Origin of the sequence: Pseudomonas huaxiensis (genome assembly GCF_003231275.1) — a bacterium.
Classification (GTDB): Bacteria; Pseudomonadota; Gammaproteobacteria; order Pseudomonadales; family Pseudomonadaceae; genus Aquipseudomonas; species Aquipseudomonas huaxiensis.
Map to the genome: position 1 here is coordinate 115344 of NZ_QKVL01000009.1, position 53616 is coordinate 168959.

General features: G+C 62.3%; 66 protein-coding genes (2 of these 66 running past the window's edge). 32 read left to right on the forward strand and 34 right to left on the reverse strand.

Features of this window, described 5'->3' with window-relative positions:
- From hypB to DM374_RS13130, 18 genes are all read right to left on the reverse strand, one after another.
- A protein-coding gene (hypB, locus tag DM374_RS13045) for a hydrogenase nickel incorporation protein HypB (protein ID WP_110970194.1) crosses the window boundary here: on the reverse strand, nucleotides 1–97 show its start. It extends 812 nt beyond the left edge of the window; only the first 97 of its 909 coding nucleotides appear in the window; the start codon lies at nucleotides 95–97; its stop codon lies beyond the left edge, outside the window.
- Between the two features lie 21 nt (nucleotides 98–118).
- Nucleotides 119–466, reverse strand: a complete 348-nt coding sequence (locus tag DM374_RS13050) for a hydrogenase maturation nickel metallochaperone HypA/HybF (RefSeq protein WP_110970195.1) — start codon at nucleotides 464–466, stop codon at nucleotides 119–121.
- Nucleotides 459–1541 carry a HoxV gene (locus tag DM374_RS13055; RefSeq protein ID WP_177431553.1) on the reverse strand — a complete coding sequence of 361 codons (1083 nt, stop codon included), beginning with the start codon at nucleotides 1539–1541 and terminating at the stop codon, nucleotides 459–461. Before DM374_RS13055 ends, DM374_RS13050 begins: the two co-directional genes overlap by 8 nt.
- Nucleotides 1538–2014 carry a [NiFe]-hydrogenase assembly chaperone HybE gene (gene hybE / locus DM374_RS13060; protein WP_110970196.1) on the reverse strand — a complete coding sequence of 159 codons (477 nt, stop codon included), beginning with the start codon at nucleotides 2012–2014 and terminating at the stop codon, nucleotides 1538–1540. Before hybE ends, DM374_RS13055 begins: the two co-directional genes overlap by 4 nt.
- A complete protein-coding gene (locus DM374_RS13065; RefSeq protein ID WP_110970197.1) occupies nucleotides 2007–2231 on the reverse strand; it encodes a rubredoxin in 225 nt (74 codons plus the stop codon). Before DM374_RS13065 ends, hybE begins: the two co-directional genes overlap by 8 nt.
- Complete coding sequence (locus DM374_RS13070) at nucleotides 2228–3109, reverse strand: hydrogenase expression/formation protein (RefSeq protein WP_225422493.1); 882 nt, start codon at nucleotides 3107–3109, stop codon at nucleotides 2228–2230. Before DM374_RS13070 ends, DM374_RS13065 begins: the two co-directional genes overlap by 4 nt.
- A complete protein-coding gene (locus DM374_RS13075; protein ID WP_110970199.1) occupies nucleotides 3106–3588 on the reverse strand; it encodes a thioredoxin domain-containing protein in 483 nt (160 codons plus the stop codon). The genes DM374_RS13070 and DM374_RS13075 overlap by 4 nt, the downstream gene beginning before the upstream one ends.
- Nucleotides 3585–3911, reverse strand: coding sequence for a HypC/HybG/HupF family hydrogenase formation chaperone (gene hypC / locus DM374_RS13080; RefSeq protein WP_110970200.1), 327 nt, complete (start codon nucleotides 3909–3911; stop codon nucleotides 3585–3587). The genes DM374_RS13075 and hypC overlap by 4 nt, the downstream gene beginning before the upstream one ends.
- A 1-nt stretch (nucleotide 3912) precedes the next feature.
- Entirely contained in the window at nucleotides 3913–4545 is a 633-nt protein-coding gene (locus DM374_RS13085) for a HyaD/HybD family hydrogenase maturation endopeptidase (RefSeq protein ID WP_110970201.1), read from the reverse strand.
- Entirely contained in the window at nucleotides 4542–5225 is a 684-nt protein-coding gene (cybH, locus tag DM374_RS13090) for a Ni/Fe-hydrogenase, b-type cytochrome subunit (protein WP_110970202.1), read from the reverse strand. The genes DM374_RS13085 and cybH overlap by 4 nt, the downstream gene beginning before the upstream one ends.
- A gap of 60 nt (nucleotides 5226–5285) precedes the next feature.
- Nucleotides 5286–7142, reverse strand: coding sequence for a nickel-dependent hydrogenase large subunit (locus DM374_RS13095; protein ID WP_110970203.1), 1857 nt, complete (start codon nucleotides 7140–7142; stop codon nucleotides 5286–5288).
- Nucleotides 7143–7166: 24 nt separating this feature from the next.
- Nucleotides 7167–8249 (reverse strand): hydrogenase small subunit, encoded by a 1083-nt coding sequence (locus DM374_RS13100; RefSeq protein WP_110970204.1) that lies wholly within the window; start codon nucleotides 8247–8249, stop codon nucleotides 7167–7169.
- Between the two features lie 221 nt (nucleotides 8250–8470).
- Nucleotides 8471–9499, reverse strand: coding sequence for a HoxN/HupN/NixA family nickel/cobalt transporter (locus tag DM374_RS13105; protein WP_110970205.1), 1029 nt, complete (start codon nucleotides 9497–9499; stop codon nucleotides 8471–8473).
- A 426-nt stretch (nucleotides 9500–9925) separates the two neighbouring features.
- A complete protein-coding gene (locus DM374_RS13110) occupies nucleotides 9926–11260 on the reverse strand; it encodes a PAS domain-containing sensor histidine kinase (protein ID WP_110970206.1) in 1335 nt (444 codons plus the stop codon).
- Nucleotides 11261–11265: 5 nt separating this feature from the next.
- Nucleotides 11266–11715 (reverse strand): nickel-responsive transcriptional regulator NikR, encoded by a 450-nt coding sequence (gene nikR / locus DM374_RS13115; RefSeq protein WP_110970207.1) that lies wholly within the window; start codon nucleotides 11713–11715, stop codon nucleotides 11266–11268.
- 13 nt (nucleotides 11716–11728) lie between these two features.
- On the reverse strand, nucleotides 11729–13186 hold the full coding sequence (locus DM374_RS13120) for a nickel-dependent hydrogenase large subunit (RefSeq protein WP_110970208.1): 1458 nt from the start codon (nucleotides 13184–13186) through the stop codon (nucleotides 11729–11731).
- A gap of 12 nt (nucleotides 13187–13198) precedes the next feature.
- Nucleotides 13199–14203, reverse strand: a complete 1005-nt coding sequence (locus DM374_RS13125) for an NADH-quinone oxidoreductase subunit B family protein (protein ID WP_110970209.1) — start codon at nucleotides 14201–14203, stop codon at nucleotides 13199–13201.
- Entirely contained in the window at nucleotides 14200–15666 is a 1467-nt protein-coding gene (locus tag DM374_RS13130) for a sigma-54-dependent transcriptional regulator (RefSeq protein WP_175650827.1), read from the reverse strand. Before DM374_RS13130 ends, DM374_RS13125 begins: the two co-directional genes overlap by 4 nt.
- Before the next feature lie 244 nt (nucleotides 15667–15910).
- Between DM374_RS13130 and DM374_RS13135 the strand changes: the two genes are divergently transcribed.
- From DM374_RS13135 to DM374_RS13170, 8 genes are all read left to right on the forward strand, one after another.
- Nucleotides 15911–17401: an aldehyde dehydrogenase gene (locus tag DM374_RS13135; protein ID WP_110970210.1), complete on the forward strand. Its 1491-nt coding sequence runs from the start codon at nucleotides 15911–15913 to the stop codon at nucleotides 17399–17401.
- A 272-nt stretch (nucleotides 17402–17673) separates the two neighbouring features.
- Complete coding sequence (locus DM374_RS13140) at nucleotides 17674–18471, forward strand: response regulator transcription factor (protein WP_110970270.1); 798 nt, start codon at nucleotides 17674–17676, stop codon at nucleotides 18469–18471.
- 38 nt (nucleotides 18472–18509) lie between these two features.
- Nucleotides 18510–19892 (forward strand): aspartate aminotransferase family protein, encoded by a 1383-nt coding sequence (locus tag DM374_RS13145; protein WP_110970211.1) that lies wholly within the window; start codon nucleotides 18510–18512, stop codon nucleotides 19890–19892.
- Between the two features lie 124 nt (nucleotides 19893–20016).
- The gene (locus tag DM374_RS13150; protein WP_110970212.1) at nucleotides 20017–21384 is read left to right on the forward strand and encodes an APC family permease; all 1368 of its coding nucleotides are present in this window, start codon (nucleotides 20017–20019) and stop codon (nucleotides 21382–21384) included.
- A gap of 103 nt (nucleotides 21385–21487) precedes the next feature.
- Complete coding sequence (locus tag DM374_RS13155) at nucleotides 21488–22348, forward strand: hypothetical protein (RefSeq protein ID WP_157969692.1); 861 nt, start codon at nucleotides 21488–21490, stop codon at nucleotides 22346–22348.
- Nucleotides 22345–22905 carry a DUF4123 domain-containing protein gene (locus DM374_RS13160; RefSeq protein ID WP_110970214.1) on the forward strand — a complete coding sequence of 187 codons (561 nt, stop codon included), beginning with the start codon at nucleotides 22345–22347 and terminating at the stop codon, nucleotides 22903–22905. Before DM374_RS13155 ends, DM374_RS13160 begins: the two co-directional genes overlap by 4 nt.
- Complete coding sequence (locus tag DM374_RS13165; RefSeq protein WP_110970215.1) at nucleotides 22889–23257, forward strand: hypothetical protein; 369 nt, start codon at nucleotides 22889–22891, stop codon at nucleotides 23255–23257. Before DM374_RS13160 ends, DM374_RS13165 begins: the two co-directional genes overlap by 17 nt.
- The gene (locus DM374_RS13170; RefSeq protein WP_110970216.1) at nucleotides 23254–23730 is read left to right on the forward strand and encodes a hypothetical protein; all 477 of its coding nucleotides are present in this window, start codon (nucleotides 23254–23256) and stop codon (nucleotides 23728–23730) included. The genes DM374_RS13165 and DM374_RS13170 overlap by 4 nt, the downstream gene beginning before the upstream one ends.
- Before the next feature lies 1 nt (nucleotide 23731).
- Here the strand turns inward: DM374_RS13170 and DM374_RS13175 are convergent, their stop codons facing one another.
- From DM374_RS13175 to DM374_RS13250, 16 genes are all read right to left on the reverse strand, one after another.
- On the reverse strand, nucleotides 23732–24712 hold the full coding sequence (locus DM374_RS13175) for an exonuclease/endonuclease/phosphatase family protein (protein ID WP_110970217.1): 981 nt from the start codon (nucleotides 24710–24712) through the stop codon (nucleotides 23732–23734).
- Nucleotides 24712–26358, reverse strand: coding sequence for a hypothetical protein (locus DM374_RS13180; protein WP_110970218.1), 1647 nt, complete (start codon nucleotides 26356–26358; stop codon nucleotides 24712–24714). The genes DM374_RS13175 and DM374_RS13180 overlap by 1 nt, the downstream gene beginning before the upstream one ends.
- Before the next feature lie 48 nt (nucleotides 26359–26406).
- Nucleotides 26407–26670, reverse strand: coding sequence for a hypothetical protein (locus tag DM374_RS13185; protein WP_110970219.1), 264 nt, complete (start codon nucleotides 26668–26670; stop codon nucleotides 26407–26409).
- 250 nt (nucleotides 26671–26920) lie between these two features.
- Nucleotides 26921–27286 (reverse strand): Mor transcription activator family protein, encoded by a 366-nt coding sequence (locus DM374_RS13190; RefSeq protein ID WP_157969693.1) that lies wholly within the window; start codon nucleotides 27284–27286, stop codon nucleotides 26921–26923.
- Complete coding sequence (locus tag DM374_RS13195) at nucleotides 27283–27732, reverse strand: gp16 family protein (RefSeq protein WP_225422494.1); 450 nt, start codon at nucleotides 27730–27732, stop codon at nucleotides 27283–27285. Before DM374_RS13195 ends, DM374_RS13190 begins: the two co-directional genes overlap by 4 nt.
- On the reverse strand, nucleotides 27729–27950 hold the full coding sequence (locus DM374_RS13200; protein ID WP_110970221.1) for a hypothetical protein: 222 nt from the start codon (nucleotides 27948–27950) through the stop codon (nucleotides 27729–27731). Before DM374_RS13200 ends, DM374_RS13195 begins: the two co-directional genes overlap by 4 nt.
- A gap of 1 nt (nucleotide 27951) precedes the next feature.
- On the reverse strand, nucleotides 27952–28641 hold the full coding sequence (locus DM374_RS13205) for a DUF2786 domain-containing protein (protein WP_110970222.1): 690 nt from the start codon (nucleotides 28639–28641) through the stop codon (nucleotides 27952–27954).
- Nucleotide 28642: 1 nt separating this feature from the next.
- Nucleotides 28643–28846: a hypothetical protein gene (locus DM374_RS13210; protein ID WP_110970223.1), complete on the reverse strand. Its 204-nt coding sequence runs from the start codon at nucleotides 28844–28846 to the stop codon at nucleotides 28643–28645.
- Between the two features lies 1 nt (nucleotide 28847).
- Complete coding sequence (locus DM374_RS13215; RefSeq protein WP_225422495.1) at nucleotides 28848–29483, reverse strand: DUF3164 family protein; 636 nt, start codon at nucleotides 29481–29483, stop codon at nucleotides 28848–28850.
- A 150-nt stretch (nucleotides 29484–29633) separates the two neighbouring features.
- Nucleotides 29634–29996 carry a hypothetical protein gene (locus DM374_RS13220; protein ID WP_177431555.1) on the reverse strand — a complete coding sequence of 121 codons (363 nt, stop codon included), beginning with the start codon at nucleotides 29994–29996 and terminating at the stop codon, nucleotides 29634–29636.
- Between the two features lies 1 nt (nucleotide 29997).
- Nucleotides 29998–31179, reverse strand: a complete 1182-nt coding sequence (locus tag DM374_RS13225) for an ExeA family protein (RefSeq protein WP_110970224.1) — start codon at nucleotides 31177–31179, stop codon at nucleotides 29998–30000.
- Nucleotides 31179–32933 (reverse strand): DDE-type integrase/transposase/recombinase, encoded by a 1755-nt coding sequence (locus tag DM374_RS13230; RefSeq protein ID WP_110970225.1) that lies wholly within the window; start codon nucleotides 32931–32933, stop codon nucleotides 31179–31181. The genes DM374_RS13225 and DM374_RS13230 overlap by 1 nt, the downstream gene beginning before the upstream one ends.
- A gap of 3 nt (nucleotides 32934–32936) precedes the next feature.
- Nucleotides 32937–33911, reverse strand: a complete 975-nt coding sequence (locus tag DM374_RS13235) for an AAA family ATPase (protein ID WP_225422496.1) — start codon at nucleotides 33909–33911, stop codon at nucleotides 32937–32939.
- Nucleotides 33912–33927: 16 nt separating this feature from the next.
- A complete protein-coding gene (locus DM374_RS13240) occupies nucleotides 33928–34245 on the reverse strand; it encodes a hypothetical protein (RefSeq protein ID WP_110970226.1) in 318 nt (105 codons plus the stop codon).
- Nucleotides 34242–34721 carry a hypothetical protein gene (locus DM374_RS13245; RefSeq protein WP_110970227.1) on the reverse strand — a complete coding sequence of 160 codons (480 nt, stop codon included), beginning with the start codon at nucleotides 34719–34721 and terminating at the stop codon, nucleotides 34242–34244. Before DM374_RS13245 ends, DM374_RS13240 begins: the two co-directional genes overlap by 4 nt.
- Nucleotides 34722–35058: 337 nt before the next feature.
- The gene (locus tag DM374_RS13250) at nucleotides 35059–35283 is read right to left on the reverse strand and encodes a DNA-binding protein (protein WP_110970228.1); all 225 of its coding nucleotides are present in this window, start codon (nucleotides 35281–35283) and stop codon (nucleotides 35059–35061) included.
- A gap of 539 nt (nucleotides 35284–35822) precedes the next feature.
- On the opposite strand from DM374_RS13250, the gene DM374_RS13260 reads away from it, so the two are divergent.
- From DM374_RS13260 to DM374_RS13375, 24 genes are all read left to right on the forward strand, one after another.
- A complete protein-coding gene (locus tag DM374_RS13260) occupies nucleotides 35823–36431 on the forward strand; it encodes a hypothetical protein (RefSeq protein ID WP_110970230.1) in 609 nt (202 codons plus the stop codon).
- A gap of 40 nt (nucleotides 36432–36471) precedes the next feature.
- Complete coding sequence (locus DM374_RS13265; RefSeq protein WP_110970231.1) at nucleotides 36472–37209, forward strand: ECF transporter S component family protein; 738 nt, start codon at nucleotides 36472–36474, stop codon at nucleotides 37207–37209.
- A 101-nt stretch (nucleotides 37210–37310) separates the two neighbouring features.
- A complete protein-coding gene (locus DM374_RS13270; protein WP_110970232.1) occupies nucleotides 37311–37778 on the forward strand; it encodes a structural protein in 468 nt (155 codons plus the stop codon).
- Nucleotides 37775–37993 carry a DUF7940 domain-containing protein gene (locus tag DM374_RS13275; protein ID WP_110970233.1) on the forward strand — a complete coding sequence of 73 codons (219 nt, stop codon included), beginning with the start codon at nucleotides 37775–37777 and terminating at the stop codon, nucleotides 37991–37993. Before DM374_RS13270 ends, DM374_RS13275 begins: the two co-directional genes overlap by 4 nt.
- 120 nt (nucleotides 37994–38113) lie before the next feature.
- The gene (locus DM374_RS13280; protein WP_110970234.1) at nucleotides 38114–38722 is read left to right on the forward strand and encodes a lysis protein; all 609 of its coding nucleotides are present in this window, start codon (nucleotides 38114–38116) and stop codon (nucleotides 38720–38722) included.
- A gap of 6 nt (nucleotides 38723–38728) precedes the next feature.
- On the forward strand, nucleotides 38729–38947 hold the full coding sequence (locus tag DM374_RS13285; protein WP_110970235.1) for a TraR/DksA C4-type zinc finger protein: 219 nt from the start codon (nucleotides 38729–38731) through the stop codon (nucleotides 38945–38947).
- On the forward strand, nucleotides 38944–39237 hold the full coding sequence (locus DM374_RS13290; RefSeq protein WP_110970236.1) for a DUF2730 family protein: 294 nt from the start codon (nucleotides 38944–38946) through the stop codon (nucleotides 39235–39237). The genes DM374_RS13285 and DM374_RS13290 overlap by 4 nt, the downstream gene beginning before the upstream one ends.
- Nucleotides 39234–39527: a VpaChn25_0724 family phage protein gene (locus tag DM374_RS13295; RefSeq protein WP_110970237.1), complete on the forward strand. Its 294-nt coding sequence runs from the start codon at nucleotides 39234–39236 to the stop codon at nucleotides 39525–39527. Before DM374_RS13290 ends, DM374_RS13295 begins: the two co-directional genes overlap by 4 nt.
- Before the next feature lies 1 nt (nucleotide 39528).
- A complete protein-coding gene (locus DM374_RS13300; RefSeq protein ID WP_110970238.1) occupies nucleotides 39529–40080 on the forward strand; it encodes a phage protein Gp27 family protein in 552 nt (183 codons plus the stop codon).
- Entirely contained in the window at nucleotides 40077–41696 is a 1620-nt protein-coding gene (locus DM374_RS13305) for a hypothetical protein (protein WP_110970239.1), read from the forward strand. The genes DM374_RS13300 and DM374_RS13305 overlap by 4 nt, the downstream gene beginning before the upstream one ends.
- Nucleotides 41693–43189 (forward strand): phage portal protein family protein, encoded by a 1497-nt coding sequence (locus tag DM374_RS13310; RefSeq protein ID WP_110970240.1) that lies wholly within the window; start codon nucleotides 41693–41695, stop codon nucleotides 43187–43189. Before DM374_RS13305 ends, DM374_RS13310 begins: the two co-directional genes overlap by 4 nt.
- Nucleotides 43190–43200: 11 nt before the next feature.
- Nucleotides 43201–44019 (forward strand): phage head morphogenesis protein, encoded by an 819-nt coding sequence (locus DM374_RS13315; protein WP_225422497.1) that lies wholly within the window; start codon nucleotides 43201–43203, stop codon nucleotides 44017–44019.
- A gap of 10 nt (nucleotides 44020–44029) precedes the next feature.
- Nucleotides 44030–44506, forward strand: coding sequence for a phage virion morphogenesis protein (locus DM374_RS13320; protein WP_110970242.1), 477 nt, complete (start codon nucleotides 44030–44032; stop codon nucleotides 44504–44506).
- 233 nt (nucleotides 44507–44739) lie between these two features.
- Entirely contained in the window at nucleotides 44740–45828 is a 1089-nt protein-coding gene (locus DM374_RS13325; RefSeq protein ID WP_110970243.1) for a peptidase, read from the forward strand.
- Nucleotides 45829–45842: 14 nt separating this feature from the next.
- Nucleotides 45843–46766, forward strand: coding sequence for a major capsid protein (locus tag DM374_RS13330; protein WP_110970244.1), 924 nt, complete (start codon nucleotides 45843–45845; stop codon nucleotides 46764–46766).
- Nucleotides 46767–46774: 8 nt separating this feature from the next.
- Complete coding sequence (locus DM374_RS13335; RefSeq protein ID WP_110970245.1) at nucleotides 46775–47098, forward strand: hypothetical protein; 324 nt, start codon at nucleotides 46775–46777, stop codon at nucleotides 47096–47098.
- A complete protein-coding gene (locus tag DM374_RS13340) occupies nucleotides 47095–47427 on the forward strand; it encodes a capsid cement protein (RefSeq protein ID WP_110970246.1) in 333 nt (110 codons plus the stop codon). The genes DM374_RS13335 and DM374_RS13340 overlap by 4 nt, the downstream gene beginning before the upstream one ends.
- A 2-nt stretch (nucleotides 47428–47429) precedes the next feature.
- On the forward strand, nucleotides 47430–47864 hold the full coding sequence (locus tag DM374_RS13345; protein WP_110970247.1) for a gp436 family protein: 435 nt from the start codon (nucleotides 47430–47432) through the stop codon (nucleotides 47862–47864).
- Nucleotides 47861–48346 (forward strand): Gp37 family protein, encoded by a 486-nt coding sequence (locus DM374_RS13350; protein ID WP_110970248.1) that lies wholly within the window; start codon nucleotides 47861–47863, stop codon nucleotides 48344–48346. The genes DM374_RS13345 and DM374_RS13350 overlap by 4 nt, the downstream gene beginning before the upstream one ends.
- On the forward strand, nucleotides 48343–48579 hold the full coding sequence (locus DM374_RS13355) for a hypothetical protein (protein ID WP_110970249.1): 237 nt from the start codon (nucleotides 48343–48345) through the stop codon (nucleotides 48577–48579). The genes DM374_RS13350 and DM374_RS13355 overlap by 4 nt, the downstream gene beginning before the upstream one ends.
- Nucleotides 48569–49990, forward strand: coding sequence for a phage tail sheath subtilisin-like domain-containing protein (locus DM374_RS13360; RefSeq protein ID WP_110970250.1), 1422 nt, complete (start codon nucleotides 48569–48571; stop codon nucleotides 49988–49990). Before DM374_RS13355 ends, DM374_RS13360 begins: the two co-directional genes overlap by 11 nt.
- Nucleotides 49991–50515 carry a phage major tail tube protein gene (locus DM374_RS13365; protein WP_110970251.1) on the forward strand — a complete coding sequence of 175 codons (525 nt, stop codon included), beginning with the start codon at nucleotides 49991–49993 and terminating at the stop codon, nucleotides 50513–50515.
- A gap of 163 nt (nucleotides 50516–50678) precedes the next feature.
- Entirely contained in the window at nucleotides 50679–51017 is a 339-nt protein-coding gene (locus DM374_RS13370) for a phage tail assembly protein (protein ID WP_110970252.1), read from the forward strand.
- A 138-nt stretch (nucleotides 51018–51155) separates the two neighbouring features.
- Nucleotides 51156–53616 carry the 5' portion of a phage tail tape measure protein gene (locus tag DM374_RS13375; protein WP_110970253.1) on the forward strand. The gene runs 389 nt beyond the window's last position, so the window shows 2461 of its 2850 coding nt (coding positions 1–2461); it begins with the start codon at nucleotides 51156–51158; the stop codon falls past the right edge of the window.

Consider the following 53616-nt stretch of genomic DNA (forward strand, 5'->3'; position numbering starts at 1 on the left):
AATGCAGGTCGCCGCCGGCATCGACCACCGCCTCGGTGGCGTGGGATGGCGCGGGGGTATGGGAATGGCCGCTGGAGCAGCCGCAGACGACGCACATGGCGTTTCTCCTGTTGCGGGTTCAGTGATCCTCGACCTGCAGGTCGAGGATGCGCAGTTCGGTACCGCCGTTGGCTTGCAGCCAGAAGCCGCCGCATTCGGGGCAGGGCGCGCCGCGCTGGATCAGCGGCACGTTGCAGGCGCAGTCCAGGCACCAGGCCTGGCCGTCGGGTTGTTCGATCTCGATATGGGCGCCGGCGAGCAGGCTGCCGGGAGCGAGGGCTTCGAGGGCGAAACGCAGCGCCTCGACTTCCACGCCCGCCAACTTGCCCGCCTCCAGGCGCAGGCGGCTGACCCGTACGAACGGGTCCTTGCGCGCGGCGTCTTCCACGGCGGCGAGAATGCCGCCGGCCAGACTCACTTCATGCATAGCGCGGCGCTCCTGAATCGTTCGCCGGGTGATCGGGTTGCCGAGTGGCGGGACTCTCCAACTGGTAAGCCAGACAGGGGTCGAATACCGCCAGCAGCAGTTCGGCCTGGCGCTGCGCGTTGCCGTCGTCGGGCAGTGCTTCCAGGGCGCGGGCCAGTGTGCCGCGAGGATGCAGATTCCATTCGGTGGGCGCCAGTACCTGGTAGTCGTATATACGCTGGTCTTCGGCCGTGAGGTCGAGGTCCACGCGGTGCAGCAGCAGGCCGCGGGCGGTTTCGCTCCAGGCCAGGGCCTGACCGTCGCCGAGCGTGATCGCCCCGAGTGCCAGCGCGCGCGGTTGCGCCTGGCTCAGTTCGACCAGGTCCGCCAGCCGTGCTCCGAGGCGCAGCCAGGCGCTGTCGTAACGCTGCGCGCCGGTATCGCCCGCGCGGCTCCAGGCGCCGGTTTCACGCGGCGCGCCGGTGAGTTCCGGTGTGCTGAGGAAATCCTCCCGCTCGGCCAGACTGGCACCGATGGCGAGCAGGCTGGCGCGGTCGTTCGGCAGCGCGTCGAGCGGCAGCAGCAGCGCCTCGGCGCGCTCACGACAGCCGTGCAGCAAGCGGGCCACGGCGTGCCGACCACGGGCGCTCCAGTCCAGCAGCGCCTGGCGCGGGTCGGCGTGCCAGTGCTGCAACCAATCAGCGGCCGAGCCTTCGAACCAGGCGTCGATCTGCATGTCCAGCCCGGGCGGTGACATCGACGTGTCCCGCGCGACATCAGCCAGCAGACGCGGCCAGTCGAGCAGGATGTGCCGCAGGTGTTCGCGGCGGTTTTCGCCCTGGAGGATCCGCCGCGCCTCGCCGCTGGGCTCGACATCGCCCTCGACGGCGGCGCGCAGCGCCAGTTCGGCGGTCAGCCGGTGGGCCTGGCCGCACAGGCTGTAGAGCAGCGGCAGACGCTGCACTGCCGCCTGTGCCGGTTGCCCGCGCAGCAGGCGCCCGGCCAGCGGCGGACGGCCGCCGATCAGCGCCGGGCGCTGCCCCGGGCGGACCCGCAACGAGCCGGCCAGACGCGCCAGCGGATCGTCGGCGGTCATGACCGCTCTCCCCGCAGGCGGCCGAACAGCAGGCCACGGCGGCTCGGGTTGGCTGGCGCCTCCACGGGCGGGCGGCGTAGCAAGGACAGCACGTGCACGGCAGTCTCGCGGGCGCCGTTGGCATCGGCGAAGTCGAACATCGGCGAGAACAGCGAACAGCTCTGGTACGCGCCGAACACCTCGTCGTGGACGCTGATGAAGTCCATCCGCTCGTCACCGATCAGGTACTCGCGCACCTCGCCCTCACCGGGCACCTCTGTGCCGTCCGGCAGCCAGATCAGGTTCATGCACCACGGCGTGATCAGGATGCCAAGCAGCCCGGGGCTGGCCTGCGGACCGATGTGTTGCCAGGCGAAACCGACGACTTCGACGCCCAGCGCCGGGTGCAGCAACGGCAGGCCGCGCATGCGGGTGTCGGCGATATCGCGAAAACGTCGGGCGAGCGCTTCGGGCCTCGGGTTCGGCTCAGTCATCGAGCACCATGAACTGTTCGGCATCGCCGTCGCAATTGGGGCAGCGCCAGTGGTCGGGCAGGCGCGAGAACGGCGTGCCCGCAGCAATCTGCCAGACCGGATCACCCTGCGCCGGATCATAGATCCACCAGCAGATCTTGCATTCCAGGCGGGTGGCGTCGGCCAGCCGGCTGCGGTCGCCGAGGTAGCTGCCTTCGAAACCGGAAAAGTCGCTCATGTCCCGACCTCGGCGCATTCGTCTTCGAACCACTGGATGATGTCGGCGAACCGCTCCAGCGAGTCGGTCAGGTCTTCGGGGGCGGCGAGCACCACTTCCGGCAGGTCGGTGACTTCGATGGTGTCGAGGATCAGCGCGTCCTGGGAGTTGAAGTAGCGTACCCGCCAGCAGTTCGGTACGCGGGTGTTGCTGATGCGGCAGTTGCCATAACCGCGGGCCAGCACCAGTACCGCGCCTTCGCCGAGGCAGGCATCGAGGAAGGGCATGTCCTGCTCGGACAGCGGCAGCAAGCTGAGGTTGATCACATGGGCGCTGCTGCCGGGCTGCCAGTTGCCGGTGCGATCCTGCAGTTCGGTGAGGATTGCCGGCGCGTTCATTACCCCGGCGGGCAACGGCAGGGTCGGGGTCAGGGCGTCGGCGGCGGCGTCGATGCGTGCCGCGTGGCTCAGCAGCGACGGGGCCGGCGCCACTTCGATATGGTCGCGGCCCACGCCGAATACCCGCCAGACCCCGGCGAAGATCGATTCCTGAATGCGCACGCCGGCGGCGCCGCCGATCCGTGCGCTGACTTCACCTTCGCCTAGCAACTGGTCGAGCAGGCGCCGGTCGTTTTCGCTGTAGGCGCGCAGGTCGAGCAGCGGCGGTGTGTCGCCGGTGCAGCGGGCGTGCAGCCGCGCGAGGATTTCGCCGAGGGCCTGGCGGGCGCCGGGCGCGGCGTCCAGCGCTTCGGGTTCGGGCAACTGCGGCAGGCTGTGGGTGTGCATGCCTTGCGGCATGCTGATGTATTCCAGGGTGGCGTCGTCCTCGGGCTGCGACCCGGGGCCGATGTCCAGCAGCGGAATGTAGTGCAGCGGGTCCATGATCTGGGCTCCGTTCACTGGCAACCTCCGGGGGCGGGGTGGATGTTTTCGCTGCGCACCGGGATCAGCGCGTTGCTCTGCTGCAGGGCGCTTTCGGCCATGCGCAGGTACACGTCCCAGTCGCGCATGCCGTCGATCTGGGTCACATAGCCGCCGTCGCGCAGCCAGATGATGCTGGGCCAGCGGCGCAGGGCGAAGCGTTCGGCCAGGGCCTCTTCATCGGCGCGGCGGCCGACGCCCAGGCGCAGGTGGCAGCCGTGGCGGTCGGTCAGGGTCTTGCACAGCTCCGGCAGGATCACCGCCACGTCCAGGCATTCCGGGTGACGCACCGGATCGCCGCAGAGCAGCAGCAAGGCGTCGCCGGGTTGCGCCAGCCAGGCGTCGACGCTGTCGAGGTCGATCCAGTCGGCGGCGAACTGCTCGACCAGGCGGTTGATCAGCGGCGGAATCTCAGGGGTAACGGGCAGGGGGGCCAGGAAGGCGGCAGATTCGCTCATAAGGGTTCCTTGGAAGTGGGCTGGCCGAGCAGGCGGGCCAGGTCTTCGGCGCTCATGGCCGAGGGCAGGGCGAACGCTGCGTCCGCGCCCACGGGTTCACCGAGCAGCGCGGCATCGAGCAGCGCCAGGGTGGCGTCGATCTCGGCGGCGCGCTCGGCGCTCAGGCGCTCGCGCGCGGCGTCGATGAACACCAGCAGCCACTCGCCGGGCACACACTCGCCGACCAGCGCGGTGTCGATCCAGCGCTGGCGGGCGTGGCGGTCGACGCACAGCGCCGCGCCGGGTCGCGTGCCGAGCACGTGCATGGGCAGGCCGATGCACATCTCAGCTACGCCGCGCGAGGATGCGTTCGTCGCCGACGCGGCAGGCGTCCTGCTCGGTGGGGCGCTCGTTTTCGTAACGTTGCAACTCCAGGTGCTGCAGGGTCACCGCCTCGTCGTCGGGCAGGGCGCTGGTGCGCGGGCGCGGTTCGCCGCCCCAGTCGGCCAGCACGTCCACGGCGGCGTCGATGACCTGTTCCAGCGCGGCCTTGACGCATGGCCGCAGGCTCCCGCCGTAGTCGTCCATGCGCTCCGGCTGGCAGCCCATCAGCAGTACCCGCTGTGGGTAATGGCCGGTGAGCTGGGCGAGGATCAGCACTTCCTGGAAACCGGTCTGGTGCAGGCTGAGCTTCTTCACGCCGAGAAAGCGCGGTACCTCGTCGTCGGCGACGAACTTGAGGGTGCCCGGCGCGAGGCTGTAGTCCACCGCGTCGAAGATCAGCAGGTAATCGGCCTGCTGCACGTGCTGGATCAGGTACAGGCCCAGGGTGCCGCCGTCGATCAGGGTGACGTTGTCGGCAAATTCGTAGCGTTGTTGCAGGGCTTCGACGCAGCGCACGCCGAAGCCTTCGTCGGCCCACAGCAGGTTGCCGATGCCGAGCACGGTGATGCGCGGAGCGGAGGTGGATGTGCTCATTTCTTGAAGCTCTTGTAGCCCGAGACGATGCCGCCGATCAGGTGCAGGCGGCCGCAGATTTCTTCACGCACGGCGGCATACACGTGCAGCAGGATGAACAGAATCATCAGCCACATGCCGAGTCGGTGGAGGACGTGGACATTGTTCGACTGGCCCAGCAGCGGCAGCGCCCAGCCGAACAGTTGCTCCTGCCACGAGCCCATCTGCGCTCCTTCGCCGTACAGGGCAAAGCCGGTCACCAGCATGAACAGCGAGGTCAGCAGGAAGACGAAGACCATGGCGAACCGCGACAGCGGGTTGTGACCGAAGATCGGCGCCGGCATCGGGCCGATGAACAGGTAATAGCGCAGCCAGCAGGCGAAATCGCGCCAGTAGGCTTTGCGTGTGAGCGGCACCCAGAACAGCTCGCGGGCATGGTGGTTGCCCACCAGCGCCCAGTAGGCGCGGCCGAGGATGCCGATGGCGAACAGGTAGGCTGCGGCGAAATGGGCGAAGCGGATGTAGCCCATCAGGAAACTGGCGCTGGCCTCACCCGGCTGGGTCGGCGGTGGCAGGCCGATGAAGTAACCGGTCACCGACAGCACGACGATGCAGGCGGCGTTGATCCAGTGCCACAGGCGCACGGGCGCTTCGTAGACGTATTCGCTGTGCCCGCTTTCGGGGGCGTGGGGTTCGGACATGTCGTCACCTCGAATTGCGCCGGGCGCGCGTTGGCGCCCGGCGACTGGCTGCGGGCGGGTTCAACGCACGGTGACCGTGCTCAACTCGACGCCATCCTCGCTCATCACGTGGGTGGCGCAGGCCATGCAGGGGTCGAAGGAGTGCAGCGTGCGGAGGATTTCCACCGGCTGGTCGGCGACCGCGACCGGCGTGTTCATCAGCGCCGCTTCGAAGGCGCCGATCTGGCCCTTGCTGTCACGCGGGCTGCCGTTCCAGGTGCTCGGCACCACGCACTGATAGTTCTCGATGCGACCGTCCTTGATGCGGATCCAGTGCCCCAGCGCACCACGCGGGGCGGCGACGCTGCCGACGCCCTTGGCTTCGGCGGGCCAGGTTTTCGGGTCCCATTTTTCGACGTTGGCGGTGGCGCGGTCGCCGTTGCGGATGTTGAGCATCAGCTCGTTCCAGTCATCGACCATCATCTCCGCGCAGTATTCGGCTTCGAGGGCGCGGGTCAGGGTGCGGCCGATGGTGCTCGGCAGCAGTTGCTTGGCGCTGTAGTCGGTGCTCGCAAGGCCCAGGGCCTTGGGCAGGTCGTGGTTGACCGCACGCAGTGAACTTTCCAGTTGCTCTTTGACCCGCTGGCAATGCGGGTTGCCTTGCTGCGCATGGGCGTAGCCGAGGATGTAGCGGGCCAGCGGCCCGACTTCCATGGCGTGACCACGCCAGCGCGGCGATTTGACCCACGAATATTTGGCACTTTCATCGACTTCCTCGATGGCGGTGCGGGTGCCCTTGGTTTTCGCGCCCAGCTCGTAGTGGGGATCGGTGATGCCGTCCCAGGGGTGCAGGCCCTTGTCGTTGTCCGGGTACTGGTACCAGGAGTGGGTGACGAATTCCTGCACCTGTTCCGGGTCGCGCACATCCACCGGCAGGATCTCGTCCCAGTTGCCATTGAGGATGGCGCCGCCGGGCAACTGGTTGGTGCTGTCGTCGTAATTGACCTTGGCGTAGGTGCCGTAGTCCATGACGTTGGTCGCCGCCAGGCCGCCACCGTGCAGCCAGCCTTTCTGCTTGTACAGGGTGCCGATGGCCAGCACGTCGGGCACGTAGACGTTGCGGCAGAACTCCAGCGCCTCGTCGATCCGCGCCCGCACGAAGTTCAGTCGCTCCATGTTCAGTGGTGCGCCGGCGGCGAGGTCGCCGTCGATGTTGATCGCGCAGGGCACGCCGCCGACCAGGTAGTTGGGGTGCGGGTTCTTGCCGCCGAAGATGGTGTGGATCTTCACCCACTCTTTTTGCAGGTCGAGGGCTTCAAGGTAATGGGTGACCGCCATCAGGTTGGCTTCAGGCGGCAACTGGTAGGCCGGGTTGCCCCAGTAGCCGTTCATGAACGGGCCGAGCTGACCGCTTTCGACAAACTTCTTCAGGCGGTTCTGCACATCGCGGAAGTAGCCCGGCGAGGATTTCGGGTGCGCTGGCGAGACCATCTGTTGCAGTGCCGAGGTGGCCTTGGGGTCGGCTTTCAGCGCCGAGATCACATCGACCCAGTCCAGCGCGTGCAGGTGGTAGAAGTGCACTGCGTGGTCGTGGACCTGCAGGGTCTTGGCCATCATTTCGCGGATCAGGTGGGCGTTGGGCGGGATGCGGATATCCAGCGCGTCTTCGACCGCGCGCACCGAGGCCAGGGCGTGACAGCCGGTGCAGACGCCGCAGATACGCTCGACAAAGGCCCACGCATCACGTGGGTCGCGGCCCTTGAGGATGACTTCCAGGCCGCGCCACATGGTGCCGGTGGACACGGCGTTGCGGATCACGTTGTTGGCGTCGAGGTTGACCTCGACGCGCATGTGGCCCTCGATGCGGGTCACCGGGTCGACAACGATGCGCCGGCCGGTGTTGTCCAGGTCGAAGCCCTGGGTGGAGTAATTGCTCATGGATCAGGTTTTCCCGTACGTCATTCAGGCTTCGTGGTTGGCGTGCGCCTTGCCATTGCTGGCGCGCTTGATGGCGGTGACCGCAGCGTGGGCGGTGATGGCCGCACCGACGGTGCCGGCGGCGGCCAGGCCGATCTGGTCGGCGTTGGCTTCGACGCCGAAGGCGTTGACGTCGCTCAGGTGCTGGTAGAACGAGCCCTTGTCCCAGAAGCCTTCCTCGGAACAGCCGATGCAGCCGTGGCCGGACTGGATCGGGAAACTCGTGCCGCCGTTCCAGCGCACGGTGGAACAGGCGTTGTAGGTGGTCGGGCCTTTGCAGCCGACCTTGTACAGGCAGTAACCCTTGCGCGCCGAGTCGTCGTCCCAGGCCTCGACAAACTGGCCGGCGTCGAAGTGCGGCCGGCGGTAGCACTTGTCGTGGATGCGCTGGCTGTAGAACATTTTCGGCCGGCCCTGGCGGTCCAGCTCGGGGATGCGGTCGAAGGTCAGCATGTAGGTGATGACCCCCGTCATTACCTCGGCGATCGGCGGGCAGCCGGGCACCTTGATGATCGGCTTGTCGGTGATCACCTTGTGGATCGGCACCGCCTGGGTCGGGTTCGGCTTGGCCGCCTGAACGCAACCCCAACTGGCGCAGGAGCCCCAGGAGATGATCGCCTTGGCATCGCGGGACACGCGCTTGAGCTGCTCGATGAACGGCTTGCCACCGATGATGCAGCTCATGCCGTCCTGGTTCAGCGGCGGGTTGCCTTCCACGGCGAGGATGTAGTTGCCCTTGTACTTGGCCATCACCTCTTCGAGGATCGCTTCGGCCTGGTGCCCGGCCGCGGCCATCAGGGTGTCGTCGTAGTCCAGCGAGATCATCGACAGCACCACATCCTTGGCCAGCGGGTGCGCGGAGCGGATGAAGGACTCGGAGCAACAGGTGCATTCCAGGCCATGCAGCCACAGCACCGGGGTGCGCGGCTTGTTTTCCATGGCCCAGGCGATCTGCGGCATGAAGGCCGGGCCCAGGCCCAGCGAGGTGGCGGTCAGCGAGCAGAACTTGACGAAGCTGCGCCGCGAGATGCCCTGCCGGCGCATCACTTCATAAAAGGTTTCGGTCAATTGGTTTTCCTCGGCCAGGCTGTCTTTTTCTTTCGAGTGGCCAAGGGCTTATTTCAAGAGCTGTGCCATTACGTCGCAGGCGGCTTTTCGACCTTGGTCTAGACTGGCTGACCCCTGAATTGCGGGGTTTCGCCCCGATCCGCTGCAAGGGCGGACGGTCGGGGCGCAGGCGAAGTGGAAAGGCAGTGATCAGTTTGTTGGCGACAGTGGAAGGTTCGTGATCAGGCCGGATTCAGGTCCAGGCGGTCATAACCCTTGTAGCGATAGAACGCCCAGGACAGCGCCCAGGTGGCGATGAACAGGCCGACGATCAGGTAGCCGAGCAGGCCGAAGTTTTCGTTCACCTGGGCGATGAAGTCCCATGCCGCGCCTTGCAGTTCGAATTGTTCGGCGATCAGGTGGAGGGCTTCCATGCTGCCGATCAGCAGCGCCACCAGCACCGATGCCGAGGTGATGGTCAGGTTGTAATAGAGCTTGCGCGCCGGGCGCACTTCGGCCCAGCGATAGGCGCCGGTCATCAGCACGCTGTCGGCGCTGTCGACCAGCGCCATGCCGGCGGTGAACAGTGCCGGGAACACCATGATCGACAGCACCGGCAGGTTCTGCACCGCCTGGCTGGCGGCGATGCCGAGCAGGCCGATTTCGGTGGCGGTGTCGAAGCCCAGGCCAAACAGGAAGCCCAGCGGGTAGAGGTGCCAACTGCGACGTACCAGGCGGAACAGTGGCCGTGCCAGCCGCGCGATCAGCCCACCGCCGGCCAGCATCCTGTGCAGTTCGGCCTCACCGATGCGTTCGCCCTGACGGACGCGGCGGAAGGCGCCGTATACCGAGCGCAGGATCACCAGGTTGATCAACGCCACCAGCAACAGGAACCCGGCCGAAACCGAGGTACCTATCACCGCGCCGACGCCGTGGAAGGCTTCCAGTTCGTCCTGCAGGCTGGCGGCGCTGAAGGCGATCAGTGCCGAGGCGATGATCACCACGCTGCTGTGGCCGAGGGAGAAAAACAGACCGACGCTGGCGGTGGGCTGGCCTTCCTGGATCAGCTTGCGGGTGGCGTTGTCGATGGCCGCGATATGGTCGGCGTCCACCGCGTGGCGCAGGCCGAAGCTGTAGGCCAGCACCGCAGTGCCGAGCAGCAGCGGGTAATCGTGGAAGGCAACCAGGGCCCAGAACCAGGCCAGCAGATTGACCGTGATCAGGCCGGCGAAGAGGGTGGTGACGGGGGACAGGAAGGCACGGTTGGGCATTTTAGGTCCGGTTGTATGAAGAATTTCAAAGTCTTCATACAAGGGGTGTGCCAATGTTGGGTCGGGCAGGGGATGCGGTCATGGCCACCGAGGGCATGGCGGGGGATTTTAAGTGTCCTTTAGATCGAGCGCCGCCCGCGCGGCGCATCGCGAGCAAGCTCGCTCATTGGTTGCAACGCGCCATGGCCTGTGAGAGTTGGGTTGCCAGCCCTCGGCGTTCGGCGATAAATCGCGGGGAGGCTATTGAGATCGACTCGATACCGCGTCGTGTAAACAAGGCGGTCAACCATGGCCTGACAGACTTAGGCACGTTGCAACCAAGGAGCGAGCTTGCTCGCGATGCGCCGCGCGGGCGGCGCTCGATCTTGAGAACGCTGGAAAAATCCCGACATGCGCCTGGTGGTAACCCCATTTGCACCCACCCCCTCAAACCGGAAACCCCGCAACCACCGCCGGCAACCGCAACCGGAACACCGCGCCCCCCTGCGGATGATTCCCCGCCTCCAGCGTCCCGCCCGCGCGCTCGATGATGCCGTAGCTGATCGACAACCCCAGCCCCGTGCCCTGGCCCACCGGTTTGGTGGTGAAGAAGGGCTCGAACACCTGGCTCAAATGCTCGGGCGCAATGCCGGCGCCGTTGTCGCGCAAGGTCAGGTTGGCCCAGCCGGGTTCGTGGCTGAGTTCGATCCACAGTTGCGGCGGTGCGCTGGCGGCGCTGCGGGCGGCGTCGTAGGCGTTTTGCATCAGGTTCATCAGCACTTGCAGTAGTTGTCCGCTGTTGCCATGAACCGTGATGTCGTCGCCCGGCTGCCAGTGCATGAGCAGGTCCGGCGCGGTGCCGCGGGTGATCCAGTGGATGGCTCGTTCGATAACGTCGTTCAGCGACATCTCGCCGGACTGTCCGCGATCCATCGCGGAAAACCGCTTCAGCGCGCTGACGATATCGGCGGTGCGCTGGGCACCCTCCAGGGTGCCGTCGATCAGCGAGGGCAGGTCGGCCAGCAGCGGGTCGATGCGCAGTTGCCGGCGCAGGGCCTCGCGTTCATCACCTATCACGCCGTCGTGCACGGCACCGAGGTAGTCCTGCAGGCGTTTGCCGTAACCACCGAGCACATGGGCGTTGGCCAGGACGAAGCTGATCGGGTTGTTCAGTTCGTGGGCGACCCCCGCCACCAGACGACCGAGGGCGGCCATTTTCTCGGCGTGCAGCAGTTGCTGTTGGGTGCGCTTGAGTGCTTCGTGGGCTTCGTGCAATTGCCGGTAGGCGTGCTTCAGTTCGCCCAGCGGCCGGCCCACCAACACATGCCCGAGGCAGCGCCCGTGAGGCCCGCTGCGCACGGTGCAACTGAGCTCCACTGGCAACAGCGCGCCTTGCGCGTCGCGAAAATTCACTTCGAGGTTGGCGCAGGCGTTGGCCTGGCGCAGGCCGCCGAGCACCTTGCGCAGGTGCTCGCTGCTGTCGTCGTCGCCGAGCAGCGCATAGACCGGGCTGCCCAGCAGTTGCTGTTCATCGCCGCCGACCAGTTCGCGCAGCGAGGTGTTGGACTGCTCGATCAGACCCTGGGTATCGCAGGCCAGGAGAATGTCGGACATGGCCCCGAGCAGGCCGGTAATGAACTGCTGCGACTGTTCCAGCTCGGCGTTTTTCTGCTCCAGGGCGATCTCGTCCTGGACCAGTTGCGAGTACACCTCGTCCATTTTGCCGATGACTTCGAGCCAGGCGTCTTCGTCGATGGGCGGCGGTGGTGGTTTGCGGGCCATGACCTTCAGCTCGTGGGGTGCAGGTGCGCGTGGGCGTGATCGCCAGCGCTCGCCGCCACGGGAATCAGGTTGAGCTGGCCATGGCGCACGCCGCGCTCGGCATTCAGCCGTTCGGCGAAGGCCCGCACCCGTTGCACCGGGCCGCGAAGCATCAGGCTTTCCAGGCAGTGGTCGTGGTCCAGGTGGACGTGCTGGCTGGCGATGGTCAGGTCATGGTGGTCGTGTTGCAGGGTCATCACCCGTTCGGCGAGGGTACGCGCGTGGTGGTCGTAGACGAAACTGAGGTTGGCCACGCACTGTAGCGACTCGGCTTCCTTGTGCAGGCGCTGTTCCTCGATATGCCGGCGCAGGATGTCGCGCAGGGCTTCGGAACGGTTGTCGTAGCCCTGGGCGCGGATCAGTTGGTCGAGCGCTTCGGCGAGGCCGTCGTCGAGGGAGATGGTCAGGCGTTGCATGGGGTTCTCCGGGTCAATGCACAGTACAGACCATGCAGGGGTCGAACGAGCGCACGATGTGTTGCACCGCGACCGGGGTCTTTTCGCCGGGCCGTACCGGGGCACCTTCCAGCGCGCGCTCCAGGGCGCCGGGGCGACCTTCGGCATCGCGCGGGGAAAAGTTCCAGGTGGTCGGCGCGATGATCTGGTAACTGGCGATGCGACCCTGTTCGACCCGCAGCCAGTGGCCCAACGCGCCGCGCGCGGCTTCGGTGAGGCCGACCGCGCTGCCGCTGTCGGGTAACTCGCAGGCCGTGTAATAGGGCTCGCCGGGGCGCAGCGCCAGCAACCAGCTTTCCATCATGGGCACGACCCGTGCCAGTTCCACCAGGCGCGCCAGCAGACGTGTGTAGACGCTGGCACCGCACCGCGAGGCGGCGTCGCGCAGCAAGGGCTGGCCGCTGATCAACTGGCGCGCCAGGGCACCGGTCTCCAGCACTTCGCCGGCCAGGCGCGGGGCCTTGTTCCAGGTGTAGGCGGCGGGCTTGTCCATGGTCGGTTCGGTCACGCCCTGGGCCGGGTGCAGCGGGCCACCGCGGTCGTCGAGCCAGGCGTGGCTGGCGTCCTCGCGGATGCCATCCAGGTGCAGCGGCCGCAATTGGCCGAGGCGGGCGTCCCACAGGCCGCGGTCGAAGGCGAACGAGCCGTTGGCCTGCGGATACGCGCCGTAAGACAGGTACAAGCCGGGGCCCTGGCCCAGGTGTTCCAGCCCGCTGTCGAGCACGATACGCAGGAAATGTCGCAGGTCGCCGCGCTCCGGCGCTTCGGCGTACCAAGCCCACAGTTGCGCTTCGCTGGTGAGTCCGGCGATGTGCTCCAGCGGTGCAGCAAACAGCTCGTTCTCGAGGAACTGACGAAACTCGCGGACCCGCGTCAGCAGGCGCAGGCGTTCGGCCGGGTCGATGGCGCGGGTCGAGCCGCCGGGGTGCACGGAGCCTGTGTGCGGCCACTTGCCGCCGAGGGTGCCGATCAGGTCCAGCCAGCGCTTGCGCGCCGCCAGTGCCAGGCGCTGCTGGCTACCGCTGTGCGGGGTGAAACGGGCGACGGCGTCGGTGTACCAGGGTCGCTCGGCGTACAGCGGGCGGACAAAGTCGGGCATGAAAAACAGGTAGAAGTGGCTGAGGTGGTCGGCGAGGTTTTCCGTTGCCGCCATCAGGTTGATCGCGATCAGGCCGTTGCCCGGCGGTTCGATCCCGGCCAGGCCGGCGAGGGCGCGGGCGGCGGCCACTGATTGCGACACCGAGCAGATGCCGCACACCCGGGGCGCGTAGACCAGCGCATCGAGGGGCGCGTGGTCGCGCAGGATCTGTTCGAAGCCACGGAACATGGTGGCGTTGACCTGCGCCGAGCGCACCTGGCCGTCCTCGATGTCCAACTGGACTTCGAGGTCGCCTTCGACACGGTTGAACGGGCCGACCAATAAGCGGGTCATTGTGCTAACTCCCTAGCGCCGGGTGGGGCGGATGGCCGGCGCGATCAGCGCATGGTCGGCGGTGGCGTTCTGCCGGACGCGGTCCGGGGTGGCCGACTTGGACAGTGCGGCGAGGGCGACGAACCAGGCCTTGGGCATGTCGGTGGGCAGGCCGATGGGAATACCGGCGCGCTTGGGCGTGAGGTGGAAGGCGTGGCCCGGCTCCTCGAAGCCTGGCGCCGTGCAGTTGATGCAGGCGTAGCCGCCGCGGGTGCACGAGCCTTCGCCGTTCCACAGGCGGTTGTTGCAGTCGCCGTGGGCCTGGGTGCCTTTGCAGCCGAGGTTTTCCATCATGCAGCCGAGGTCCGAGGGCTTCACCGCGCTGGCTTTGTATTCGTAGAACTCGTTGCGCGTGCAGCCGTGGTGGACCAGTTGGTCGGCGTAGAAGCGCGGGCGACCGAGGGCATCCAGGTCGCTGCCGGCGAACAATCCCGCGGCCAGCGCCATCAGTGTGTCGGTGACCCAGCCCGGGTGAGTCGGGCAGCCAGCGACGTTGATTACCGGCAGGCCTTTGCGTGAGCGGTAGTCGGCGCCCAGCAGGCCGCCGCAGCGTTCGCCGTCGTATTGCAGGCCGCAGGCGTCGGTGGGGTTGTGGCCGGCCGCGGTGATGCCGCCATAGGCGGCGCAGGTGCCGATGCCGAGGGTGTAGTCGGCGACTGCGGCGAGGCGGCTGACCCAGTCGATCATCGCCACCCCGGTGCCGGCCAGCAGGTGGAAACGCCCGGTACCGTTGGGGCCGCGCAGCAGCGAACCTTCGATGCACAGCGCGTCGAGGTGGGTGCGGCCGGCGAGGCAGTCATCAAGGATCGCCAGCACTTCGTCACCGCTTTCCAGCGACAGCGACGGGTGCCACAGCAGTTCGATCCCGGCGCTGCGCCAGAGGCCGGCGAAGTCCTGGGTGTCGGCGCACAGCAGCGACATGTTGCAGCCGCCGCAGCCGCCGGATTGCAGCCAGAGCACGCGGAACGGGGCACTCATGGCGTTTCCTCCAGGCCGAAGCGGCGCAGTTTCTGGCGCAGGCCGACCCGCGACAGGCCCAACTCGCGGGCGGCGTGGGTCTTGTTCCAGCGGTGGCGCAGCAGGGCTTCTTTCAGCAGCGTCGCCTCGATGGCGTCGAGCTGCTCCTGCAGGGTGCCAGCCGGGCGACCGTCGACGGCAAGGCCGGGCAGCGCGCCACCGGCTTGTCCTTGCAGCACTTTCCAGGAGAACGCCCGGGCGCTGACTTCGGTGCTGTCGGACAGCGCAGCAGCGCGGTAAACCTCGTTGCGCAGTTCGCGGATATTGCCCGGCCAGGGGTAGCCGAGCAGGCTGCCGAGGGCGTCGCCGGCAAATTGCAGGCCGGGCAGGTCGAGTTCCTTGCTGGCGTCGGCGAGCAGTTTGCTGGCGATCGGGATCAGGTCGCCGCTGCGCTCGCGCAACGGCGGCAAGGCCAGCGATACCCCGGCCAGGCGGTAATAAAGGTCGCTGCGAAAACGCCCGGCCTGCACGTCCGCTTCAAGGTCGCGGTGGGTGGCGGCGATGATTCGCACGTCCACGCGCACTGCCGTGGTGGCGCCGACCGGGCGCAGTTCGCCTTCTTGCAGCACCCGCAGCAGCTTGACCTGGAAGGCCGGCGAGGTGTCGCCGATCTCGTCGAGGAACAGCGTGCCGCCGTGGGCGCGCTGGATCAGGCCGATGTGGTCCTGATGGGCGCCGGTAAAAGCGCCGCGCTTGTGCCCGAACAACTCGGATTCCAGCAGCGAATCCGGCAGCGCCGCACAGTTTTCGATGATGAAGGCGTTGCTGGCCCGCGGGCTGGCGTAGTGGATGGCGCGGGCCAGCAACTCTTTGCCGGTGCCGGATTCGCCCAGCAGCAACACCGACAGGTCGAAGCGCGCCACCCGCGCCGCCAGCTCGCAGAGCGCGTCCAGCGGGCTGCCGGGGGCGCGCACGATACGGGCGAAGTCGAATGCGTCACGGACCTTGTCCAGCGCCTGCTGGTTGCGCCGGCGTAGCACCGGGGTCGCGGCGCGCAGCTCGACGTCGAGGCGCTGCATGTGGTTGTGCAGGGCGCGGCTCTCCACGGCGTTGCGCACCGTGTTGAGCAGGTGCTCGGGGAGCCAGGGCTTGAGCAGGTACTGGTAGATCCCGGCTTCGTTGACCCCGGCGATGATGTCTTCGGAGTCGGTGTAGCCGGACAGCACGATGCGCACGACCTCGGGCCAGCGCTCGCGGCTTTCCTTGAGAAACTCGATGCCCTGCATGCCCGGCATGCGCTGGTCGCAGAGGATCACCGCCACCGGGTGGCGTTCGAGCAGCTCGCGGGCCTGCTCGGCCGAATCGGCGAGCAGCACGTCGAACTCGTCGGCGAGCACCCGCGACAGGGATTCGCGGGAACGCAGTTCGTCGTCGATGACCAGGATGGTCCGGACGGTGGAATCAATGCTTTCGTGAGAGGACATGGAAGCCGTTTTCGAGAGTCACAAGGCCGGGGCGGGCTGAGGGCGAATGATGACATTCGCCGCGAGGTGTAGGAAGAGACCACTACTAACTGACGAATCTTGCAGTGCTTGAGGGGCGTCACGCTGCCGAGCTTTTTCATTGCGCCCGAGCATATTTTTACTATTTTTCCTCGCCCCGAGACTGGCGCACCATCCGCCGAAACCATAACAGCCGGCCGTTGCACGGTCGGCCAGGGAGTAGCGTGTGTTGGATCTCAACTACTGGCAGCAGCGGGCTGCCCGGCAAACATTCCTCGACACGGCGCTGATCGGCGGCCGGCAAGTCGCGAGCGCTTCGGGCGCGACCTTCCAGGCGATCAATCCGGCCACCAATCAGTTGCTGGCGCGGGTCGCGGCATGCGGCGAGGACGAGGTGAACCTGGCAGTGCGCTCGGCGCGTCGGGCGTTCGAAGAAGGGCCGTGGGCGCGCATGGCGCCGGTGGAGCGCAAGAAAATCCTGATCCGGCTCTCGGAACTGCTGCTGGCCAACCGTGAAGAACTGGCGCTGCTCGACTCGCTGAACATGGGCAAGCCGGTGATGGACGCCTACAACATCGATGTGCCCGGCGCGGCCCATGTGTTCGCCTGGTACGGCGAGGCGCTGGACAAGGTCTACGACCAGGTCGCACCCACCGCGCGCAACGCCCTTGCCACCATCACCCGCGAAGCGCTGGGCGTGGTGGCGGCGGTGGTGCCGTGGAACTTCCCGCTGGACATGGCCGCCTGGAAACTCGCCCCCGCGCTTGCCGCCGGCAATAGCGTGGTGCTCAAGCCCGCCGAGCAGTCGCCGTTTTCCGCCTTGCGTCTGGGGCAACTGGCGCTGGAAGCCGGGATTCCCGAAGGCGTGCTCAACGTGGTGCCGGGCCTCGGCGAAAGCGCCGGCAAGGCCCTGGGCCTGCACCCCGACGTGGATTGCCTGGTGTTCACCGGCTCGACCCAGGTCGGCAAATACTTCATGCAGTACTCGGCGCAGTCGAACCTCAAACAGGTGTGGCTGGAGTGCGGCGGCAAGAGCCCGAACCTGGTGTTCGAGGATTGCCAGGACCTTGACCTGGCGGCGGAGAAAGCGGCGTTCGGCATCTTCTTCAACCAGGGCGAGGTGTGTTCGGCCAACTCGCGGTTGTATGTGCAGCGGTCCATTCATGACGAGTTTGTCGAGCGCTTGATCGAAAAGGCCAAAGCCTGGCTGCCCGGTGATCCGCTGAATCCTGCGAGTGGTGCCGGTGCGATTGTCGACGGCGAGCAGACCGCGCGGATCATGCGCGCCATCGAGCAGGCACAAGGGCAGGGCGCCCGGTTGTTGGCGGGCGGTGAGCAGTTGCGTATCAACGGCTCGTCCAACTTTATCCAGCCGACGATTTTTACCGACGTTGACAGCGATTCGAGCCTGGCCCGGGATGAGATTTTCGGGCCGGTGCTGGCGATCAAGGCGTTCGAATGCGAGGAAGAGGCGGTGCGCCTGGCCAACGACAGCATTTACGGGTTGGCGGCGTCGGTGTGGAGCGACGACCTGAACCGCGCCCACCGCGTGTCGCGGGCGTTGAAGGCGGGGACGGTGTCGGTCAATACCCTGGATGCGCTGGATGTTTCCGTGCCGTTTGGTGGGGGCAAACAGTCCGGGTTCGGGCGCGATTTGTCGCTGCATTCGTTTGACAAGTACACGCAGTTGAAAACCACCTGGTTTCAGTTGCGCTGAGTTCTAGGCCCATCGCGAGCAAGCTCGCTCCTACCGGGATCGAGTCACCTGTAGGAGCGAGCTTGCTCGCGATGGCTTGCCCCCCCTAAAAACACAATACCTGCACCATCCATCAACTCACCCCAACGGGTGATTTCGGTCCCTCCCACCACGTGGGAACATCCTTTCAACCCCGGCGCCGCCGATCAGGCGGGTGCCGTCCCCCAGCGTTCTTTCGGCGAGTCTTTGAAGTGGAAAACGACCAGCTTGTTTCTGCGCAATGGTTCGAACAGATGGCCAAGGTGACCGAGAGCATCGGCCACCGGGGATTCGCCGCGACGCTGTTCGAAACCCTCGGCTGCATCCAGCCCATCCAGGCCACCACGCTCTATCTCTACCCCCACGGCGGCATGCCCAGCGCGTTGTTCGAGCTGGACGGTCCTTGGCTGCCACAAGGCAACGTGCGTCATTACCTGTCCGGTTTCTACCTGCTCGATCCGTTCTACGGCGCCTGCGTGGAGAACGCAGTGTCCGGTTGCTTCGAGCTGGCCGAGGTCGCTCCCGATCATTTCGAACTGAGCGAGTATTACCAGTCGTTCTACCGCCACTCGCACCTGCAGGACGAACTGAACTACATCCTGCAGCCGTCCCCCGGGCTGAGCCTGGCGGTGTCGCTGGCCTTCACCGAGAAACTCGACGCGGCCACCACCGCGCAGTTCAAACGCATCGCGCCCTGGGTCCTGGCCTTGCTCGGCAAGCACTTCATCGGCTTCGACCTGCGCGGCACGCGCTTCGAAAACCAGCTGGAGCAGCGCATCCATACGGCGCTGAACAATTTCGGCTCGTCGATCCTGACCGAGCGCGAATGCCGCATCGCCCAGTTGATCCTGCGCGGTCACTCGACGCGCTCGCTGGCCGAGCGCCTCGCGGTCTCGGAAGACACCATCAAATCGCACCGCAAGAACGTCTACAGCAAGCTCGATATCGGCACGCAATCGGAGCTGTTTTCCCTGTTCATCGATTCCCTGGCGGCCGCCCAGGGCGTACTCAGCAAGGACCCGCTGGAAAGCTACATGAGCAAGCGTCGCTGAACGCAACCGCTCGCCTACCTACAAGAGAGAAAAACGCCATGAATGCACCCTTCGCACCGCAACGCCAGACCCGCGACTACCAGAAGGCCGATGCCGCCCACCATATCCATGCGTTTCTGGATCAGAAGGCGCTCAATGCCGAAGGGCCTCGGGTGATCGTCCGCGGCGAGGGCCTGTATCTGTGGGACAACGACGGCAACCGTTACCTGGATGGCATGTCCGGCCTGTGGTGCACCCAGCTCGGTTACGGGCGCAAGGACCTGACCGCCGCCGCCGCTGCGCAGATGGACCAACTGCCGTATTACAACCTGTTTTTCCACACCACCCACCCGGCGGTGATCGAGCTGTCCGAACTGCTGTTCAGCCTGCTGCCGGGACATTACAGCCACGTCATCTACACCAACTCCGGCTCCGAAGCCAACGAGGTGCTGATCCGCACCGTGCGTCGTTACTGGCAGGTGGTCGGCAAGCCGCAGAAGAAGATCATGATCGGCCGCTGGAACGGCTACCACGGCTCGACCCTGGCGGCCACCGCGCTGGGCGGCATGAAGTTCATGCACGAAATGGGCGGCCTGATTCCCGACGTCGCGCACATCGACGAGCCGTACTGGTACGCCCAGGGCGGCGAGCTGACCCCGGCCGAGTTCGGTCGCCGCTGCGCGCTGCAACTGGAAGAGAAGATTCTCGAACTGGGTGCGGAAAATGTCGCCGGCTTTATCGCCGAACCCTTCCAGGGCGCGGGCGGGATGATCTTCCCGCCGGAAAGCTACTGGCCGGAAATCCAGCGCATCTGCCGTCAGTACGATGTGCTGCTGTGCGCCGATGAAGTGATCGGCGGTTTTGGCCGCACCGGCGAGTGGTTCGCCCATGAATACTTCGGCTTCGAGCCGGACACCCTGTCGATCGCCAAGGGCCTGACCTCTGGCTACGTGCCCATGGGCGGCCTGGTGCTGGGCAAGCGCATTGCCGATGCGCTGGTGGAGCAGGGCGGGGTGTTCGCCCACGGGCTGACCTATTCCGGCCACCCGGTCGCCGCCGCCGTGGCGCTGGCCAACCTCAAGGCGCTGCGCGATGAGGGCATCGTCCGCCAGGTCAAGGACGACACCGGCCCGTACCTGCAGAAGATCCTGCGTGAAGTGTTCGCCGACCATCCGCTGATCGGCGAGATCCAGGGCGCGGGCCTGGTGGCGGCTTTGCAGTTCGCCGAGGACAAGGCCACGCGCAAGCGCTTCGCCAACGAAAACGACCTGGCCTGGCAATGCCGCACCTTCGGTTTCGAGGAGGGCGTGATTATCCGCTCGACCCTGGGCCGGATGATCATGGCGCCCGCCCTGGTGGCGACCCGCGCCGAGCTGGACGAACTGGTCGAGAAGACCCGCATCGCCGTGGACCGCACCGCGCGGATCGCCGGCAAGTGCTGAGTTGAACGGCGCGCCACCCCGGCCGGGGTGGCCGTCTTGCGTGCCCTTCCATAACAAGAGTCACAACGGCAGCGAAGCCTTTCGCCTGCCGCGGCGTCCTGCATCCCGATTCCAGGAGTCTGCAATGAATACAACAACAAACGTGGCCGATACGCCGTCTCACCCTTCCTCGCACACCGGTCGTTTTCGCCAGTCCCTGGGCTTCACCGCGCTGGTGCTGTTCGGGCTCGCCTACATGGTTCCGCTGGCGGTGTTCACCACCTACGGGCTGGTCACCGAGATGACCAAGGGGCACTTGCCCACCGCCTACCTGCTGACCCTCGCCGCCATGCTGTTCACCGCTTACAGCTACGGTTGCATGGTTCAGGCCCATCCTTATTCGGGCTCGGTCTACACCTACACCCGCAAGGCGTTCGGGCCCTGTTTCGGCTTTATGGCCGGCTGGACCCTGCTGCTCGACTACATCTTCCTGCCGATGCTCAGCTATCTGCTGATCGGCATCTACATGTCCGAATACTTTCCGGCCGTTCATCCCTGGGTGTGGGTGCTCGGTTCCATTGCCCTGGTGACCTTCTTCAACCTGATCGGCATCGAGTCCATCACCCGGGTCAACTGCGTGCTGGTGGTCGCCCAACTGATCTTCATCGCCGTGTTCGTCGGCTTGTCGGTGCAAAGCCTGTCGGCGCAGGCCGAGCCGGTGTCGTTGCTGGCGCCGTTTCATCATGAGGGCTTCAGTTTCCCGCTGATCATGACCGGCGCGGCCGTGCTTTGTGTGTCGTTCGTCGGCTTCGACGCGGTCTCGACCATGGCCGAGGAAACCGCCAATCCGAAATTCCGCATCCCACTGGCGATCATGCTGGTCACGCTGCTCGGCGGCGTGTTGTTCGTCGTGGTGTCCTGGTGCGCGCAGATGGTCTACCCGGAGTGGAGCACCTTCAATGACCCCGACTCGGCGTCGGTGGAGGTCATGCGTCGGGTCGGTGGTGATCTGCTCGGTTCGGCTTTCACTGCCACCTATGTCGCGGGCTGCTTCGCCTCGGCGATGGTGTCCCAGGCCAGCGTGTCGAGGGTACTGTTCGCCATGGGCCGGGACGGTGCGCTGCCCCGCGTGTTCGGTCGCCTGGTGTCGAAGAAACGGGTGCCGGCCAGCGCGATCATGCTGGTCAGCGTGTTGTCGTTGGTGGCGCTGTTCATCACCCTCGACACCGTCGCCAACATGATCAGCTTCGGCGCGCTGTTCGCGTTCTCGGCGGTCAACCTGGCGGTGGTCAAGCATTACCTGATCGACCAGAAACGCCGTGGTGTGCGTAACGGCCTGCTGTACGGCGCGTTGCCGGTGTCGGGCTTCTTTATCACCTTGTGGTTGTGGAGCAGCCTGTCGAGCCTGTCGTTCACCATCGGCCTGATCTGGATGGGCCTGGGGTTGATCTGCCTGCTGGTGGCGACCCGCGCGTTCCGGGTCAAGCTGCCGGAATTGCAGATGGCCGAGTGAGCACGGTTTTCCCCGGCTGACCGGTGTCGCGGGTAGTGGCGTATTGACACGGGGCTGGCCATTTCGTATATGGCTCGCTACGACAAGCGTCCAGGGACGGAACATGCGGTTATGGGTGGCGGACGGCGCAGAGCAGATCGAGCTGTGCGAACAGGCTGAATTCAGCACCAGCCGCCCCGACAGCGGGGCGCTCGCCTGGCAGCGCCGCGTCGAGTTGCACGACGCGTGGCAGGCCGACGCCTTCGTGCAACGCCACTTGCGCGGCACCGGCCAACTGTTCGAACTGCGCCGGGTGCTGGCCCGGCAAACCCTGATGATCCACCAGCTCAGCGACGATCAGGTGCTGCAGCAGGTCGCCAATGAACTGCGCTTCGGCAGTTTGCGTGCCGATGTCTACGTCCACCGGCCGCGTGTGTGGCCACGGGTCGATACCTTCGCCAGCCCGGCGGTGGTCGCCCCCAGCGAGCGGCCTGCCGCTGTTGCCGCCGCCGCCCCCGCCAGCGCCCCCCCACCGGTTGAAGCCGCCGCACCCGCACCCGCACCGGCTCCTGCCGTGGCGGCGGCGCTGGTCGAGCAACCGACGGCTGAAGTGGCCGCCGCCCAGGAAACCCTCGCGGCCATACTGGAGCAGGGCGCGCAAGAGGCGACACCGTTCTGTGAGGTATGCGAGCAGGCCCGGCAAGCCCGGGCTGCTCCCGCCGCTGCCGACACGACGCCCTCGCCAGAGGTCGCGGCCGTGCAGGATGTACAAGCGGCGGTACTGGAACAGGCCGCCGAGGAGGGGACGCCCTTCTGCGAGGTGTGCGAGCAGGCGAAGCAATCCCGCGCCGCCGCAAGCCATACGGCATCAGCGCCAGTACCGCCGCAACCGGTCGAAGCCGTGCAGGGGGCGCAAGCGGCTGCGCTGGAACAGGCCGCTGTTACTGGTACCCCTTTCTGTGAAATTTGCGAGCGCAACGCATGAGCGAAGAGAACACCGAGACTGTCCCGCCACTGTCGGCGCTGGAGCGCTTGCCCGCGCTGCTCTGGCCCGAGGACAGCGAGTCGCCCGACGACCAGATCTACTGGCTGCTCGACGGCGCTCGCGACCCGGCCATCGTGGCCTTGCTCGAACGCAGCGGGCTTGAATCCAGTTGCCTGTACTCAGGCCCGTTGATCCCCCGGCTGAAAGCCGCCGCGCCGTGGTTGGTCAAGCTCACGCCCGGCGCGCCGGCCAGCCTGGATTTGCTGCGGCGAGGCTGGGGCAAGGCTTGGGGGATCTTCATCGAAGTGCCGGCGCAGGTGTCCATCGATCAGTTGCGCCGCCACTGCAAGAAGTTCCTGCGGGTACGCACCGAGGATCGTCGCGTGCTGATGTTCCGCTTCTACGACCCGCGGGTACTCGGGGTGTTTTTGCCTTCCTGCGACTCGGCGCAATACCAGGCGCTGCTCGGGCCCATGAAGCGGCTGGTGGTGGAGCAGGAAGAGGGCAACGGTTGGCAGGTGTTCAGCGCCGGGGGCTTTGATGCTGGTGATCAGTAGCGAGCAACTGCGTCAGTTGGGCCAGTCCGCTGACGAGCTGTTTCTCCGGCAGGCGGCCGTGCGCGTGGCCGAGCATTGGCCGCGACGCGTCGAACGCCTCGGTCCGCCGGCGCTAGAGGTGCGTCTGCGTGCCGTCTACGCGTTGGCGCAAGACTGCGGCGTGCGCGACAGGCCGGACATGCTGCGCCTGGCGAATGTGGCCATGGCGCTGGATGACAGCCTGGGCGCGGATTCACCGAATACCTGGGTTCATGCAACGCTCAACGACGCACGCCTGCGACCGTCGGACCGGCTCGATGTGCTTGATGCGCAGGTGCGCGACTGGCTGCTGGAAAAGAGGGCGCGGAGATGAAGTTCGAACCGCTGGTGTTCGCGGTGGTGCCGCCGGTGATCGTTCCGCCCGACGACGATGCGGTCGCCGCCTATGCCGCCATGGACAAGGAGGTGGTCGCGCTGGCGTCGTCCACCGAACTGGGCGACCCGATCCTGCCGTGCCAGCAGCCGTGCATCGAAGTGACGGTAATGGGCGAGGACAACGCGCCGCTGGCAGACACGCCGTATAAATTGCTGCTCGAAGGCAGCTTGCTGGCTGAGGGCACGCTGGACAGCACCGGTTTCGTCACCCTCGATAAGCAGGAGCTGCCGGCGGGGGACTGGAATATCGAGATCACCCTTCAGCGCAACGAATCGACCCAGGCGGTGGAGCGCGCCGACATCCTGCTGACCGCGACGCCGCCGGCCACGGAAGAGGCAGAGGAAGACGAAGGCGAGATCGAAGAGGAGCGCTGGCCGCCGTTTCTGGAACCTCCGTACGCCTGGCGGTAACTCAGAAGGTGAGTGTCACCTTGACCGGCAGGTGGTCGCTGATCCCGCCTTTCTTGATGATGCGGATCTTGTGGAAGACCGTGCTGCTACGGAACACGTTCGCCGCGATCGGCGTGGGTTTGGTGGCGACCAGAGGGGCGACCAGATCGATCACGCCGGCAGCGTTCGCTGCGGTGTGGCCTTTGGCAAGGATGTTGTCGTAGGCGTGTTCGCGGTAGTTGTCCCAGACTGCCGCGCCCGATTTGAGGCTGGAGCGCGTCCGATCGGACACCAGGGTTAACCCCAGGCCGGCCAGCGTGGTGCGGTCGTCATCGTGCCCCGCCTGATCACAGGTCGGCACGGGAGGTGAGGGCACGGCGCACAGGTTCAGATCGCCCAGGTACACCACTCTGGTCTTGCCGGTAACGGTGGCGTGCGTGCCCACCGCCGCCACACCCAGGTTGGCCTTGCGGTTATTGTCGGAGCCGTAGCTCGGGCTCGGGGCATGCTGCGCGATCAGCTCGAAATCGGTAGCGGTTGCTACATCGCGGAAGGTGACATTGAACGGGCAGCTTTCTCGCACGCCGAGAATCTCCCAGTTGGGGATGATGGTCTTGGTCGAGTTCGTCAGTACCGCCTCCGCCACGTGCGTGACGATCGAGGTGCGATAGAACACCAGCACGGTTTCGCCTTTGCCGGCGCCATTCGTCTTGCTATAGATGACGCGCGGCGGTACCAGCGCCCAGTCCGGGCCGCCATTGGCCCGAAGGTGGAGGTGCCCGAGAATCTGCGTGCCACCGCTGGGGCCGCCACCGGTGGCGACGGTGCCGACTTTACCTTTCTTGGTCGTCGGCTCGATGATCACGAAAATATCGCAAGCGGCGGCCCCGGCGCTCGGGTGAATCACATCCAGCATCCGGTTCCTGCTGTCGGTTCTGCTCATGACCCCGGACGTGCCGGCCGCGAAGTTGAAAATGTTCCAACTGATGATGCGGACCGCCATTAGCTTTCCTCCGTTGGAATCGGATTGATTGTCGGGTTCAGGACGATGAAGTCGAGGTTCTCGTCGTTGCTGGCCTGGATCGACCAGCGTCCTGTGGTCAGTTCCAGGCGCAGTGCGAACTGGGTAATCGGGGGCTGTGGGTCGCTTTGCAGGTTGATTTGCATGGCGTGGATCAGTGCGGGGATATTGGCGTCATTCAGGGGGCGCAGGTTGAGAATGGAGGTTTGCTCGCCGGCCTCCCGGTAGCCTTCGCAGACGATGCCGCAGACTGTCGCCTTCAGGTGCGACTCATGGACAATGTTGGCCGCGCCATCGCTGAATGGCTGTCCCAGGACGACCCGGAACAGTGATCGGCCATAGGAAAAGTGCTCATTCGGTGAGTCGAGTGTGGGTGTGCCGCGAAACATCAGTGCGACATCCGTCATGACGCCGGTGGTCAGGTCGATGCCGAACTGCAGATGCAGGAACTGGGCATCGGTAAGGGCGTTGTACAACTGCGACGACAGCGCACCACTGCGCCATGCCGCACCGCCCATCCAGGCATCAAGGCGTTCCAGCTCTCCCAGCGGTGGAAACTCGCTGTCGCAGTCCAGGAAAAAGTCATCTTCCTCACCGGCCAGCGCCGCGTTGGCGTCCGAGTCGGCGTCCTCGACGTCTGAGGGCTCGAAGCCGAGTCCCTCTTCCGGGTAGAGGTTCCAGCACAGCACCCAGTCGTCACGGCCGAGGTCGGTGTAGTAGCGGCGGTCATCCAGGCCAAAGCCTACGAGATAGCAGGTGCTGTGTGTGGCGCCCTCCAGCGTTTGGGTGACCATATTGAGCACGCAGTGGGACAGGCGGACGTTGGCGAACTCGAGATCGAAGGGGGTGGAGCGCCATAGGCAACCATCGGACTGTTCGCACATCAGCACCAGCGGCATGCGGTTGCGGACCGCTCGCTGGAGATTGGGGCCGAACTGGAAGGCCTGGTAATAATGCGCGCCCTGCAGAATCGGCATCGTCGTCTCGGTGCCTTCAATGGCAATGGCCGACTCGGCGTACATCGGCGGCGAGTCGAAGCGCAGGCTTTCCAGGCCGCAGTCCACTGTTCGGGCCTTTTGTTCCGGGCACAATGGATAGAGCGCGGGGTGCCCGGTGATGTCCTCGATGGTGACGACACACACCGCCTGCGGCGTCCAGTCGTTCCCGCTGTGTTCGAACCAGGCTGCCGCCTGAAAGGATGATTGGTCGTCAAACTCGCCGTTGATGAACATCGTGTTGTCCGAGACCGACGCCAGCTCTTCGGTGTAGGTCGCCGACGCCTTCAAACCACAGGATTTCACCTTGGCCAGGAGTCGCTTGAGGACTTTGACGTTGCGCAGAATCAGTTTCTCTTCGCGGGCCTTGTCACCGTAGCGCCCGCTCATGCGTGCGCTGTCCCACTTGTGCCTGAGTTTTTTCTTGCGGACGGCGCGCAGGGTCGCGGTGTATTTGCTTTCCCCGCTGAGCACCCATCGAACGTCGCTGGACCTGACCGTCCATCCGCGGTTGTTTCGCCAGATCAAGGACGACCGTTCGAGGTCGCCCAGATGGTCTAGGTTGCCTGTTCCGTGGGCACCCCAGATACGCTGGTAGTGACTGCCGGCAATATCGATCAGCACCTTTCCCATCAGGGCCTCGGCTGCGGCTGGAGTTTGGCCGGGCTGGCGCGCCTTGCCTTATTCATGTTCGTTCAACCAATGGGGCTTGCGGGCAAAGCCGACGTGGTAGACCAGCGCTTGCAGCGCTTCCTGGCGGCCCGCTACCTCGACCGATGCCAGCGTCTTTTCGAGGCCGATGATCCTGCCCTTGGGCGTGTTGCTCAGGCAGCGGTTGAGCAGTTCTGTCTGGCTTTCGATCGCGGCTTGCGAGAGCGGATTGGCCGGGTCCGTATTGCCGACCACGATGCGTTTGACGTAGCTGACTTCACTCAGATCGAACATCGCGTTTCTCCTTGATGGGATGTTTGTGGCATCCCGCCATCATTCACGTTTCGGGGGATTGATGGAAGGGGGAGGGCGGTGGTGGTTGTCCAGGGTGGGAGTGAGCTTGCTCGCGAAGCCCAAGTGATGGGGACTGAGATAAACCCTAGGGGAGTGGCGAGATAAATCCGGGATAGTCCGGCAAGCGATGGGCCAAGGTGGGATGGCAACTGCAATTGTGTTGCGCATACTGCAATGATGTGAAGCCCGGTCAATCGTGACCGGGCGGGCTGAACATATCAGGTTGGCGGCTATTCAGATCAGCCTTGCGTAGCACTTTGATCACTCGGTAGATGAACTGCAGTGAGAAGCCATATTTGCGAGCCAGCTCACGGTGGTTGTTCCCCTTCCATTCTTCGTAAATCTGATGATGTATGCGCGACGCCTCGATACGAACCCCCTTGGGCATATACAACATTTGCCCACCCCACTGCTCAATCATGCGCATAGCTACGTCGGTTCCCAATGCGGTGCCGGCGTCCTTCGATACGCCGAAGGCATCGATGGCCGCAACTGCTACCTGCTCGGCCAGGTCATCCAGTAGATCCCCAGCCGGACCTCGACTTACGCCTTTCATGCCCCCACCTGCTCTTTGCGAGCAATCCATTGTTTCAGCGATTCGATGACCTGGTGTGCCTGCTTGGCGTCGAGCCATTGCAGAGCGTGCGCCCCCGTTTGGCCGTGGACGAACTTGACCAGGGCTTCCTCAGATGAATCTCGCAGTGCTCCCTGGTCACGTAAGGTCAGCCACAGCGACCGAATCTTCTTGGACCAAGGGTCAGCGGCCACTGGCCGCTTGCCCTTGTTGTTTGGACGAACCTTGAAGCCCTTTGCCTTGAGTTGCTCCAAAACCAGGTGAAGCTTTGGAACGTTCAACTTGGCTGTCGAAGTTGCCCCGTCAAGGCCAGGCATCGCTGCAAGCATCAGGCGATAGGTGTCCTCGTCCATCTGAAGTTCACGACGAGCAACATGGATCAGCTTGATCAGACGCAGCCGATCTGAATTGGACGGTGTAGTAGTCACAAGCTGTTCTCCCGTTCGTTCGAGGCAGGGGTTGTGAGCTTCTCCAACTGACGAATCCGGCTACGCAGCTTCTTTTCCACGGACTTCTGCAGGTGGGGCAAAGCGAGTGCAGCACGGCATTGGTCGACATTGAAATGCTCAAGGGCGCGGATGCGGCTTTCGGTATCCACCGATCCATACTCCTGGCCGGGCCGGTTGAATGGGTTCGCTTGCGACATATCACACCCCCTGGGTCAGTCGCGCGACTGGCTGATGGCCAACGGCGTGATGCAACTGGGCAGAGCGGCCTACCTCGTACCCGGCGTCGCTAGCAACCTCGTCGCGAGCCTTGAGCTTGCGGCGTTTCATCTTGGCTGTGCCGAGGTCCGGGTATTTCTTCTCCATGTAGGCCTGGATCGCCTCGGCAATGTTGTCCTCGACTCCTGAGAACTGCTCCACCTTGGCCAGCACCGCGTCGATCCATCCGTGTGCGAAAGCATCGCCGTGAGCGACCTTGGTAGAGCGTTTACAACGTTTCTGTGTGGCCAGGTAGTCGCGGCGTGCCTTCTGCAGTTGACGCTCCAGCACCTGATAGGCGTAGCCTGCCAGCTCTGGTGCTGCCCCGCAGCCGATGAAGATAAATGAGGCATGCTCGAACCAAGGAGCGCTAATGATGAGGTGCGCGCCGAAAGCCTCTGCGCAGACATGGGCCAGACGTACTCGCCAAGCAGGTGGATCGCTCTCTGATCCAGCAGCCACCTTGGTCTCACCAGCCATGCTGGCCAGCACATCACCCATTTCCAAGTTGTAGGCTTCCATCAGCTTGTGAGCCTGACGTAAGGCTATCTCTGCCTCGTTCGGGTTGGACCCCTTGCCCTTGGCCATCTCCAGGCATTTCTTGATTTTGTCGAGAATGCGGTCTTGATCCATATCAGTTCACAGCCTCCTGCATCTCGGAGAGCACCCGATGGGCTTCGTCTGCTCCGGCGCCGCAGATCACCGCGATGGTGAAGGTACGACCGTCATTCAGCTCCAGGCAAACGATGTCGAAGGTATTAGCCATGGTTTGTTCGGCATCTTCCAGAACCTGCAGCATGGTGCTTTCAGGCCAGGTCATGTGGGTTAGCAAGCCCATGTCATACCCCCGCCAACGTAAGGTTGATCGGTACGTACTGGTCAGTGTTGTCGTGCCGCTTGTACACGCGGATGTAGACGGCCGTGCCGTTCACCTGGATAGAGTCTTTCAAGGCCTGCATGGCGGTCCTCCAGACAGGGTCGTCGATATCGACGCGCAGCAAACTGAGCACGTCCTTCACCATCAGTTGACCTTGCTTGTTTGCTCTGAACGCCCGGTCAACCAGAACTCGAAGATGGTTGTTAGCACCTTCGGACCAGGTGCTGATGCAGTTGTTGATCAGCTCGCGCGCAGCGAGGATCTCTTCGGTGAACACGATGCGGTCAGCGTAGGCGCGCTCGATCTTGTACTCACCGTCATAAGTAGTGATCGAGACGTTGCCTTTCTGGCCCCCGAGTTTGACTCCATAGCGATCCGAGGAGACTGCGATCAGGTCCGCAATATCCGCGAGGGCCTGTTTCTTGAACTCGGCCAGCGAAGCGCTGATGCGCTCAGCGGCGTTACCCAGGTCACGGGCAACACCGTCGCGCAGCTTGTCGTGCTCGCGCACCTGGTGCTCCGGCACTAGGTGACCTGCTGCATTCATTACGAAGCCGGCAGGGATCTCGACGGACAGGGATTGTTGGGTGTCAGTCATGGACGGGCGCCTCGATTGGGGAGAAGGTTTTGCAGCCGCAGCGCGGACATACGTTGTCGCAGCGCCATGGCTCTTTAGGGTGGGGCTGCGAACGAAGGTCGTCGTGAATTCCGGTCCACCGGCAGCGACGGCATTTCAGGCGCTGAGAACTCATTGGTCCTGCTCCTTCACCGGGGTAAACCACACCACGCGCACGCCTTGGATTGTGACCATGTTCCTGGTGCGGCTACCGGAAGTCCGCCAGCAAGCGCCTTGCCACTGCTGGCGGAACACGACCGCGAGAAAATCAGCGGTCTCAGCCGCAATGAAAATCGTAACGTCCAGAACAACCGTCGCCTCGACCCGAACGCCAACCTTGCGCAGGCTCCGGGATACCGAGTTGATGGCCGCCAGCTTTTGAGCCAACTCAGGAGTCAAGGTGTTGCAGGCCGGCAAGGTCCGCTCGACCGGGGCGATAGCACCCGGCACCAGGTGCAGATGCCTGATAGGCGCGCTTGGATTTATGGTCGCCATCTCACACCCCCTTCACTACGTCAGCGGTGACCAGGGGCTCACCGATCTGCGCGGCCAGGTTCATGGCAGCCTTCGTCAGGTTGCTCAGAGCAAGCGGATAGAGCTGGCTGGTCTTGTCCCGGCCACTGGTGCTAAGGCGTTGAATGATTGCCTGGATGCCACACTGACTGATGATTTCCTGCAGGGGTTTTTGAAGTCGACCAAAGCGGAAAGCAAGGTGTTGCTCCACGGCAGTAACCGAGATGGGCAACAGTTCGACGATCTCGACGCGTTGCGCAACTTCCCGTACCTCGCCGTTTCGGGGGCTCAGCTTGTGCAGCAACTCCGGCTGACCGATCAGGATGATGGAGATCAGCTTTGTAAAACCACCAACCTCCAGCTCGCGCAGACGCTTCAGTTGCTTGAGCGTCGGGATGGGCAGCGAATGGGCTTCTTCGATGATCAGCAAGTGTCGATTGCCGGCTGCATGGCTGGTTTTCAATGCACGGTGCATTTGAGCGAAACGAGCCTCTGGCGAGGACTTGGTTTTTTCCAGCGGCGCGACCGCTGCCATGATCGCTTCCGCGATATGTGTACTCTTGAGAGTTTTGCCCTTGGTGTCGTTGTCTTCCATCGCGAGGATGTACGGCTCGATCACCATCACCGGAGCGTTCTCCGCCTCCAGACGGTTGTGCAAATCTCGGCGCAATGTGCTCTTGCCTGCGCCGGATTCACCGATCACGGCCAAGAACCCATCATGTCGTGCGACCTGGTGCATGGACTCCCGCACATAGCGAATATCCGGGCTTACATACATGTCGGCAGCGTCTTGCAGTTCATCGAGCGGATCACGGAACAGACCAAACTGTTTCCGTGCTGCTGGTGTAAGTACCTGTTTGGCCATTAGCATGGGCTCGCACTCCTGGTCGTTTACTTGGTTGTTTTCGGGTGGGGATGCAGGGGCCTCGGCGTTGGTGCGCCGGGGCTCCACTTCTTCGAAAGCTGCGCTGATGGCAGCCACGTTGGCGCTGTGCTTAGCGAGGAACGTTTCGATGCGTCCCTGCAAAGCCTTGCGGTTCAGCGACTTGGGCCACTGGTTGTGGTTGATCAGTTGAGCAATGGCGGCCTGACTCAGGTCTACCGAGCGGGCCAACTCGGCTTGCGGCACCTTCGCCTCGGCAAGCACGTCCTTGAGCTTCAGCATCAAGCGTTCCCTCCCACGACACGCAGACCAGGCCGGGCAGGCATGCGCAACTGCTGAGTAATGACGTCGAGTTGGTCTTCCGGCACGCCGTTGGGGTAGTTGGTTTTGAGCCAGGTCATGGAGTCAGCAGTCCAGGCAGTCCCTAGTTGGACGCGTAGCAGCTTCGCAGCCTCAACATGCGAAAGCGGCATGATCTCGACGGGCGCGGTAAGGGGCGACGCAACGCCGCGTCGTGGCATGTAGGACGGCAGCACCGTATCCGTAATGTGCTTGTGTGGATCGATCTCGCCGTTGAACGGCACTGCCCGCTTCTTGCGTGCAGCAGTAGCGTCTTCCTGGGAATCGGTCCCGGTGACCAGTTGTTCGATGGCTTTACGTGCCTTCTGCGCTGGGGTGTCGGCCTGGGACTTGAAGGATTCGCCGATCACTGCGGAGGTCGCCTTGAAGCCGTTGGCATCAATGGCGATTCGCTCCACCACATGGAAGGCTTCCCGACCGTCCTCGTTCGTTACCACTACCTGGGCGCTGTCTTCGTCACGCCAGGGGTTGCGGGTGATCAGCAAGGAATCACCCACCATGATCTCTGGAATGCCGGACACGTCGAACTGTCCGCCGCGATAGGAGACCTGGAGGAAATCGTTGACCTTCCGTGTCTCGGGGGCGGTCACTGCCAACTCTCGGCAAATCTCCACAGCGGGCGCCAGGCGCAGTTGGTCTGCTTGAATGGTGAGCCACTGCCCATACCGGGTACGACGGTGGCGCGTATGGATGGCTGTCGCATTGTGGTAGCGCATCCACTGGCCCGCCCAGCCGTTGATCTGTTCCAGCGTTTCGGCTTTCTGTAGCTTCAAGGCCGACTCGAATTCGCGTTCAACAATGTTGTGGGCCTGTTCAACCTGCCCTTTGGCGCGGGCGTTGCCCACCTTGTTGATGATCAGCTCCACACTCAATGCCTTGCACAGATTGCGGAAGATCGCCGAAGTCATGGCCGCGCCAGGGTCAGTCATGATGATGAACGGCACGCCATGGAAGGGATCGTTTTCGCCACGCTTCTGCATGCAACTGATCAACACGTTGCATAGGTTTTCCGAAGATTCGGCACCCAACACGTACTGCACATAGATGGTACCGCTGGTGTGATCGGTAATGACGTAACGCCACAGCCGCTTGCGTTCGATCTTTTTCAGGTTGCTGGGTTTGCCGTCATAGAACTCAGCCTGGTTCATGGTCTTGGCGCCATCATCGTCCAGATAGAACTGGGTGGAGATCGAAGCGTCGATTTGCCATACGTGGTTTGGGTGACGGCTGGCCAGCGAGACTGCCGGCTCCGGTTGCAACAGTTGATCCGGGTGCAGGCGGTAAGTCCGCAGAGCACGGCTGATGGAACTGATCGATAGCGGTACGAACTCCCCCGTCTTCTCTTCGATACGACCAGCCAGGATCTTGCCGTTGCTACGCAACCGCTCCACAGCACGCTCAACGGTGGAGAGTTGCTTGTTGTTGGCGCGGATCGACTCCAGGAGCAATGCCGAGATGAGGTAGGCTTCCTGCTCGCTCAAGGTGCTCTGGCCAGCGTCGGTGCGGCGCTTGCGAGGGGGATTCACAGTGACCTCCCGAAGTTTTCGATAGATGGTCGGCAGGGACATGCCCAGCTCAACGGCCGCTGTTCGGCAGAGCTCGGTACGCTGGCCATGCGGGGCGACTTCCACCGCACGGGCCAGATCAACGAGACGTTGGGTCACAACGGCGTTCATGGGTTACGCCCCTGCCAATGCATTGGCGACTTTCTGGTCTGCGTCTTCGCGCATCCAATCCGGGGTTGCATCCGAGTCGGGAGTAGCCGGGATGCTGTACTCCAGCCTGATTGAGGACACAGCCCGCTCCACTTGGGCGAGTAGGCCCGCGATCACTGCGCGGTGATCAGTGCCACTCTCATCGGTGTGCTGGACAAGAGAGTGAATAGCTGGGTGCAATTTGCAGGCGATGGCGGATTCCGCTTCTGTTGCCAGCTTGGTGGCCTCCTCGCGGATCGCACTGACCTTTTCGTCGGCAGTCCTAGCTGTCACCAAGCGACGGGTTTTCTCCAGCTCCAGCTTGGCATCCTGGAGCTTGCTCGATGTGTCAGCCAAGACCTGGCCCTGCGCCTCATAGTCGGCATTCACATTGTCGAGTCGCTGGGCCAGCTCCTGTTTATCCTTCGCGTTCTTCGCGATCAGATCTTCGGCCAGATCAACGAAAGCCTCCTTGTCGCCTGACTTCGCAGCTTCGAGCAGAGCCATTTTCTGGTCTTCGGGAAGCTTGCGGTACTGGCGTAGCTCGCGGTATCCGATGCCCATGCGGGACATAGACTCAAGGGCTTCTTCGCCGAGTGCACGCAGGTTACGAATGTCCTCGTCCACCTGCTCTACAGAACGACCAAGAATTCCGCAAAACTCCTGCCAGGTGCCGGATAGAAAGTCGTGACCGTCACGACTTTTCTGCCCTTTGAGAGCCTTGTAGAGCTTATTTTCCTTGACGAAGGCCAGTTTAGAAGTCGTGACCGTCACGGAAAATTTAGCGAATGCATCAGCCATTTGAGTCTGACCCAAGAGCTGGTTCACCAGGTCACGCTCCTCTTGCATACCTTGGGCGATACTGCCCAAAGCAGTCAGCGCAGTGGCATCGTCTTGGAACGCCTGAGCGTTGATCTCAGGCATCGGTTTAATCTCCGTGGTGCTCGCTTTACGGGCCATGTACAACTTCCTTAAGTCAGTTGGGGATGCGGGTGTAGCGCTGACGGCGCTCATGCAATTCGTGCTGGGCCTTGTTCAAGGCTTCATCGAATGCGAAGGACACCTGCACAAGACGAGAGCCCAGCAGCCAGCGGTGATGGTCATGAGGGCTGCGATCTGCCAGTCCGGCAGTGCGGAGGTTTTCAAGAGCGCGCAAGGCGTTGTCGTTCGTGCACTCGGCAGCTAGGGCTACCTCCTTCAGGAGCATGCCCCGGAACTCATTGCCAGCGAGAGCCAACATCACACGTAGTACACGTTGCACCTGCTCAGAGGTGTACTTGCCTTCCCTATTCATGGCTGCTCCCCAAGCTCAAGCTGTGGCTGGGCATGCTGCTGCACGTTTCCGCGATGCCATGCCAGCTCTTCCAGGCCTGCTTGAATGGCGGCAAGGGCGGCGGCAGCCTCAACGTTGTCTGCATAAAAGGCCATCAGTTGGCCCGTGGCATCGTGCAGGGTTGCCTGCAGGGTCTGAATGTCGTGCGCGCTGGCAGTACGACCAGCAGGCACATCGATCAGCAGCTTGCCCCCGCTGCTGGCCAGCCAGCGTGTAACCAAGCTAATGCCGCAGGCTTGTTCGTAGGCAGGGATCAAGACAGCGGGCATACGACCGTTGGCGATCCACTTATAGAGCGCCCAGTGATCCTCCAGCCCCATCAGCGCAGCGATACGCTCGATGCTGTGGTTGGAGCGTTCTTTGGCGTGCTGCTGGCACATCTTGAGTGCGTCACGAAGGCTGGTCGGCTGGACGCGTTTCCATTGACGAGGGCTCATTGGAAGCACTCCCCAGTCGGCGCAGCTTGGCCTTCCAAACAAAAAACGCGTTTGACCATTGGTAATGTCATTGAGCCATGCACAATGAGATCAGGTAAATTTACTGCCAGGGCGACAGCGATGGACAACGAGTTGCAACGTTTGCAAGCGCAAGTAGAAGCGCAGAGCTTCGTAATCGAAGAGTTGCTGCGGATCTGTGTACAATCCGGGCAGGTTGACCCAATGGCTATCGCTACAGGCTGGCGGTCAATACGGCAGAGCCCAACGTTCTTTGCTGCAGACGCTGCAGCGAAACGGAGGCTGGCCGATGAACTGGATGCTTGGGCTGATGTGATCATCATGCGACTTCCAAAGCCTTGGCCGGGTCGGTGCAGATCTCACCAGCTTTCAAGCCCAGTTTGATGGCAATTTCATGAGCCTGGCCGCGCATGCACTTTTTGCGGCCACCGAGCACTTCGAAAACAAGGTTCGGGGAGAATTTGTTGGCGACCGCCCATTGGGTGATCGAAACGCCCTTTGACTTGAGCTCCTCACGAGCCTGGTCGGGGGTACGTAGCTTCATGAAGGAAGCTCCTTTCGAGGGGTTATGGCGCCGCTTTTGGTGCCGACTAAGTGACCATTCGTGGTGGGATGGTGTGAACTAATTTTGGTGTAAGGGTTACACAGTGTCAATAGAGTCCGTGGAACATTTACACATACGCTTGCGGGATGAGCTGGAGCACCACGGCCTCTCGCTTGCCGATGCGTCGCGGGTCATTGGTGATTCTTCTAGTCAGGGGCTTCGTGATGTGTGTTCCGGGCGGAAGCGGGCTACCGCTGAGCTAATTGGGCGCCTAGCAGTCACGGGGATCGACATACTCTTTGTGCTAACAGGGCAGCGCACAGCCTCAAATGCCTTGGCGTCGGGACAGTTGCCTTCAGACGAACAGCTTCTGCTCGACAGTTATCGGGGGCTCAGTGCTACGAAGAAAAAGCAACTGCTCGTATCGCTGCTGAGCGGTGGCGTGGCGAAAAAATCAGCTAAGGGCGGCAGTGTTGTTGTCAGCGGCTCGGGTAACAGAGCTGCAGGTAGGGACTACAAGGAGTGAGGAGTAGTGATTCGTGGGTGATAAGGAAGTTAATGTCGGCGGCGAACAAAATAGGGCTGCTGGAGGCGATTACTACGAGTTCAATTTCACAGCCCATCATGAGGCCAGCACTCAGCGCGATTCGCGCGAGCTTGTACCTGCTCAAAAGAAAGAGTTATACGACCTAGGTACGAGGTGCTGCGAGCTGGGAGCAGACTCCAAGGACATTTGGCGAGCTGTCTTCGCCGAGCTCGGTGTTAAGCAGATCGGCGACATTACTGCTGAGCAGTTCCAGCAGGCTCGCATCGTGCTGCAGCGACGACTCGACAATCTTTTGGACGAAGAGGATAAGCGACGACTGGTCGGTAAGATTCTCCGTACGACCACCGAGAAGGATGCAAAGTCTGAACTGAATAACTTCTGCGACGTGACCTTCGGACGTACCCATCTCAACAAGCTAAAGCGAGCTGAGCTTCAGCGTGTGCTGGAGTTTGTCCAGGGCTTTCAGATTCAACCTCTGGCAGGCGGAGCCAAGCCGGCGTATCTACAGCGTATGCCTCTGCGAGAGTTCTTACTGACCTACAGAGCGCATGCTAGTGGGCTGTTTATATTCGGTGTGTTCGTAGGAAAGTTCTGGTTTTGATCCGATAAGCGCTGGACAGGGCTATCTAAAGGAGAGAGGAATGTCTGACGTTGTTTCTGTTATGGGTTTGATTTTCGTAGTGCTTGCCATCGCTGGTTTGTTTAAACCCGCACTATTCAAAGACAAAAAAACGGGGAAAGTGCCCAGTCGTTGGCCAATCTTCTTTGCTGGGATGGTGATTGCGGTTGTCGCGTTTTACATCGCTCACTACTCAGCTCCTCGACCAAAAGCAAAGCAGGTGCCAGGGGTTGCCGCCTCGGACGTGAAAGCGAATTCGACTGTTGCCCAGCCCCCTATCTACTCTAGTGGGAGCCCTAGTGCTTTGGTTGCGGCCACACGGCTAGTGGAGGCTTTGGACAAAACTATGCTCGCGAGTCCTAGTGTTATTCAGAGTAGCAACCTGCAGGCACTAGGTGCTCACAGTCGCCTGTTTGGGGATTTGGCTGAATCGGCCAAAGAGCAGTTTGGCGCCACAATTTATGACCCTCTTGGCCGCTGTGGCATTGCTAGCGTTAACGCTCGCAGTTGGTGGAATGCCCAGACCGACGCAGCTCGCAAGAATGGCGTAGAGTCGATTCCAGGGACAATCAAGGATTTCTTAGATCAGTATCAAGAGAACCGAACGGAATGCTTGGCAGTTGCTGGGAACGAAAAAGTCGATGATCTCAAAACACGTGAGTGCCTAACGTCATACGACTATGACACTGCGACGCAAAAGGTTGTCGAAGTACCAAAACCCAAGCACTGCAGTCAAAGTCGACCCGCGACAGATAGCTGATTCTCTTTAAACCCGATTAAAAGAACTCCTGCTGCACGCCGCCGATCATGGCGGCGTGTTCGTTTCGGCGCCGCCCTGGCGCCCAACCTGCAGGAGGCGTCATGCGACCCAACTCCCCCCGTGGTATCCGTAACTCCAACCCCGGCAACATTCGCCACGTCAAAGGCACACGCTGGCAGGGTATGTCGGCGAACCAGAGTGATGCCGACTTCGTCCAGTTCACCGACCCTCGCTGGGGTATCCGTGCCATCGCTCGCACGCTGATCACGTACCAGGACAAGCACGGCTTGCGGACCATCCGCAAGATCATCGGACGCTGGGCGCCGCCGAACGAGAACAACACCGAGAGCTACATTCGCCAGGTCGCCGCCCGTGTGGGCGTGAGCCCAGATGGTCGGATTGACGTGTATGACTTCCCAACCATGCGAGTGCTGACCGAGGCAATCATCCGTCACGAAAACGGTGCCGGCCCGCTCCCTGAGGGCAACTGGTACGGCGAAGCGTTGATCAACGAAGGCCTGCAACTGGCCGGCATCATCCCCGATGCCTACCACGGGGAGCCAGCATGAAACTGATCGCGAACTGGCGGCGTTGCTATCGCCTGTACAGCGTCCAGATCGGCTTGCTGATTGCGCTGTTCGGCTTCATTCAACTGAGCGTTTTGCCGATGTGGGAAGCCCAGCTTTCAGACCGCGCCTATGCGGTGCTGAACAGCGCCCTGGCACTTCTGCTCTTCATCGCTCGGCTGGTGAAGCAAGGCCCCGACCAGGACACGCCATTGTGAAGCTGCGGCTGGTGCCGCTTCCCATCACCTGGTTGTACATCCCACCGATTGCTGCTGGCACCTGGCTGACCTGCACCACAAGGCGCCCGCGCAGCAAGCACAGCCGCAGGAGGATCAAACATGGCCGTACTTGATGTCTTGTCTTTGCGCACCGGGTTTGCGTGGTCTGTCGCGGCTTGCGCCCTGGCTGCTGTGGCAAGTGGATCAGTTGGGTATGGCCTTGGCTCTCGTCAGGCCGCAGCGCTGGGAGCCGCCAACCTCGCCGCGCTGAAACAGCAATACGCCGAGCAAGCCCTGGCAAATGGGCAGAAGAGCCTGGACGACCTGCTGAGCGAGATACGCCGTGCCAACGATGCGGAAGCCCAACTCATCAACGCGAAGGCCCAACACCAAACCGAGCTGGATCATCTCCAGGAGCGAATCCCCAATGTCACCACCGTCTACCTGCCTGCGCCTGCGTCCAAGCCTGTTGCCATTCCTCGTTGCGTGTTCACTGCTGGCTGGCTGCGCGACTACAACGCCGCCCTCGGTGTGCCCGCCACCGTCCAAGGCACCACTACCGGCCACCCTCAAGCAGCGACCAGCACCGCCCCCGGCACTGGCGCCGAGCTACTGGAAAGCGGCGTTACGCCTGCCGACATCCTCGCCCATGCCCAGGACTATGGCATGTGGGCTCGCAACAACATGGCACAGCTCAACGCCGTGCTCGATCTTCAAGAAAAGGACTGACCGCGTATGGATGTAGCTGACCAGGCACAAGACAACGATTTCACCGAAGCGGCCTTGCTGGTTCACCGCAACGGCCTGCAAAAGCGGTCTGGCCCCTCGGCATATCGCTGCGAAGAGTGCGGCGATGCAATCCCGGAAGAACGCCGCCAGGCCGCGCCAGGTACTGAACATTGCGTGGACTGCCAATCGGCCCTGGAGCACCTGCAGAAGAGAGGGATTCGATGAACCTGAATGAACTGAACTTCGGCTTTCAGACCGTGCAGTGGCTGATCCTCACGGTCCTCGGCGTCTACACCTGGCTGACGAACCGCCAGGCTGCAAGTGCCCAAGAGTTGCTGGAGCTTCGTACCCGCATCGTTGCCCTTGAAGAGCGTGTGCGACACATGCCGGATCATGCGGCTATTGCCGAGCTGCTCGGCGACATGAAAGCCGTGCGTGCCGAACTGTCGGGCGTCCAGGCTATCGCCCGCTCGGTGGACCGAATCAATGACTACCTGCTGCGAGAAAAGAAATGACCCCATACGCAGAGTTCCTGCGCCAGGACATGCGCCTGGTGATCCTACGTTTGCTGGTTGAAATGCCGACCTACCGCGCCAACAGCTCGGTGCTGAATGCGGCCCTGGACAGCTATGGCCACTCAGTCAGCCGCGACCAGGTGAAGACCGAATTGCAGTGGCTGTCCGAGCAAGGCGCCGTCTCCCTGGACGACATCGGCCCAGTGCTGGTTGCCAGCCTCACCGAGCGCGGCCAGGACATCGCGGCTGGCCGCGCCCGTGTGCCCGGCATCAAGCGACCGGGGGCCTGAGATGGCGGGTAAATCGTCGGTCAGCCGCCTGCCCCCAGTGGTTAAGGCGTACCTGCAAAAACTGCTGCGTGAAGATCGGATGACTCTCGACGAGATGATTGAAGATCTGCGCAGCCGATTCCCAAACGAAAAAGTGCCCAGCCGCAGCGCGCTCGGGCGCTTCAAGGTGGGCTTTGAGCAGCTCACAGAGAAAGCCCGGCAGCACCGTGAGCAGGCCGAAGCTTTCGTGGGTGCACTGGGCGAAGACTCCAGCGACAAGACTGGCGCTCTGCTGGTAGAAGCCGTCTCGACCTTGACCTACCAGGCCGCAATGGGCGCCCACGAAAAAGATGAGGTGACTATCAAAGAAGTGGCAGCCCTGGCCCGTGCCGCCAAGGCGACCATGGAAGCCCGGACCCTGAGTGTAAAAGAGCGCCAGTTCATCGAGCGTGCTGCGCGCGAGCGCCTCTTGCAGGAACAAGCCGCCGAGCTGGACAAGGAAGTCCGCAGTGGCGGGATGGATGAAGAACAAGCCTTGTTCTGGCGTCAGAAGTTCCTCGGTGTAAAAGTATGAGCACCCCAGCAGTGAAGCCCAGCAGCAGCACCGTGCGCGTCGTTGAATGGGACGAACTGCCGGACTCCGTACGGTCGATTCCTCAAGGCTACAACCCGATCACCGAAGGCCTGCTGATGTCGCACCAGGCCGATTGGCTGGCCATCGACGCGCAGATCAAGCTGTGCGAGAAAGGTCGCCGCACCGGCATCACATTCGCCGAAGCCCTGGATTCGGTGATTACCGCTGCGTCCCGCAAGAGCGCGGGCGGCATGGACGTGTTCTACGTCGGCGACACCAAGGAAAAGGGCCTGGAGTTCATCGGCTACTGCGCCAAATTCTCCCGCGTCATCGCCGAGGCCCAGGCATCGGGTGTCAGCGAAATCGAAGAGTTCCTGTTCGAAGACCAGGACGAGTCGGGCAACACCCGCCAGATCAATGCGTACCGCATCCGCTACGCGTCTGGTTTCAAGATCGTTGCGCTGTCGAGCAACCCGGCGAACCTGCGCGGCCTGCAGGGCAAAGTGATCATCGACGAAGCGGCCTATCACCGGAACGTCTCTGCGGTGCTCGATGCCGCCACAGCACTGCTGATTTGGGGCGGTCGCATCGTGATCATCAGCACTCACAACGGCAAGGCCAATGCCTTCAACGGCATGATCAAGGACATCCAGGAAGGCCGCTACGGCGATGCCGCGGTGGTCTACAAAGCGACGTTCGATGATGCCGTTGCCAATGGCCTGTACGAGCGGCGCTGCATGATGCGTGGCGAAGAGCCCACCGCCGAGGGCAAGGAGGCCTGGTACAAAAGCATCCGCAACGCATACGGTCCGCGCAAGGCACAGATGCGCGAAGAGCTGGACGCGATCCCTCGGGACGGCAACGGTGTGTGCGTACCTGGTGTGTGGATCGAAGACGCTATGCGTTCGGATCGGCAAGTACTCCGACTCGCCCTGGACGAGAGTTTCACCCTGCAGGCGGTCTATCGACGCGAAGCGTTCATCGAGACCTGGATGGAGCCGCACCTGTTGCCCTTGCTACAGCAGCTCGACCCTGAGTTGCGCTGGTATCTCGGCATGGACTACGCGCGCCACCGCGACTTCTCGATCATCTGCCCAATGTCGGTTGACCAACAGCGTCACCGTGATGTGCCGTTCGTGGTCGAGATGCACAAGGTGCCGACCCGGCAACAGCAACAAGTGCTGTTCGCCATTCTGCGTGGTCTTCCCAACTTCATCAGCGCCGCCCTGGATGCCTCGGGCAACGGCGAGACGCTGGCCGAGGACACAGCCGATGAATTCGGCCATGAACGCATTCACCAGGTGAAACTGTCGCGGGCTTGGTATGGGGCCTGGATGCCGCGCTTCGTTGGTTTGTTCGAAGACGGCACCATCACACTGCCCAAGGACGACTCGCTGCAACAAGACATCCGCGCAATCGAAACCGTGGATGGCATCCCGATGATCGTCAAAGCCCGCCAGCAGGACCTCAAGGACCCGGAGCTGTACCGCCATGGCGACTTCGCTGGAGCTGGTGTGTTGGCCACTTTCGCCACCTTGGACAGCGCGTCTGCTCCGGTCAAAGTCAAATCCCGCCGCCGTCGTGCGGCATCACAGATCTTTCAGGGGTACGCATGAGCAGCAAGGGCGTGTGGGTCAGCCCCACAGAGTTCGTCACGTTCGCCGAGGCACGGCGCGACAAGAGTCTGACCGACCACATTGCCAGCCGTGGGCGCAGCTTCGATGCGCAGGCCCTGGGCATGTACCTGCCAAACCCAGACACGATCCTCAAAGCCCAGGGCAAGGACATCAAGGTCTACCGTGACCTGCGCAGTTCCGCCCTCGTCGGCGGCAACATCCGTCGCCGCAAGTCATCGGTGCTCGCCCTTGAACGCGACTTGAAGCGCGGCAAGGCACCTGTCCGGGTTGAGCGCTTTGTCCGGGACTGGCTGGCCGACCTCGATCTCGACCGCATCATTCGTGAGCTGCTCGATGCTGCGCTGTTTGGTTACCAGCCGGTGGAACTGATGTGGAAGTCTGTAGGCCTTCACCTGGTGCCCGAGGATTTGCTGGGTAAGCCCGCCGAGTGGTTTCTGTACGACCAAGATAACCAGCTTCGTTTCCGCGCTCGCGACGCTGGTATCCAGGGCGAACTGTGCGACCCGCAGCGCTTCATCGTGGCCCGGCAGGACGCGACCTACAACAACCCCTATGGGTTTGCCGACATGTCCATGTGCTTTTGGCCTGTAGTGTTCATGAAAGGCGGCATGAAGTTCTGGGTCCAGTTCACCGAGAAATACGGCAGCCCTTGGCTGATCGGCAAGCATCCACGTGGCGCCTCGACCAAGGAAACCAACGATCTGCTCGACAGTTTGGAGCAGATGGTGCAGGACGCCGTTGCGGTCATCCCCAATGATTCGAGTGTCGAAATAAAAGAAGCCGCAGGCAAGACCGGCAGTGCGGATGTGTATCGTGAACTGCTCATGTACTGCCGCAGCGAGATCAACGTCGCACTGCTGGGGCAGAACCAGACCACCGAGGCGAACTCGAATCGTGCCAGTGCGATGGCCGGACTTGATGTGACTGAGGACATCCGCGACGGTGATGCCAGCATTGTTGCGGCGACCCTCAACGCAGCCATACGCCTGGTCGTCGACCTCAACTTCGGTGAGAGCATTGCAGCACCGCTCTACGAGCTGTGGGAACAGGATCAGATCGACAAGACCTTGGCCGAGCGGGACAAGTCGCTCACCGATTCGGGCGTGAAGTTCACGCAGCAATACTGGATGCGCACCTACAACCTGCAGGAAGGTGACCTTGCTCCCCCAGTAGAGCCGACCGGGTCGCCTGAGTTTGCTGAGTCAACCTTGAAACCCATTCTTGACCAGGTGGCGCTTGATCAGGTGATCAACAGTCTTCCCGCCGAGTTACTCCAGGAGCACGGTGAGCAGGCTGTAGCCCCTGTGATTGACGCCCTGTTGCGCGCTCGCACAGACACTGAGGCGCTTGGCCTGCTGGCCGAGGCCAACCCAACAATGGACGACCAAGCACTGCAGGAGACTCTCACGCGCCTGATGTTTCAGGCCGGCATCTGGGGCCGGTTGAATGCCAATGCGGACCGTGAAGACTGATGGCGCGCCCTATGAAGACCCCGAGCCCGACCGACCTCAAGGCTATTTTTGGCCTTGAGCCGAAAAACGCAGTGGCCTACCTGAAGTCCAAGGGTTACGCCATCACCTGGAACTGGCAGGAAATGCTCGACCAGGCACATGACCAGGCATTTACGGTTGCCAAGGCCATGCGCCTTGACTTGCTGTCGGACATTCGCGGCGCCTTGGAAACTGCGTTGCAGGAAGGTCAGACCCTGAAGCAGTTCATCGCGGATCTGCAGCCGGTCCTGGAGGCGCAGGGCTGGTGGGGTAAGCAGGTTATCGTCGATAGCCAGGGCGTTGGCGAGATGGTCCAGTTGGGGAGCCCGCGCAGACTGAAGACGATCTATCAGACCAACTTGCAAAGCGCCTATATGGCCGGGCGCAAGGCCGAGATGGAGCAAACTACCGAAACGCACCCGTATTGGATGTACGTGGCCATCCTGGATGGCAAGACGCGACCGAGTCACCGCGCGCTGAATGGTCAAGTGTTCCGCCACGACGACCCGATCTGGGCTGCGATCTTCCCGCCGAATGGGTTCAACTGCAGATGCCGTGTCGTTGCGCTGAGCGAAGCCGCAGTGAAGCGCCGAGGGTTGAAAGTCGTGTCGAGCGAAGGACGCCTGTTCACCGAGACGGTGGAGACCGGCATCGACAAACGTACCGGTGAGATCCGCACCGCCCCCGTCACAGGCATCCGAACGACGGACGCCGCAGGCAAGGCGATCACCTTCCGCACGGATCCCGGATTCAACCATGCACCAGGTGCTGGCCTGGGCGACATGCTTAAACGCAAACAGGCAGCCGCCTAGGAGGTTTGAAGTGTTCACAGTCGAACTGGATCATCAGCGCCTGCAGGCTGCACTGAGTAAAGTTGAATGGGCGGTCGGTGACTTGGCACCGCTGATGCGGGGCATCGCTGCAGAGTTGCTGAGTCAGACAGAAGAAAACTTTGACGAGGAAGGGCGTCCCGAGTGGCAGAGCCTGTCCGATGTCACAACCGCGCGGCGCGAGAAGAACGGCAACTGGCCTGGTCAGATCCTGCAGGTCAGCGGTGCAGGCTTGGCCAGCTCGATCACTACGCAAGCAACGGACAGTTCGGCGCTGGTGGGCAGCAACAAGCCTTATGCCGCCATGATGCAGTTCGGTGGCACACAGTCGGACTTCCCGCACCTGTGGGGTGACATTCCAGGTCGTCCCTATCTGCCGATGAACACTGAGGGAGATCTGCAGCCTGAGGCCGAGGAAGCCATCCTTGATCTCGCCCTCGCGCACCTGGAAAAGGCCGCCCGCCAGTAGCGGCCACAGGAGCGACGAAACGGTTCGGGCGCTCCGGTTCATCCTGCAAAGGCCTGACAGCGCTGGCGAATGCTTTACAGCGCTTTATAAAGCCAAGTCTGAATGCTATCCCGCTCCGCGTTTCCCGCCTCTGACTATTCCAGTCGCATCCGCACTCTTTAAACCCGATTAAAAGTCAGTCCGCCAACGGCAGGTCAGGCTGTGCGCATCGTCATCAACGCAGCGCGCAGCTCATGAAACCACTGCACATCTTTAAACCTGGCAAGCACGTCGCTACGTCGGGTGACAGTTTCAGCTTCAGCGAGTCGGATCTTACGGCCACGGTCCTGGCATACGACCCTGCTCGACATGAGGCGCCCCTGGTCATCGGTCACCCCAAGCACGACGCACCGGCAGCGGGCTGGGTTCAATCGCTCAGCGCCAGTACCGAAGGGTTGGTCGCCACCCCTACTCAGGTTGATCCGGCATTCGCCGAACTGGTGAGCAAGGGCAGCTTCAAGAAAATCTCCGCCTCCTTCTATCACCCGGACTCACCGAACAACCCCGTGCCCGGCGTGTACTACCTGCGCCATGTCGGCTTCCTCGGGGCGCAACCGCCAGCGGTGAAGGGCCTGCGTCCCATCGAGCTGGCCGACAGTGAGGAAGGTGTCATCGAATTCGGCGACTTCGGTCACGAGACCAGTGCCTCGCTCTGGCGCCGCCTGCGCGACTTCCTGATCGGTGATCGCGGCCTGGAGGTCGCCGACCAGGTGATCCCGGACTGGCAGATCAACAGTCTCGCCGAGGCAGCACGTGAGCATGAGCCGCACCCCTCCTTTTCAGAACCACCACCACCCGAGGAATCCACTGTGACGCCAGAAGAGATCGCCGCTATGCAGGCGGAAAACGACCGGCTCAAAGGCCAGGTCAAGCAGCACCAGGAGCAGACCCGCAAAGCTCGCCTGGACGGTATCCATCAGAACCATGTCGCGTTCGCCGAAGGTCTGGTCAGTGAAGGTCGTCTGTTGCCCAAGCATGCTCCGGCGTTGATCGCAGCCCTCGACTTCGCCGAGTCGAGCGATAAGCCCCTGGAATTCGGCGAGGGTGCCGAGCGACAGCCGGTCACCACAGGTCTGAAGGCGATCTTCAGCGACCTGCCCAAGCAGATCGACTTTTCCGAACGTGCCAGCAAGGAGCGCCACGGCGGTGGCTCGGTCAAGGCCGACCTGGAGTTTTCCGAGAAGAACACCGACCCCGACCGCCTCGACCTGCACCAACGTGCAACCGCGCTGGCCGCTGAGAAAAACATCCCTTACGAGTCGGCTATCCGCCAACTCATCTGATCCCAGGAGCCACCATGGCAGACCGTTTGAAGCAACTTCGGATCGTCGATCCGGTACTGACGAACTTGGCGCGCGGCTACCGCAACGCGCAGTTCATCGGCGAGGCTTTGTTCCCTGTTGCATTCATGGACAGGGAAGCCGGGATCATCCCGCTATTCGGCAAGGAAGCGTTCGAGGTGTATGACACGGAGCGCGCGATTCGAGCACAGTCCAACATCATGAACCCAGACGATGTTGGCGAACTGGACGTTGTGCTGCGTGAGCATGACATCGCTTACCCCGTTGACTACCGCGAGCAGACCGAAGCCATGTTCGACGCCCAGGCACGCGCTTCGCGTCGCGTCGTCGATGTGATTGATCTCCGTCGCGAAGTCGCCTGCGCAAAACTCGCGCAGAACCCCGGCACCTATCTGCCTGGCGCGAAGGTGACACTGGCCGGAAACAGCCAGTGGAGCAACGGTGGTGGCGATCCGATCCAGGATGTCGAGCGCGGCAAGGAAGTGATCCGTAGCCGGATCGGTGTCCGCCCCAACACCATCACCATGGGCGCATCGGCCTATGCATCGCTCAAGTTCCACCCGAAGTTGCAGGAAGCGCTGGGCAGCAACGAGCGCAAGCTGATCACTGTCGAGCACCTCAAGGCGCTGTTCGGTATCAACGACATCCATATCGGTGAGGCGCTCGCCAACACCAACTCGGTGGGTGATATCTGGACCGACACCCTGCAACTGGCCTATGTCGCCAAACCACAGGGTGGCTCCCAGACCAACTACGAAGACCCGAGCTTCGGTTACACCCTGCGCCGCAAGGGCATGCCGGAGATCGACACCTTCGACGGGGCCGGCGGCAAGCTCCACTTCGTGCGTAACACCGACATCTACAAGGCCGTCGTCGTCGGCGCCGATGCCGGCTACCTGATCTCCGACATCAACGGCTGAGGTGAAACATGGCTGCGAAATCCACCCCCCAAGACCAGGAACAGAAACCCGAGGCTGGCCAAGGCCAGGTGCCGAAAACGGCCCAGGCCTCTGATACATCGGGAGCGGGCGCCACTGATCAGCAAGCCTCGGCCAACGGTGGTGCGACCAAAGGCCCCGAGCCCGAGCCGGAACCTGAGCCAGCAACGCGCGGCTACCAAGTCACTACCCAAAGTGATGTGCTGCTCGATGGCCAGTTGTACACCGAGGGCGCCGAGCTTCTGCTGCTCGATGCCGTGGCGTTGCCTCTGCTGAAAAACGGCTGCATCAAGCCGAAGGAAGGTATCCAGTGAAGACCAAACAGACTGTGCTCACTACCTCATTGCTGGCCCTGGTCGATCTGCCACGTCATCGCTTCGCCGGCATGGACGGCGGCCTGTGCGCTGCAGGCGCCAAGTCTCTGGGCTCGGTTGCGGCGGACACCGAAGCCGGTAACGTCGCTCCGGTCGATGTCCTGGGCATCTGCCTTGTCTCTGCAGGCGGGGCTATCGCGGCGGGCGCCGAAGTCGAGTCCGACGCCACTGGCCGTGCTGTCACGCTGACCACCGGCAAGAGCAACGGCATTGCCATGGACGCCGCCACGGCGTTGGGTGACATCATCCGCATCGTGCGCGGTATCTGACCATGCGCTACTGCACCCGCAATGACATTGGCCGGGCGATCCCGGAGCTGACGTTGATCCAGCTTTCGAATGATGACCCTGCAGCCCAGGAGCCTGATGAAGGCGTGATCGAGGACGGTATTCGCCAGGGCGAAGAAATGGTGGATGGTTACCTGCGTGGCCGCTACGACCTGCCGCTCGACCCGGTGCCAACCGTATTGCGGGATGCAGTGGTGCTGTTGGCCAGGCATTGGCTCTATCAGCGCAGGCCAGAGGGTTCGATGCCGGACGCGGTCAAGGACAGCCGCAAAGACACCATCAAGTTGCTGGAGAGCATTCGCGATGGCGTCGTCACCCTCGGTATGCCTGGAGGCCAGGCGGCTCCCGAGCCCGGTGAGATCCGCGTCCGCTCGCGCCGCCAGCAATTCGGTGACGACGTTTGGAGTGGCTACCGATGATCCCGAAAACCCAAACCGCTCTCCTGCAGGACGCCTTGCTCGCTCGCCTGCAAGAGCACTTCAAGGGGGAGTTGTCGGTTGAGCTGTTCCCTGAAGCGCCTGGGAACTACCGGCTGAACCACCCCCGAGGCGCGATCCTTGTCGCATACGGTCGCAGTAAGTTCGGCGACTCCGAAGCTACAGATGCGGTTTTCCAGGAGCGTCAGTTGGTCTTCCGTTTGACCTTGGTATTCAAGCAACTCAACGGCAAAGACGGGGTTACCAGTTACCTGGACCGCATCCGCGAGCATCTTGCCGGCTGGTATCCCCCGCACTGTGATCGACCATGCCAACCCGTCTCCGAACAGTTCCTCGGCCACGTCCAGGGCGTGTGGCAATACGCCCTGGACGTCAGCACGCGCGCTACTCAGGTGCAGGTCGTAGTGCCGAGCGCTGGTCCATTCCTCGCAAGCGCAGACTTCGAACATGAGGACTTTCAATGAAACTCACACGCTACAGCTACACCGGCCCGCAAAGCGCGGTTTGCCTGCGCGTCGACGGCAAACTGCTCGATGTGCAGTTGCAACCTGGCCAGCCGGTCGAACTTCCTGCCGACAATGACTACACCAAGGTACTCCTGGAGCTGCGCCACCTTGTGCCAGAACCCGTAAACACCAAACCCGGCAAGCCAGCTACTGGCGCGAAGGACGAAGGAGGTCAAACCAATGGCAGCTAACTACCTGCATGGCATCGAAACGACCGAAGTCGAACGCGGGCCGCGCGCGATCCGTGTCGTCAAATCGGCGGTCATCGCGTTGATCGGCACTGCGCCTACCGGTCCGGTGAAGAAGCTGACGCTGTCGCTCAACGACATTGACGGCGCCCAGTTTGGCGGTCACCTGCCAGGCTTCAGCATTCCAGAGGCGCTGGATGGCATCTACGACTTCGGCGCAGGCACTGTCCTGGTCTACAACGTGCTCGATCCGGCGGTACATCGCACCAGCGTTCCTGGTGTAGCTGGACAGTTCGCTGATAACGACCGCCTGCAGTTGGATCATGGGGCTCTGCAGATCCTGACGCTGAAGTCCGAAGATGGCAGTGCCTCTTACGCCCTGGGTACTGACTACACCGTCGATATGCTCAGCGGCCTGACCACGCGCATCAGTACCGGTGCAATCCCGGTCAGTGGGAAGGTCAAGGTCGACTACACCTATGCCGACCCTACCAAAGTCACTCCAGCAGACATCATCGGTGCAGTTTCGGTGGCGGGTCAGCGCAGCGGGTTGCTGGCTTTCCAGGACAGCTACAACGAGTTTGGCTTTTTCCCGAAGATCTTCATCGCACCGGGTTTCAGTACGCTCAACGCTGTCAGCGTCGAACTGATCGCCTCGGCGACCAAGGTCGGTGGTGTCACCTACATCGATGCGCCCATTGGCACCACGGTGCAGCAGGTCATCGCTGGGCGCGGCCCTGCCGGCGCTATCAACTTCAATACCAGCAGCGACCGAGTGCGCCTGTGCTATCCGCACGTCAAGGTCTATGACGCCGTAAGTGGTGAGCGCTTGCAGCCGCTGTCGATCCGCGCAGCAGGCCTGCGGGCGAAGGTTGATAACGACAACGGCTACTGGTGGAGCAGCTCCAATAAGGAGCTGCTAGGGGTGATCGGTCTGGAGCGCCCACTGACGGCGCGCATCGACGATGCCAGCAGCGAAGTTAACCTGCTCAACGAGAACGGCATCACCACCGTGTTCAACTCGTTCGGCACGGGCCTACGTCTGTGGGGCAACCGCACGGCGGCCTGGCCGACAGTGACCCACATGCGCAACTTCGAAAACGTGCGTCGGACCAAAGACATCATCGACGAGTCGATCCGCTTCAGCTCACTGCAGTTCGTGGATCAGCCGATCACTGACGCACTGATCGATAGCATCACCGAGAGCGTCAACCAGTTCATGCGCAAACTGGTCGGTGACCAGGCGTTGATCGGTGGCGAGTGCTGGTATGACCCGGCCCGCAACCCACAGACCGAGCTGGAGCTGGGGCACATGCTGTTCAACTACAAACTCACAGTGCCGCTGCCGTTCGAACGGGGCACCTTCGAAACCGAAATCACCGGGGAATACCTGGTCAACCTGGGGGCCTCCTAAATGGCAGGGTTCAGCGCACATCGCATCACCAATGCGTCGGTCTACCTGGACGGCAACAGCTTCTTCGGGCGTGTCGAAGAAATCGACCTCGGCACGGTCAAGTCCGTGATGAGCGACTTTCAGGGCTTGGGAATGGTCGGCCTGATCGAGCTGCCGGACGGGATCGACAAGCTCGAAGGAAAAATCGTCTGGAATAGCCTGTACTACGACGCTGCAAAGCGCTTCGCTACGCCGTTCAAGACGGTGCAGTTGCAGTGCCGGTCGAACGTCCAAGTGTTCAACAGTGCCGGCCTGGTTGACGAAATGCCGCTGGTCACCCTGATGACCGTGATGTTCAAAGAGTACCAACTGGGGAGCTACAAACCTCGCGACCCGACCAAGTTCGAATCGCCGTTCTCGGCGATCTACGTGCGCCAGGTGCTCAATGGCAGCGAGGTGGTGTTGCTGGACTACCTGTCCAACATCTTCAAAGTCGGCGGACAGGATCAACTGGCCAAGTACAGAAAAAATATTGGGCAAGCGTAGTCAGGAAACGCTTCATGGATGAAGCTGCCAGGATGGCAATGCAAGCCCCGCGAAAATGCGGGGCTTGCTCTTTAAACCCGATTAAAAGTCAGCACCGCGACCAGGTGTGATGCTCAGGGCTCTTTCAGAGCAACCGATCAGACCGATCAACCTGGAGCATCAAATGGCCGCCCCTCTCAGCATTACACTCAAATTCCCCTTCACTAATGCTGCTGGTGAATTGATCACCACGCTGCCTATCAAACGCCTCAAGCGTAAAGACTTGGCGGCTGCCCATTCCTTCGCCAAAGGCGAAGTGGCCCAGGAGGACTTCATTTTCGCCAGGATGACCGGCCTGACCATGGAGGACATTGGGGAACTCGACATCGCCGATGCCAAGGTAGTGACCGAGGTGTTTCGGGGAATCGCTGATGGCGGAGACATCGCTGAAATCCTGGGACGAAGCACTGCTGCTCGTGTTGAGGATGCAGCCATCGGAGATTCGCCGGCTGACAATGGCTGAGTACTGGCGCTGGTGTGACGTGTGCGAGCGGGAAATCAACCGCCGCATCGAAGCCGCCGAAAACATGCGCCATTGATCACCCGACCGGGAGCTGTATAGCTCCCGGTGCCTTTTCAAACTCCGGCAGCGTAGCGAATCATGGCAAACGAAATCCTTGTTGGATTGAAGATCGGGGCTGCTGTATCAGGCACGCTGAATGCCGCCTTTGGCTCAGCAAAGTCCGTGGTGCAGCAGCTTGGGCGGGCAACTGACGGGCTCACTGCAAAGCAGAAGCGAATCGGCTCAGAGCTTTCGGACTCGATTGCTCGCGGTGGATCGGGCATCGGACGCCTTCGCCGTGAGTATGATCAAGTCGGTCGAGCAATTGATCAGCTCAGATCCAAACAGGAGCGGCTCAACCTCAGCATCGCACGCTCTGAAACCCTGAAAAACGAACGTGCCGAGCTTCGCGGCGAGGCAATGGAAACGGCAGGGACAGCCGCCGTAGTCGCGGCGCCAGTTGCCAAGGCAGTCGATATCGCGGTTGATTTTCAAGATCTGGTGCGCGACATCGCGATCACCGGAGACTTTGACGAGAAAAAGGAAAAGGGCCTCAGCGATGTAATGCGCGGCGCTGCGCTGCAGTGGAACCAGACTCAAATGGAGGTTGGCAAGGGCGTTGGGGTGCTCATTGCGGGGAACATCTCTAACGTCAAAGAGCTGGAAGCCTATGCGCCAATCATGGCGAAGTCAGCCACCGCGACTCGGGCATCAATGGACGATCTCGGCGCAGTAGCAATCGCGCTGAACGACAACTTGGGCATCACGTCTACCGGCTTTGAACGGTCGATGAACATGCTGGCCTACGCAGGTAAAAGTGGTCAGTTTGAACTCGCGGACATGGCTAAGTGGTTGCCAAAACTGACACCACAATTTGCTGCCCTGGGGATTACCGGAGAGCGGGCGGTGGCCGAGATCGGAGCGTCCTTGCAGATTGCGCGCAAAGGCGCAGGTAGCAACGACGAAGCTGCGAACAACTTCATGAACTTTATGAACAAGTTGACCGCGCCTGCTACCACAAAAGCATTCAAGGACGCAGGCATAGATCTCGAAAGCGCAATGAAAAACCTGGTAAGTCGAGGGCTTTCGCCTGCTGAGGCGATGATTAAAATAATCACAAAGTATCTCGGCAGCGATGCACCAGCGGCGGCAGATAAATACAAAAAGGCGCTAGACATCAAAGACGACAAGGAGCGTCAAACTGCTCTGGCTCGGCTTGATGAAGCCTACAAGTTAAGTGCGCTATTTGGTGACCAAGAAGTGCTGGCATTTGTTCGTCCTGCACTTGCCAACCAGAATGAGACGGCAAGCATTCAGCGGGGCAGCAAGGATGCTGCTGATAAAGGTGTGCAGGATTCCGATTGGAAAAAGCGAATGGGCAGCGCAAAGGAGCAACTCAAAGCGCTGAACATCGGAATGACGGACCTCGGCATTACAGTCGGCACCATTGTTCTGCCAGCCATCGTCGACCTAACGCAACGGGTTGTGCCGATGGTTCAAACTTTCTCTGAGTGGTCCGAAGAGCATTCGGAACTTGTCGGTGGTGCGATCAAGTTTGTGGCCGGGCTTGTAGCGTTGAAGCTCGGTTTCATCGGCATCCGATACGGCGTAAACCTCGGTGCGACCGCACTTAATGGCATTGGTACGGCGCTATCGCTGGCTTCGGGCAGAATGGCATTGTTCAACAGGGCGTTAATCGCTGCGCGCCTGGCACCGTTCATCGCGGGTATCAGAAATCTTGCCGGAGTTATTCCAGGGCTGACCTATGTAACCGGGCTATTCGGCACTGTGCTGGCCGCCACGCCTATCGGTTGGATCATCGCCGCATTCGCTGCGTTGGCAGTTGCCTCATTCCTTGTTTACAAGCACTGGGATCAGATCAGCGCCTTTTCGTCTGGCTTCTTCACCGGGTTGGTGGAGGGTCTTAAACCGATTGGCGATGCTTTTTCTGCTGCGTTTTCATCCTTGGCACCCTTGTTCTCCGCTATCGGGCAGATGATCGAACCCATGATCGGTTGGTTCCGCGAGCTGTTCGCGCCGATCAAACTGACATCTGATGAACTTGGCCAGGCGACGACATCCGGCATGAATTTCGGTCTAGCCGTTGGAGGTGTGATCTCGGCATTGTTTACGCCGGCACGGTGGCTGCTTGAGTTCATTGGTGAGATTCCCAAAGCGTTTGAAGGTGGCATCGGCAGTATTGCTGCGCTGATCGCAAACTTCTCTCCCGTAGGCCTGTTCTACCGCGCGTTTGCCGGGGTGCTTGATTACTTCGGAGTCGAGTTGCCGGCGAAGTTCACCGACTTCGGCGGCATGATTATCTCCGGCCTGGTCAGCGGGATCGGCAATGCGCTCGATGCTGCCAAAGAGTCTGTTATCGCCGTCGGTACTTCTATCAAGACCTGGTTCACCGAGACACTGGGCATCCAGTCACCCAGCCGTGTTTTCATCGGTTACGGGGCGAACATCAGCGAAGGCGCGGCTATCGGGATCACCAGTCAGGAGGGGGTGGTTCGACAAGCAGCGCTCGGGCTGTCTGGAGCAACCGGTGTTGAACTGG

What these genes read in the sequence shown, in the direction of transcription:
- DM374_RS13050 (WP_110970195.1), bottom strand. Translation starts at nt 466, where the DNA reads ATGCATGAAGTGAGTCTGGCCGGCGGCATTCTCGCCGCCGTGGAAGAC.
- DM374_RS13055 (WP_177431553.1), bottom strand. Translation starts at nt 1,541, where the DNA reads ATGACCGCCGACGATCCGCTGGCGCGTCTGGCCGGCTCGTTGCGGGTC.
- hybE (WP_110970196.1), bottom strand. Translation starts at nt 2,014, where the DNA reads ATGACTGAGCCGAACCCGAGGCCCGAAGCGCTCGCCCGACGTTTTCGC.
- DM374_RS13065 (WP_110970197.1), bottom strand. Translation starts at nt 2,231, where the DNA reads ATGAGCGACTTTTCCGGTTTCGAAGGCAGCTACCTCGGCGACCGCAGC.
- DM374_RS13075 (WP_110970199.1), bottom strand. Translation starts at nt 3,588, where the DNA reads ATGAGCGAATCTGCCGCCTTCCTGGCCCCCCTGCCCGTTACCCCTGAG.
- hypC (WP_110970200.1), bottom strand. Translation starts at nt 3,911, where the DNA reads ATGTGCATCGGCCTGCCCATGCACGTGCTCGGCACGCGACCCGGCGCG.
- DM374_RS13085 (WP_110970201.1), bottom strand. Translation starts at nt 4,545, where the DNA reads ATGAGCACATCCACCTCCGCTCCGCGCATCACCGTGCTCGGCATCGGC.
- cybH (WP_110970202.1), bottom strand. Translation starts at nt 5,225, where the DNA reads ATGTCCGAACCCCACGCCCCCGAAAGCGGGCACAGCGAATACGTCTAC.
- DM374_RS13095 (WP_110970203.1), bottom strand. Translation starts at nt 7,142, where the DNA reads ATGAGCAATTACTCCACCCAGGGCTTCGACCTGGACAACACCGGCCGG.
- DM374_RS13105 (WP_110970205.1), bottom strand. Translation starts at nt 9,499, where the DNA reads ATGCCCAACCGTGCCTTCCTGTCCCCCGTCACCACCCTCTTCGCCGGC.
- DM374_RS13110 (WP_110970206.1), bottom strand. Translation starts at nt 11,260, where the DNA reads ATGGCCCGCAAACCACCACCGCCGCCCATCGACGAAGACGCCTGGCTC.
- nikR (WP_110970207.1), bottom strand. Translation starts at nt 11,715, where the DNA reads ATGCAACGCCTGACCATCTCCCTCGACGACGGCCTCGCCGAAGCGCTC.
- DM374_RS13120 (WP_110970208.1), bottom strand. Translation starts at nt 13,186, where the DNA reads ATGACCCGCTTATTGGTCGGCCCGTTCAACCGTGTCGAAGGCGACCTC.
- DM374_RS13125 (WP_110970209.1), bottom strand. Translation starts at nt 14,203, where the DNA reads ATGAGTGCCCCGTTCCGCGTGCTCTGGCTGCAATCCGGCGGCTGCGGC.
- DM374_RS13130 (WP_175650827.1), bottom strand. Translation starts at nt 15,666, where the DNA reads ATGTCCTCTCACGAAAGCATTGATTCCACCGTCCGGACCATCCTGGTC.
- DM374_RS13140 (WP_110970270.1), top strand. Translation starts at nt 17,674, where the DNA reads ATGGCCAAGGTGACCGAGAGCATCGGCCACCGGGGATTCGCCGCGACG.
- DM374_RS13145 (WP_110970211.1), top strand. Translation starts at nt 18,510, where the DNA reads ATGAATGCACCCTTCGCACCGCAACGCCAGACCCGCGACTACCAGAAG.
- DM374_RS13150 (WP_110970212.1), top strand. Translation starts at nt 20,017, where the DNA reads ATGAATACAACAACAAACGTGGCCGATACGCCGTCTCACCCTTCCTCG.
- DM374_RS13155 (WP_157969692.1), top strand. Translation starts at nt 21,488, where the DNA reads ATGCGGTTATGGGTGGCGGACGGCGCAGAGCAGATCGAGCTGTGCGAA.
- DM374_RS13160 (WP_110970214.1), top strand. Translation starts at nt 22,345, where the DNA reads ATGAGCGAAGAGAACACCGAGACTGTCCCGCCACTGTCGGCGCTGGAG.
- DM374_RS13165 (WP_110970215.1), top strand. Translation starts at nt 22,889, where the DNA reads ATGCTGGTGATCAGTAGCGAGCAACTGCGTCAGTTGGGCCAGTCCGCT.
- DM374_RS13170 (WP_110970216.1), top strand. Translation starts at nt 23,254, where the DNA reads ATGAAGTTCGAACCGCTGGTGTTCGCGGTGGTGCCGCCGGTGATCGTT.
- DM374_RS13175 (WP_110970217.1), bottom strand. Translation starts at nt 24,712, where the DNA reads ATGGCGGTCCGCATCATCAGTTGGAACATTTTCAACTTCGCGGCCGGC.
- DM374_RS13180 (WP_110970218.1), bottom strand. Translation starts at nt 26,358, where the DNA reads ATGGGAAAGGTGCTGATCGATATTGCCGGCAGTCACTACCAGCGTATC.
- DM374_RS13185 (WP_110970219.1), bottom strand. Translation starts at nt 26,670, where the DNA reads ATGTTCGATCTGAGTGAAGTCAGCTACGTCAAACGCATCGTGGTCGGC.
- DM374_RS13190 (WP_157969693.1), bottom strand. Translation starts at nt 27,286, where the DNA reads ATGAAAGGCGTAAGTCGAGGTCCGGCTGGGGATCTACTGGATGACCTG.
- DM374_RS13200 (WP_110970221.1), bottom strand. Translation starts at nt 27,950, where the DNA reads ATGTCGCAAGCGAACCCATTCAACCGGCCCGGCCAGGAGTATGGATCG.
- DM374_RS13205 (WP_110970222.1), bottom strand. Translation starts at nt 28,641, where the DNA reads ATGGATCAAGACCGCATTCTCGACAAAATCAAGAAATGCCTGGAGATG.
- DM374_RS13210 (WP_110970223.1), bottom strand. Translation starts at nt 28,846, where the DNA reads ATGGGCTTGCTAACCCACATGACCTGGCCTGAAAGCACCATGCTGCAG.
- DM374_RS13215 (WP_225422495.1), bottom strand. Translation starts at nt 29,483, where the DNA reads ATGACTGACACCCAACAATCCCTGTCCGTCGAGATCCCTGCCGGCTTC.
- DM374_RS13220 (WP_177431555.1), bottom strand. Translation starts at nt 29,996, where the DNA reads ATGGCGACCATAAATCCAAGCGCGCCTATCAGGCATCTGCACCTGGTG.
- DM374_RS13225 (WP_110970224.1), bottom strand. Translation starts at nt 31,179, where the DNA reads ATGCTGAAGCTCAAGGACGTGCTTGCCGAGGCGAAGGTGCCGCAAGCC.
- DM374_RS13230 (WP_110970225.1), bottom strand. Translation starts at nt 32,933, where the DNA reads ATGAACGCCGTTGTGACCCAACGTCTCGTTGATCTGGCCCGTGCGGTG.
- DM374_RS13235 (WP_225422496.1), bottom strand. Translation starts at nt 33,911, where the DNA reads ATGGCCCGTAAAGCGAGCACCACGGAGATTAAACCGATGCCTGAGATC.
- DM374_RS13240 (WP_110970226.1), bottom strand. Translation starts at nt 34,245, where the DNA reads ATGAATAGGGAAGGCAAGTACACCTCTGAGCAGGTGCAACGTGTACTA.
- DM374_RS13245 (WP_110970227.1), bottom strand. Translation starts at nt 34,721, where the DNA reads ATGAGCCCTCGTCAATGGAAACGCGTCCAGCCGACCAGCCTTCGTGAC.
- DM374_RS13250 (WP_110970228.1), bottom strand. Translation starts at nt 35,283, where the DNA reads ATGAAGCTACGTACCCCCGACCAGGCTCGTGAGGAGCTCAAGTCAAAG.
- DM374_RS13265 (WP_110970231.1), top strand. Translation starts at nt 36,472, where the DNA reads ATGTCTGACGTTGTTTCTGTTATGGGTTTGATTTTCGTAGTGCTTGCC.
- DM374_RS13270 (WP_110970232.1), top strand. Translation starts at nt 37,311, where the DNA reads ATGCGACCCAACTCCCCCCGTGGTATCCGTAACTCCAACCCCGGCAAC.
- DM374_RS13275 (WP_110970233.1), top strand. Translation starts at nt 37,775, where the DNA reads ATGAAACTGATCGCGAACTGGCGGCGTTGCTATCGCCTGTACAGCGTC.
- DM374_RS13280 (WP_110970234.1), top strand. Translation starts at nt 38,114, where the DNA reads ATGGCCGTACTTGATGTCTTGTCTTTGCGCACCGGGTTTGCGTGGTCT.
- DM374_RS13285 (WP_110970235.1), top strand. Translation starts at nt 38,729, where the DNA reads ATGGATGTAGCTGACCAGGCACAAGACAACGATTTCACCGAAGCGGCC.
- DM374_RS13290 (WP_110970236.1), top strand. Translation starts at nt 38,944, where the DNA reads ATGAACCTGAATGAACTGAACTTCGGCTTTCAGACCGTGCAGTGGCTG.
- DM374_RS13295 (WP_110970237.1), top strand. Translation starts at nt 39,234, where the DNA reads ATGACCCCATACGCAGAGTTCCTGCGCCAGGACATGCGCCTGGTGATC.
- DM374_RS13300 (WP_110970238.1), top strand. Translation starts at nt 39,529, where the DNA reads ATGGCGGGTAAATCGTCGGTCAGCCGCCTGCCCCCAGTGGTTAAGGCG.
- DM374_RS13305 (WP_110970239.1), top strand. Translation starts at nt 40,077, where the DNA reads ATGAGCACCCCAGCAGTGAAGCCCAGCAGCAGCACCGTGCGCGTCGTT.
- DM374_RS13310 (WP_110970240.1), top strand. Translation starts at nt 41,693, where the DNA reads ATGAGCAGCAAGGGCGTGTGGGTCAGCCCCACAGAGTTCGTCACGTTC.
- DM374_RS13315 (WP_225422497.1), top strand. Translation starts at nt 43,201, where the DNA reads ATGAAGACCCCGAGCCCGACCGACCTCAAGGCTATTTTTGGCCTTGAG.
- DM374_RS13325 (WP_110970243.1), top strand. Translation starts at nt 44,740, where the DNA reads ATGAAACCACTGCACATCTTTAAACCTGGCAAGCACGTCGCTACGTCG.
- DM374_RS13330 (WP_110970244.1), top strand. Translation starts at nt 45,843, where the DNA reads ATGGCAGACCGTTTGAAGCAACTTCGGATCGTCGATCCGGTACTGACG.
- DM374_RS13335 (WP_110970245.1), top strand. Translation starts at nt 46,775, where the DNA reads ATGGCTGCGAAATCCACCCCCCAAGACCAGGAACAGAAACCCGAGGCT.
- DM374_RS13345 (WP_110970247.1), top strand. Translation starts at nt 47,430, where the DNA reads ATGCGCTACTGCACCCGCAATGACATTGGCCGGGCGATCCCGGAGCTG.
- DM374_RS13350 (WP_110970248.1), top strand. Translation starts at nt 47,861, where the DNA reads ATGATCCCGAAAACCCAAACCGCTCTCCTGCAGGACGCCTTGCTCGCT.
- DM374_RS13355 (WP_110970249.1), top strand. Translation starts at nt 48,343, where the DNA reads ATGAAACTCACACGCTACAGCTACACCGGCCCGCAAAGCGCGGTTTGC.
- DM374_RS13360 (WP_110970250.1), top strand. Translation starts at nt 48,569, where the DNA reads ATGGCAGCTAACTACCTGCATGGCATCGAAACGACCGAAGTCGAACGC.
- DM374_RS13365 (WP_110970251.1), top strand. Translation starts at nt 49,991, where the DNA reads ATGGCAGGGTTCAGCGCACATCGCATCACCAATGCGTCGGTCTACCTG.
- DM374_RS13370 (WP_110970252.1), top strand. Translation starts at nt 50,679, where the DNA reads ATGGCCGCCCCTCTCAGCATTACACTCAAATTCCCCTTCACTAATGCT.